Consider the following 47,525-nt stretch of genomic DNA (forward strand, 5'->3'; position numbering starts at 1 on the left):
GGCGGGGGCCGTGACGCGGGTGGTGGATCCGGCGAGCGGGGAGGTCGTGGCGGTCGTGGCGGAGACGTCGGTGGCGGAGACCGACGCCGCGATCGGGCGGGCGGCGGTGGCGTACGAGCGGTGGCGCGGGATGGCGCCGGGTGAGCGGGCGCGGGTGCTGCGGCGGTTCGCCGCCGTGGTGGACGCGCACCTGGAGGAACTGGCCCAGCTGGAGGTACGCAACAGCGGGCACACCGTCGGCGACGCCCGCGGTGAGGCCGGCAACGTGCGCGACGTGCTCGACTACTACGCGGGCGCACCGGAGCGGCTGACCGGCCGGCAGATCCCGGTGCCCGGCGGGCTGGACGTCACCTTCCACGAGCCGCTCGGCGTGGTCGGGGTGATCGTGCCGTGGAACTTCCCGATGCCGATCGCCGCCTGGGGCTTCGCGCCGGCCCTCGCCGCCGGCAACACCGTGGTGCTCAAGCCGGCCGAGCTGACCCCGCTGACCGCGCTGCGCCTGGCCGAGCTGGGCCGCGAGGCGGGGCTGCCGGAGGACGTGTTCACGGTGCTGCCCGGGCGGGGCGACGTGGTGGGCGAGCGCTTCGTCAGCCACCCGGCGGTGCGCAAGGTCTGCTTCACCGGCTCCACCGAGGTCGGCACCCGGATCATGGCCGGCTGCGCCGCCCAGGTGAAGCGGGTGACCTTGGAGCTGGGCGGCAAGAGCGCGAACCTGGTCTTCGCCGACGCCGACCTGGCGAAGGCGGCGGCGACCGCGCCGTACGCGGTCTTCGACAACGCCGGGCAGGACTGCTGCGCCCGGTCGCGGATCCTGGTCCAGCGGCCGGTGTACGACCGGTTCCTGGAGCTGCTCGAACCGGCGGTCCGGGCCTTCCGGGTGGAGGACCCGGCCGCCGAGACCGCCGAGATGGGCCCGCTGATCTCCGCCGCCCACCGGGACCGGGTGGCCGGCTACGTCGACGGATCCACGGTCGCCTTCGCCGGCTCCCGCCCCGCCGGTCCCGGCTTCTGGTACGCCCCCACGGTGCTGCTCGCCGACTCGCCCGCCGACCGACACTGGCGGGAGGAGATCTTCGGCCCGGTGGTCTCGGTGCTCCCGTTCGACGACGAGGCCGACGCGGTCCGGCTCGCCAACGACACCGAGTACGGCCTCTCCGGTTCCATCTGGACCCGAGACGTCGGCCGGGCGGTCCGGGTGGCCCGCGCCGTCGAATCCGGCAACCTCAGCGTCAACTCGCACTCCTCGGTGCGTTACTGGACGCCGTTCGGCGGGATGAAGCGCTCCGGGCTGGGCCGGGAACTGGGCCCGGACGCGTTGCACGCCTTCACCGACGTCAAGAACGTCTTCATCGCTACGGAGGAGTGACCGTGCAGGGTCGGTTGCGGGACCGGGTGGCCGTGGTCACCGGAGCGGGCAGCGGGATCGGGCTGGCCACCGTGCGGCGGTTCGCCGCCGAGGGGGCCCGGGTGGTCTGCGTGGACGTCGACGCGGAGACCGGCCAACGGGCCGCCGACGAGGTCGGGGGCGAGTTCGCCGCCTGTGACGTCGCCGACGAGGCGGCGGTGCGCGACCTCTTCGACGGGGTGGCCGCGCGGCACGGGCGGGTGGACGTCGCGTTCAACAACGCCGGCATCTCGCCGCCCGAGGACGACTCCATCCTGGAGACCGGGCTGGACGCCTGGGAGCGGGTGCTGCGAGTCAACACCACCAGCGTCTACCTCTGCTGCAAGTACGTCATCCCGCACATGCGCCGGCAGGGCAAGGGATCGATCATCAACACCGCCTCGTTCGTGGCGTTGATGGGGGCGGCCACCTCGCAGATCGCGTACACGGCGAGCAAGGGCGGGGTGCTGGCGATGACCCGGGAACTGGGCGTGCAGTTCGCCCGGGACGGCATCCGGGTCAACGCGCTCTGCCCCGGCCCGGTGGCCACCCCGCTGCTGCTGGAGCTCTTCGCCGCGGACCCGGAGCGGGCCGCCCGCAGGCTGGTGCACGTGCCGATGGGGCGGTTCGGCAGGCCGGACGAGATCGCCGCCGCGGTGGCCTTCCTGGCCAGCGACGACGCCTCGTTCATGACCGCCGCGCAGTTCGTCGTCGACGGCGGCATCACCGGCGCGTACGTCACGCCGCTGTGACCGGCCGCTGACGGGTCAGCCGGTACGTCGAGCCAGCGGGGCCGACCCGCCGGGCGTGCCGGGTGTCGCTCAGGCGCGGCCCAGCCAGTCCTGTTCGGCCAGGCCGGAGATCTCCAGCACCCGGTTGACCTGCCGGGAGGGCAGCACGGTGAGGGTGCCGGAGAACTGCCGGGCCAGGCGTACCACGGCGTGGATCGCCGCCGAGTCGAAAAAGGTGACCGCGCGCAGGTCGAGAGTCAGCCGCCCGGCCGGCTCGCGCAGCGCGGTCTGGAGCATGGTGTCGGCGGTGGCCGTGTCGACCTCGCCGGTCACCACGACGCGGAGGTGATCACCGTCGGACTCCGCGCTGGCGGAGAAGACGGGAGGTTCGCCCCCTTGATCCACGCAGACACCATGGCACAGTGGGCCTGGCAGGGCAACAACGGCTCCCGGACGGGCGGTGGCGGGGATCACGCCGGGATCCGGCGATAGGCTTGCCCCATGACCGTCCGTGCGCCGCTGACCCCAGGCACGCTCTCCCCGTGGCGGCCCGTGCCCGCTCACATCCCCCGCCCGGAGTACGTGGGAAAGAAGCGCCCGCAGGAGTGGCGCGGCTCGCACGTGCAGACCCCGGAGACCATCGAGAAGATGCGGATCGCCGGCCGGCTCGCGGCGCAGGCCATCCAGCTCGCCGGCGAGCACTGCAAGCCCGGCGTGACCACCGACGAGATCGACCGGGTGGTGCACGAGTTCCTCTGCGACCACGGGGCCTACCCCTCGACCCTGGGCTACAAGGGCTTTCCCAAGTCCTGCTGCACCAGCATCAACGAGGTGATCTGCCACGGCATCCCGGACTCAACCGTGCTGCAGGACGGCGACATCATCAACGTCGACGTCACCGCGTACCTCAACGGGGTGCACGGTGACACCGACGCCACCTTCTGCGTGGGCGAGGTCAGCGAGGAGGCCCGGCTGCTGGTCGAGCGGACCCACGAGGCGATGATGCGCGGGATCCGCGCGGTGGCCCCCGGCCGCCAGATCAACGTCATCGGCCGGGTCATCGAGTCGTACGCGAAGCGCTTCGGCTACGGCGTGGTCCGCGACTTCACCGGCCACGGCATCGGCGAGTCCTTCCACAGCGGGCTATACGTGCCGCACTACGACAGCCCGCGCCCCGCCGACGTGATGGAGCCGGGGATGACCTTCACCATCGAGCCGATGATCACCCTCGGCACCTACCAGTACGACATGTGGGACGACGGCTGGACGGTGGTGACCAAGGACCGCCGGTGGACCGCCCAGTTCGAGCACACCATCGTGGTGACCGACGACGGGCACGAGATCCTGACGCTGCCGTGACGGACACCCCGGCCGCGCTGCGCGAGGCGCACCACGCGGACGTTTCCGGCGGCTGGCTGCGCCCGGCCGTGTTCGGCGCGATGGATGGCCTGGTCACCAACATCGCCCTGATCGCCGGGGTCGGCGGTGGCGGCCTATCGCCGCGCACCATCGTGCTCACCGGCACCGCCGGCCTGGTGGCCGGCGCGATCTCGATGGGGCTGGGCGAGTACACCAGCGTCCGCTCCGCCAACGAGCAGGTCGCGGCCGAGGTGGCCAAGGAGCGGCGGGAGCTGGAACGCCACCCCGAGGCCGAGGCGCGTGAGCTGGCCGACGCGTGGGTCGCCCGGGGCCTGCCGCGCGACCTCGCCATGCAGGTCGCCGAGGCGGTCCGGCGCAATCCCGAGGAGGCGCTGCGCGTGCACGTACGGGAGGAGCTGGGTGTCAACCCCGACGACCAGCCCAGCCCCTGGGCCGCGGCGATCTCGTCGTTCCTGTTCTTCTCGGTCGGGGCCCTGGTGCCGCTGCTGACCTACCTGTTCGGCGCGACCAGCCTCTGGCTGGCGCTCGGGGTCGGCGGGCTCGGGCTCTTCGCGGCCGGGGCGATCGTCGCCCGGTTCACCGCCCGGCCCTGGTGGTCCAGCGGCCTGCGCCAGTTCCTGCTCGGCGCCGCCGCCGCCACCGCGACCTACCTCATCGGCGCCCTGATCGGCGTCCAGGGCGGCATCGGCTGACCCTCACCCCGTGGGTCAGCCGTCGAGCAGGTCGTCGACGGTGCCGTCCACCGGGCGGCCCCGGGCGGCCAGTTCGTCGGCCTGGCGGGCCAGCACCGCGCCCACCTCGGTCATGTCCGCGCCCGCCAGGCCGGTACGGCGGACCGCGTCTCCCGGATCGCGGAAGTAGGTGCGGCTGAGCAGGCCGTTCACCGTCGCCGCCGCCAGCCGCGCCTCGCCGAGCATGAGCAGTGCCTGGTCGGTCTCGTACCACTCGGCCAGCCGGGCGGCCCGGGCGTGCGCGGCGCTGCCCCGGTACCAGGCCTGCCGGGCGGCGGCGCTGAACTCTGCCGGCCGGGCCCGGGCCAGCCGGCCCAGATGCTCGTCGCGCAGTGTGCGCAGCCAACCGGTCGGGTCGTGCAACGGCCGGGTGGTGACGTACCGGTCGGCGGTCAGCGGCCAGCGTGGGCTGAGTTCGCGGGCCTGGCGCAGGTAGTCGTCGGCGGCGGCCACGGTCAGGTCGACCAGCACCCCGTCCACCCGCCGGGTGGACGACGGCGGCCCACCGCTCGGGCGGTAGGTCACCACCAGCAGCCCGACCTCGCCGTTCCCGCCGCCGTCGTCGTCGCCGTGTGCCAGCGGGCCGTGCACCGCCACGGCGAGCACATCGGCGGGGAAGCGCCGCCGGACCGCGTCGGCCACCCGCTCAGCCACCATCCACCGTGGATAATCGAGGTACGTCTCCTGGCCGTCCACGTCCACCGGATCACCTCACGCCTGGCGGACCGACCGCCGGTCGCCCCGCTCCCCGGTCGTCGCCGCCGGCACCGGCCACCGCACCCACCCTAGCCGCGCCCGGCCGGTCCGCCCGGCGCGGCGCGCCCGTCGGGCACCAGCCGGAAGATGCGGATCTCCCGGCCGCCGGCCCGCCGCACGTACGTCCGGTACGCCGGCCACTCGGTGACCAGCAGCTGCCACAGCCGCTCCCGTTCGGCGCCGGTGGCGACCTCGGCGCGTACCGCAACCCGGCGGCCCCTGACCGCGACCTCGGCGGTCGGATCGGCGAGCAGGTTCAGCGCCCACCCCGGCTGGTGGGCCCGCCCCCAGTTCGAGCCGATCACCACGTACGCGCCACCGTCGGGTACGTAGAGCAGGGGATTGCTGCGCGGCTTGCCGGAGCGGCGGCCGGTGGTGGTGATGATCAGCGACGGGATCAGCCCGAGTGCGACCACTCGACCCCGAGTGAGCCGCCCGACCAGGCGGTCGGCGGGGACGAACAGGCGGGCGACGGCGCCGAACCAGTGATGGTGACCGACGCGGCGGGTGAGGGCTCCGAGGACGGACACGGGCACCAGTGTGCCGGCTGCCGGGCTGGATGGCAGACCCGTCCGCGTCGCACCGCCGCCGTTCCCCGTGCCGGTCAGTCGAGGCGGCGCTCCACCGGCAACCGGGACCGGGTGAACAGCCCTGCCCCGAGCATCGCGACCACCGGCACCGCGGCCAGGACGCCGAGCGCGGCCCAGGGGACGACCACCGGGAACGGCTCCTGCACCGGCCAGGTCACGGCGTAGCGGCGGTTCACGGCGGTCAGGATGATCAGCGCCGTGCCGAGGCCGGCGACGATGCCGAGTGCCGAGCCGAGCACGGCGATCACCCCGGCCTGGCAGAGCGAGAGGACCCGGCGTACGCCCGGGCCGGCCCCGACCGCCGCGAGGGTGGACAGGTCGGCGCGGCCCTCGGCCGCCGCGAGCCCGGTGGCGATGCCGGCCGCGCCCACGGTGATCACCCCGGACGCGGCCGTCAGCAGGAGCAGGAAGGGCCGGGCGTCGTTGGGCGGGGGACCCCGTTCCAGGTCCACGTGCACGGCGGCGAGTGGCCGCAGCGCGGCGACGAACCGGTCCTGCCGGGCCTGGCCGGGCGTCCCGTCGGCGGCGATCGCCCAGCCGACCGGACGGGCGTCCAGCCCGAGCCGGTCGGCCAGCGACGCGGAGAGCAGCAGCCGGCTCACGGGCAGGCCGGTGCGTAGCGCGTACCCCTCGACGGTGTAACTGCGCAGCGTGACCCGGGTGTCCGCGCCGGGCCCGTTCACGGCGAGTTCCAGCCGCCCGTCCACGAGGTAGCGGGGATCGGTCACCACCGCCCCGCCGGCGCGCAGTACCGCGGTGGCGGCGGCGGTGTCCGCCGGGTCCGCGCCGGTGAGGATCGGCAGCGCGGTCCCGTCGTCCACCAGCGCCTGGAAGTACGCGCCGTAGAGTTCCGCCACGTCCCGCCGGCACCGGGCGTCGGCGCGGGCCTGCCGGCGCTCGGCGTCGCTGAGCCCGTCGCCGGGCAGCCAGGGACAGGTCTGGTCCGCCGGCAGCACCGGATCGACGGAGCAGGGCTCGGCGGCGATCCGGCAGGCCGCCTCCACCAGCGGCGCCACCGTGCCCGCGCCGAGGTACGCGCGGGCCGCCTCGGCGACCCGCTCCAGCGGCGGCGGATCCGGTGGATCCCCGGGGTCCGTCCGGGTGACCAGCACGCTTCCGGCCGGCAGGCTGGGCTGGTACATCCGGGTGCTGAGGGCCTCGTCGCTGGCCAGGTACACCCCGAGGGCGACACTGCCGGCCACCGCCGCCATCACCGCGGAGATCGCCGGCGCGGCGGAGGACCGGTTGCGGCTGGCGTCGCGCAGCGCGATCCGGGGGGCCAGGGGCAGCGCCCGCCCGATCCGGGCGAGCAGCCCGACCAGCGTCGGCGTGGCGAACACCAGCCCCAGCTCGCCGAGGATCAGGCCGGCGAGGATGACGATGGGGGTGGTGCGGGCCGCGCCGACGGCGGCCACCCCGGCGCCGCCGGCGGCCAGGGCCAGCCCCACCGCGAGCCAACGGCGGCGGTGCGTCGGCGGGGTGCGCCGCCCAGCCAGCCCGGCCACCACGTCCTGCCGGGCCGCCGTCCAGGCCGGTGTCAGCGCGGCCAGCACCCCGGCCAGCACCGCCACCGCCGCGATCACCACCAGCGCCTCCGGCCAGCAGCGGTATCCGCCGAAGCGCGCCTGGAAGAGGTACTGCTCGGTCAGCGGCCGGCCGGCGAAGGCCGCCGCGACGCCCAGCGCCACCCCGGCGGCGGCCCCGAGGCCGCCGAGCACCACCCCGTCGGCCAGCACGATCCGGCGCAGGTGGACGGCGTCCCCGCCGGCCACGGCGACCAGGGCGAGGTCCCGGCGCCGCCGCCGTACGCCGACCGCGAAGGCCGGCCCGACCAGCAGCACCACCTCCAGCAGCCCCAGCCCGCCGACCAGCACCGAGATGCTCATGCCCTCGACGTCGACGGTGGCGTACTCCTCCGGCCCGGCGGCCGCGCCGCCCGGTGGCGGGTCCGGCGCCGGGCGGCGGGTCTGCACCACGACGCCCCGGTCGTTGAGCCGGCGGATCAGTTCGGCGTCGACGGCGCCCGGCACGTCGACCAGCCAGCTGGCCTCCGCCTCCGGCTGCTCCACCGCCGCCGGGTGCAGCGTGACCATCGGCGACAGCTTGTCCGGGAACTCCACCACGCCGACCACCCGCCACGTGCGGGCCCCGTCCCCCGAGGTGACCGTGCCACCCGGCCGGACGTCGAGCTGCCGCGTGGCCGCCGGGTTCACCGCGATCTCGCCCGGCCCGGCGGGCGCCCGACCGGACCGGATCCGGGCCAGTCCCCGCCCGAGCGGGTCGGTGAGGTCCACCGCCCGGGCGGGGATGCTGTCGTCGATCCGGTCGCCGACCCGGGCCTCGAACGGCGCCCAGCGGCGCAGCGGCAGGGCCCGGCTGCCCGGCGGCAGCAGGGCGGTGACCCGCTCGGTGGTCACCGGCCCGGGCGGAACCAGTTCCCCCTCGCGGGGACCCCAGCTCTCCGCCCAGGCGCTCTGGGTGACCGGAGTGCTGGCCACCCAGAGCAGCTCGGCGTCGGCGGTACCGAGCTGGCGGTCGATCCGTTCGGCGCGGCTCAGGTCGGCCATGTCCCAGCTCACGGCGGTGAAGGTGAGCGCGAGCACCGGCAGGGTGATCATCGCCAGCACCAGCGCGGTACGCCCCCGCGCCCGGCGTGCCTCCCGCCGGGCGATGCGCAACGCGATCCACCAGGAGCCGAGCATCCCGGCCAGCCGGCCGCCCCGGCTCACCGGCCGCTGCCGGTCAGCAGTTGTTCGGCGCTGGCCAGCGGCGCCGTCGAGTCGACCAGTGTCCCGTCGCGCAGGAAGACCACCCGGTCGGCCCACGCCGCGTGCCGCGCCTCGTGGGTGACCAGCACCCCGGCCGCGCCCGCGTTCACCCGCCGGCGCAGCAGGTGCAGCACGGCCTCCCCGGTCTGCGAGTCCAGCGCCCCGGTCGGCTCGTCGGCGAGCACCAGGCGGCGCTCGCCGACCAGCGCCCGGGCGATCGCCACCCGCTGCTGCTGGCCGCCGGAGAGCTGGTCCGGGAAGCGGTCGCCGAGCTCGGACAGCCCCACCTCGGCCAGGGCGTCGGCGGCCAGCCGGCGGGCCCGCCGGACCCCCAGCCCGTCCAGTTCGAGGGGGAGCGCGACGTTCTCCGCGGCGGTGAGGCTGCCGAGCAGGTTGAGGTTCTGGAAGATATAGCCGATCCGGCGCCGGCGCAGCCGGGCGAGGCGGCGGCGGTCCAGCGCGCCGAGCGGCTGGTCCTCGACGCGTACCTCCCCGGCGGTCGGGCTGTCCAGGCCGCCGGCGAGCGCCAGCAGGGTCGACTTGCCGGAGCCGGAGGGCCCCATCACGGCGACGAGTTCGCCGGGGTGGACGGTGAGGCTCACCCCGCGCAGCGCGTGCACGGCCGCCGGCCCCACGCCGTGCGTACGGTGCGCGTCGCGGACCTCGAGCACGGCCCCGTCCGGGCCGGACGGGGGCGCCGTTCCGTTGCCGATGGTCACCGCCGGGCCTCCTCGTCGGCGTGGTCCACCGCCTCCACCGGCGCCGGCCCGATGGCCGGGCCCGGCCCGGCCGGCCGGTGCCGCACCAGGCTGCTCTCGCAGTGGTCGAGCCAGCGGACCTCCGCCTCGGCCTGGAAGACCATCGCGTCCAGCACCAGCCGCCAGGGCAGGTCCTCCGGCCGGTCGCTGGCGTACTTCAACCGGGTCAACTCCTGCAGCGTCCGCATGGTGGCGCTGCGCTGGGTCTGCACCACCGACCGTACGTCGACGCCGGGGGTGGTCAGCGCGAGCGCCAGCTTGATCGCCAGCTCGTCGCGGGGCCGGTCGTTCCGGCTGATCGGGGTGGCGAACCACAGGGCCAGGTCCGCCCGCCCGGCGTCGGTGATCTCGTACGGCCGTTGCCCGGCCTCGCTCTCCGGTAGCGACCGCACCAGCCCGTCCCGCTCCAGCCGCGACAGCGTGGTGTAAACCTGCCCGATGTTCAGCGGCCAGGTCGAGCCGGTCGACTCCTCGAACGCGGTCCGCAGCTGGTAGCCGTACATCTGGCCGCGTTCGAGCAGGGCGAGCAGCCCGTGACGGATGGACATGGCAACGGAGTATGCATACCTGGTATGTCACCCGCAACCGGAGCGGGCCGCCACCGGGGCCGGCGCGTTCAGGCAGGTCGTCCCGGGAACGGCACGGTCAGCGGGCTGATCCCGGCGGTGCGCCGCCACCGGGTGGCCCGGACGGCGTAGTCGACCAGGGCGGCCAGTGCCCGGTCCCGGTCGGCGCCGGTGGTGGCCGCCACCGCCGCCCGCCAGAACGCCGCCGTACGCTCCTCGACCTCGACGGCCAGCCGCAGCGCGCTCGCCCGGTCGGTCACCGGGAACGGCAGGGTGTACCCCGCCCGGTCGGGCGGGACGCTCGCGCCGCCGGTGCTCAACTGCACGACGAGGGAGTCGCGGCGGCGCCGGTGTGCGGCCTCCGCGTCCCGCGCGGCCTTCCGGGCGGCTCCGGTCAGTCGTACGCCGATCGGCCCGTACGCCCAGATGGCGGCGAATTCGGCGGTGAGCGCCGCGCCGAGTGCCTCGGCCGGACCGGCGGGGGTCGGTGCGGTCACTTCAGGGCCTCCAGGTGCGTGGCCCGGGCGGCGGCGATGGAGGCGAGCAGCGCGGCCCGCTCCGCCGGCGCTGCCGCACAGGCCGTGGTCGCGGCGTCCCGGCCGCCCCGCTCGCGCTCTCGCAGCGCGGCGAGGGTCGCGTCCGGGTTCGTGGCCGGGGCGGCCGCGCTGGCCGGGGTGGAGGCGGACGGCAGCGGCATCCCGGTGACCCGGGCCAGTTCGGCCGCGTGCGCCCGGTGCGCCTCGGCGATCGGGGTGAGCCGGTCCGCCAGTGCGGGGTGCGCGGCGGCGGCCGCCGCGTGCGCGGCGGCCAGCCGGAGCGCCTCGTCGAGCAGTGGCGCGAGCGGGTCGGGCTCGGGCGCCGGGCCGTCGTCCCGGTCGAACGGGTCACAGCCGGACAGCGGCGCCGCCGCGCCGCCGAGCGCCAGGATCACCCCGGCCCGCAGCACCTTTCGCCGGGAATGCCCGGATCTGCCGTCGCGCTGTGTCGTTCTGCCCGTCGCCACCGGACAAGTCAACACCATCGTGGCCACCAGGTGGGCCACCGGCGTCGGTGCGCCGCCCGGTCCGCCGCCCGCCAGGCGCGTTACGCTCTGCGCAGCCACCGGCGCGATCGCCCCGGTGGCGTGCCGGCATGGCGTACCGACCGGGCGCCGTCGATCAGGAGAAGGGTGCGCCAGATGACGCAGCGTGGCCGTGCCACCAGGTCGACGGGACCGTCGGGCAGACCCCGGCGCACCGACGGCCCGCGGGGCGGGGACCGCGCCGGCGGCCCGCGCGGCGGTGACCTCGCCGCCCGACGGGCCCGGCTGCGCGAGGTCATCGAGCCGGTGGTCACCGACGCGGGCTACGACCTGGAGGATCTCGCGGTCTCCCGGGCCGGCCGCCGGCACGTGGTGCGCGTGATCGTGGACGCCGAGGGCGGGATCAACCTGGACGCCGTCGCGGACGTCTCCCGGGCGGTCTCCGCCGCCCTCGACACGGCCGAGGAGTCCGGCGGCGACATCGTCGCGGGGGAGTACCAGCTGGAAGTCAGCTCCCCGGGCGTGGACCGGCCGCTGACCCTGCCGCGGCACTGGCGGCGTAACGTCGGCCGGCTGGTCAGGGTGACCGTCCGGGGCGCGGGCGGGCTGCCCGGGCAGCGCGGCGAGCCGCCCGCGGGCGACCGTCAGGTCACCGGCCGGGTGGTGTCGGCCGACGGCGAGCGCGTGGTGCTGGAGACCGACGCCGGCCGCGCGGAATGGACCTACGCCGAGCTCGGCCCCGGCCGGGTGCAGGTCGAGTTCCACCGCCTCGACGAGGTCGGGGAGACGGACGAGTTCGGCGACACTGACGACGACTTCGACGACGAAGATGATGTGGAGGACGAGGAGAGGTGAACATCGACCTCGCGGCGCTGCGCGCACTCGAGCGCGAGCGGGAGATCCCGTTCGACACGATCCTCGCGGCGATCGAGACCGCCCTGCTGACCGCGTACCGGCACACCGAGGGCGCGGAGCCGCACGCCCGGGTGGAGATCGACCGCAAGACCGGCGCGGCCCTGGTGTACGCGCAGGAGGTGGACGCCGACGGCCGCGTGGTGCGGGAGTGGGACGACACCCCGCACGACTTCGGCCGGATCGCCGCCATGACCGCCAAGCAGGTGATCCTCCAGCGGTTGCGGGAGGCCACCGACGAGGTGCACTTCGGCGAGTACGTCGGCCGCGACGGCGACCTGGTCACCGGCGTGGTGCAGGCGCACGAGGCGCGGGCCGAGAAGGGCATCGTCAGCGTCGACCTGGGCAAGCTGGAGGGCGTGCTGCCGCAGTCCGAGCAGGTGCCGGGCGAGCGGTACGCGCACGGCGAGCGGATCCGCTGCGTGGTGGTGCACGTGGCCAAGGGAATGCGCGGTCCCCAGATCACGTTGTCCAGGACGCATCCGAACCTGGTGAAGAAGCTCTTCGCCCTGGAGGTGCCGGAGATCGCCGACGGCACGGTCGAGATCAGCGCGATCGCGCGTGAGGCAGGTCACCGGACGAAGATCGCCGTCCGCTCCACCGCCCCGGGCGTCAACGCCAAGGGGGCCTGCATCGGCCCGATGGGGCAGCGGGTCCGCGCGGTGATGAGCGAGCTGCACGGCGAGAAGATCGACATCATCGACTGGTCGGACGACCCGGCGACCTTCGTGGGCAACGCGCTGTCGCCGGCGAAGGCCCTCCGGGTCGAGGTGGTCGACCTGGCCAGCCGGACGGCCCGGGTGACCGTGCCGGACTTCCAACTCTCGTTGGCCATCGGCCGCGAGGGGCAGAATGCCCGGCTTGCTGCCCGGCTGACCGGTTGGCGGATCGACATCCGCTCCGACGCCGAGCAGGCCGGTGCGGCCGGCCGGAGCGGGGCTGATCACGTCCCGGAGCCGGGCGGCGCGATCTCGGGCAGCTAGGGGTAGACTTCCACCGGTGGTACGACGCGCGCTGCCGGAGCGCACCTGTGTGGGTTGCCGGCGACGTGCGCCGGCCAGCGAACTGCTGCGGATCGTCGCGGTCGGCGACGGGGCTGGATACAGTCTCCGTCCCGATCCGGCCCGCAGGCTGCCGGGTCGGGGAGCGAACGTGCACCCGGATCCGGCCTGCTTCGCGCAGGCGGTGCGGCGTCGGGCCTTCGGGCGGGCGCTGCGTGTCACCGGGTTCCTCGATCACGGTGAGCTCGCGGAGCACATCGACGCGCCAACCACTACGTCCGGTCAACCCGACCGGACGAGGGTCGCTAGCAAGGTAGGACGACCGACATGAGCACACGATGAAGTCGCAGAAATGACCAGGCTTCAAGTGCACGAGTGAGGTTGCTGCGGGTGCTGCCCGCACGACCTCGGAGTGAGGAGTGCAGTGGCAGGTAAGGCCCGCGTACACGAGCTTGCAAAGGAGCTCGGGGTCGAAAGCAAGACCGTTCTCGCCAAGCTGAAGGAAATGGGCGAGTTCGTGAAGTCCGCGTCCAGCACCGTCGAGGCGCCCGTCGCCCGGCGGCTGCGTAGCGCATTCGTCGCGTCCGCCGGAACCGCGGCGCCGGCCGCCCCGCCGGCGGCCGCCTCGGCGCCGACCCCGACCCCGACTCCGTCGCCGACCCCGGGTTCGCCGCGGGTCTCGGCCAGGCCGATGCCGCCACGGCGGCCGGCCGCGCCGACCCCCGGCCCGAAGCCCAAGGGTCCGGTGCCCGGTCCGCCGCAGCCGGCGGCTCCGGTCGCCAAGCCGGCGAGTGCTCACGACATCGAGGTGGCGGCCGCGGAGGCGCGTGCCGCCGCGCTGAAGGCCGAGCAGGAGGCCGCGGTCAAGGCCGCGCAGGCCGCCCGCCAGCAGCAGCGCGAGAACGTCCGCCGGGAGCCCCCGACCGAGGGTGGTCCCCGCCCCGGCCCGCGACCGGGTCCGGGCGCGGTGCCGCCCCGTCCGGGTGCTCCGGCCGCCGGTCGTCCCGGCGCGCCGGCTCCGGGTCCCGGCGGTCGGCCGGGCGGCCGTCCGCCGGCGCGCGGCGCCGGTAACAACCCGTTCGGCATCTCCGGCGGGCAGCAGCAGCGGCCGCCGGCCGCTGGTGCGGGTGGCCCGCGGCCGAGCCCGGCCTCGATGCCGCCTCGGCCCAGCCCGGCCTCGATGCCGCCTCGGCCCAGCCCGGCCTCCATGCCGAGCCAGCGTCCCGGCCGCCCCGGCGGCCCCGGGGCGGGTCGCCCCGGCGGCGGCGCCGGCCGCCCCGGTGGGGGCGGCGGCGGTTTCCGCGGCGGCCCCGGCGGTGGTGCCGGTGGCGGCGGTGGTTACCGCGGCGGCCCCGGCGGTGGTGCCGGCGGGGGCGGCGGTGGTTACCGCGGTGGCCCCGGTGGCGGTGCCGGTGGTGGCTTCCGTCCGGGTGCCCCGGCCGGTGGCGCCGGTCGTCCGGGTGGCGGCGGTCGTGGCCGTGGCGGCGGCGCCGCGGGCGCCTTCGGGCGTCCGGGTGGCAAGCCGACCCGCGGTCGCAAGTCCAAGAAGCAGCGCAGACAGGAGTTCGACAACCTGTCGGCCCCGACCATGAGCTCGGGTGCTCCCCGGGGTCAGGGTCAGGTCGTCCGGCTCTCCCGTGGCGCCTCGCTGTCGGACTTCGCCGACAAGATCAACGCCAACCCGGGTTCGCTGGTCCAGGAGATGTTCAACCTGGGCGAGATGGTCACCGCGACCCAGTCCTGCTCCGACGACACCCTGCTGCTGCTGGGTGAGCACCTCGGCTTCGATGTGCAGATCGTCAGCCCGGAGGACGAGGACCGTGAGCTGCTCGCGCAGTTCAACATCGACCTCGACGCGGAGGTGGCGGAGGACCGCCTGGTCAGCCGGCCGCCGGTGGTGACCGTCATGGGTCACGTCGACCACGGTAAGACCAAGCTGCTCGACGCGATCCGCAAGGCGAACGTCGTGGCCGGTGAGGCGGGTGGCATCACCCAGCACATCGGTGCGTACCAGGTCCACGTCCCGCATGAGGGCGAGGACCGGGCGATCACCTTCATCGACACCCCGGGTCACGAGGCGTTCACCGCCATGCGTGCCCGTGGTGCCCAGGTGACCGACATCGTCATCCTGGTGGTCGCGGCGGACGACGGCGTGATGCCCCAGACGATCGAGGCGTTGAACCACGCCAAGGCGGCCGACGTGCCGATCGTGGTGGCGGTCAACAAGGTCGACAAGCCGGAGGCCAACCCGGACAAGGTCCGCCAGCAGCTGACCGAGTACGGTCTGGTCGCCGAGGAGTACGGCGGCGAGACCATGTTCGTCAACGTGGCAGCCAAGCCGGGCATCGGCATCGAGGACCTGCTCGAGGCGGTCCTGCTGACCGCCGACGCGTCGCTGGAGCTGACCGCTCCGATCGACGGTCCGGCGCAGGGCGTGGCCATCGAGGCGCACCTGGACAAGGGTCGCGGTGCGGTGGCGACGGTGCTGGTGCAGAAGGGCACCCTGCGGGCGGGCGACTCGATCGTCGCCGGCGGGGCGCACGGCCGGGTCCGGGCGATGCTCGACGAGAACGGCAACCAGGTCGCCGAGGCCGGTCCGGCGCGTCCGGTCCTGGTGCTCGGTCTGACCGCGGTGCCCGGCGCCGGCGACACCTTCCTCGCGGCCGAGGACGACCGTACGGTGCGCCAGATCGCCGAGCAGCGGCAGGCGCGGCGGCGGGCGGCGGCGTTCGCCAACTCCCGTGGCCGGGCCACTCTCGAGACGCTCATGGAGCAGCTCAAGGAGGGCGAGAAGACCTCGCTCAACCTGGTGCTCAAGGGCGACGTCTCCGGTTCCGTGGAGGCCCTCGAGGACGCGCTGTTCAACCTCGACATCCCGGAGGAGGTCCAGCTCAGGATCATCCACCGGGGCGTGGGTGCGATCACCGAGAGCGACGTCATGCTGGCCAGCGCCTCGTCGGAGCCGGTCACGATCATCGGCTTCAACGTGCGGGCCGCCAACAAGGTCCGCGAGATGGCCGACCGCGAGGGCGTGGAGATCCGGTACTACACCGTGATCTACCAGGCCATCGAGGAGATCGAGGCGGCGCTCAAGGGTCTGCTCAAGCCGGAGTACGAGGAGGTCGAGCTGGGCACCGCGGAGATCCGCGACGTGTTCCGCTCGTCCAAGATCGGCAACATCGCCGGTTGCATCGTCCGGTCGGGGCTCATCCGGCGCAACGCCAAGGCGCGCCTGCTGCGCGACGGGGCGGTCGTGGCGGACAACCTCACGATCAACTCGCTCAAGCGGTTCAAGGACGACGCGACGGAGGTGCGCGAGGGCTTCGAGTGCGGTCTGACCCTGGGTGGTTACAACAACGTCCAGGTCGGCGACGTGATCGAGACCTTCGAGATGCGGGAGAAGGTTCGCGCCTGATCCGCTCGACACACTGATCAAGGGGTTTACGCCGCCCGGCGTAAACCCCTTGATCATGTGGGGCGGGGTGCGGGTAATGTCGTCAGACGATGTTCACCGGAACCGCGGTCTTCGACCTGCTGCTGCCGGGCGACTCCCGGTCGCTCAAGGCCAAGAGATCATATGTACGACCAATCGTGGCGGCCCTGCGCCGGTTCGAGGTTTCGGCCGCCGAGGTGGGGGCGCTCGACCTGCACGGCCGGGCCCACATCGGGGTGGCCGTGGTGGCCGCCGAGGCGGCCCACGTCCGTGAGGTGCTGGATTCCTGCGAGCGGCTGGTGGCCGGCCGGCCAGAGACGGAGCTGCTCTCCGTGCGCCGGCGCCTCTACGGCGAGGACGACTGACGCCGGGGCGACCGCCGCCGGTCGAGGGGCGTGGCGGCGGTCGCGCCGCCACCGGCGGCGCCGCGGCAGGGGCCGCGCAGGTAGTGTTCGAGATGTTGGCTGGTCGGCTCCGGCGGCGCTCCGCGTCGCTGGCGGCGGCCGGGAGCGGGACGCCGTGGAGGTGGCGAGATGTCGGATCCGGCCAAGGTACGCCGGCACGCGGAGCGGGTGCGTGAATTGGTCGCGTCGGTGGTGCGGAGCCAGATCAAGGACCCGCGGCTCGGCATGATCACCATCACCGATGCCCGGATCACCGCCGACCTGCGCGACGCGACGGTCTTCTACACGGTGCTCGGCGACGCGGCCGCCCAGTCGGGCACGGCCGCGGCGCTGGAGAGCGCCAAGGGCATGCTGCGCAGCACGGTCGGCAAGGCCCTCGGGCTGCGCCACTCACCGACCCTGACCTTCGTCCTCGACGACGTGCAGGACCAGGTCAAGCACATCGACGACCTGCTCGCGCAGGCCCGTAGCGCCGACGCCGAGGTGCAGCGGCTCGCCGCCCGGGCCGAGTACGCGGGCGAGCCCCAGCCGTACCGGATCGCCGACGAGTCCGAGGGCGAGGACGCGGTGGGCGAGGACGCGGTGGACGAGGTGCGCGACGACACTCCGCCCGGGGGCGGGGAGCGGCGGTGACCGACCCCTCCGGAGGCCCGGCCGGTGGTGCGGGCGTCACGGCGACGCCCGTCGACTCCGGCCCGGCCGAGGCCGACTGGGCGGCCGCCGTAGCGGCGGTGGGCCAGTTGCCGCCGGACGGCCGGGTGCTGCTGATCTGCCACGTCAACCCGGACGGGGACGCGCTGGGCAGCATGCTCGGGTTCGGCCTCGGGCTGCGCCGGCTGGGCGTACGGCGGCTTCAGGCGACCTTCCCGGGGCCGCCGGAGGTACCCGAGTCCTTCCGCGAGCTGCCGGGCACCGACCTGCTGGTGCCGGCGACCCGGGCGTACCCCGACCCGGACCTGGTCATCTGTTTCGACGCGGCGAGCGGGTCGCGCCTCGGCGAGCTGGTTGACCGGCTGGAGACCGCCGGTGCCGCGCTGGTGCTCGACCACCATGCCTCGAACACCCGGTTCGGCGGGATCAACCTGGTGGATCCGCACGCGGCGGCCACCTCGGTGGTGGCGGAGGAGTTGCTGACCCGGCTCGGCGTCCCGCTCGACGCCGCCATTGCGGAGTGTCTCTACGTCGCGCTGACCACCGACACCGGCTCGTTCCGGTTCGAGGCGACCACCCCGGCGGTGCACCGGCTGGCGGCCCGGCTGCTGGCCACCGGCATCCGCCCCGGCGACATCTCCCGCCGGATCTTCGACACCCGGCCGTTCGGCGCGGTCCGGCTCTTCGGCGAGGTGCTCTGCCGGGCCCGGCTGGAGCCCGCGGCGGCCGCGGGGCGGGGGCTGGTCTGGACGTACGCGACCCTCGACGACCTGGCCCGGCACGACCAGCGGCCGTACGTGCTGGAAGCCCTGATCGACTCGGTCCGGTGCACCGCCGAGGCGGACGTGAGCTGCGTGGTCAAGCAGACCCGGCCCGACGAGTGGGCGGTCTCGATGCGCAGCAAGGGCGCGGTGGACGTCAGCGCGGTGGCGGTGGCGCTGGGCGGCGGCGGGCACCGGTTCGCCGCCGGGTTCACCGGGCGGGGCACCGTCGACGAGGTGGTGGGCCGGATCCGCGCGGAGCTCGACGGCGCGGTGATCGGCGGCGACCAGGGCTGACCCGACCCGGATCGGCGGCTCCCGGGCGACCGGCGAACCGCCCCGCCCGGGCTGGGACGGCGGCCCGGGTGTGAAGATCAGGGTCAGCTCCGGGGAGTGTCCACCTTCCCGCGTTCCATGACGGCGGGGAGAATTGCGGGATGGAGCAGCCCCACGACCTCACCGTCGAGGCGCCTCGCGCCTGGGACCGTCCCGTCGTCTCCGTGCCGGTACTCGTCTGCCTCTCCCTGGTCGGCGGCCGGTTCCCGTCCTTCTCGACGGAGGCCAACCTCTGGACGCTCGGCACCGGCGGGGTGTTGATCTGGATCGGTTTGAGCAACCGGGTGCCCCGCCGGCCCGCCCCCCGCGGGCTCGGCGCCGGCGCGGCCTGGTGGGCGTTGCCGGTGGTGGTGTTCGGGGTCTTCGAGGGGGCCACCTTCGTCCTGGCGGCGGGGGACGAGTTCCCCACCTTCTCCCGGCTGGCCGATCCGCTGCTGGAGGACCGGCTGGTCCGCTCCGCGGCCTGGCTGGCCTGGCTGTCCGCGTTCTGGGGGTTGGTGCGGCGATGATGCGGACGGTGGCCATCGCGGGCTTCCTCGTGGCACTGGCGCTCTTCGCCGCCGTGGAGTGGGCGGCCCGCCGCGAGGGGTCCCGCATCCCGACCCTCGGCGAGGTGTGCGCGTACGTGATGCGCTACGAGGTGGGCCCGGTGCCGGTCGGCCGGATCGGCCTGTTCGGCTTCTGGTGGTGGCTCGGCTGGCACTTCCTGGCCCGCTGACCCGCACCGGCCGGCCACCCCCGCTCCGGCCGGCCGAGCGGTCGGGTCCTGGTTGGCTGAGCACCGCTCCGGCCGGCTGACCTGGGTTCCGGCCGGGCGGGCCGGCTCGGTCCAGATGTCGGGAACAGCGGGCAGCATGTGGACCTGAACGATAACTTGGGAACGGCCGGCGTCGCCGTGGTGGCGCTGGTCGTGGGCGGTGGGGCCGCACCCGGCGCCGCCTCCCTCCAGGGTCGGACCGACCCGGGTTCACGCTGCCCCACCAGTCGCTCCGGTGACCCCGGACCGCTGCCGGGCGCTCCGCAGGACCGCCCGTGAGGGCCGCCGTCCGGCGGCGGCTCGCACCCCTGGAAGGGGATCACCACCATGCCGACCAAGCCCAAGCCCGAGACCACCGACGAGGCTCGCGAGCAGATGCGCCGCGCCCTGCAGACCTCGATGGACACCCGTCAGTGACCCACGTCCAGCGGCGGTGACGCCGCCGACGTACCGCGCCGACAGCGTCACCGCCCATCCGGCGTCCGGGCCGGCCCAACACCGATGACCCGGCCCTGACCGATCCGCCCCGCGCCTTCCGCCCGTCCCGTCGGCGTCCTATCGTCGCCGGGTGCCTGGTCGTCGGCAGCGCGGGCGCCGGCAAGAGACCCTCGCCCGCGAGGTCGCCCACCGGCTCGACCTCCCCCTGATCCACCTCGACCGGCACTTCTGGCAGCCCGGCTGGGTTCCCACCGACGAGGCCCGCTGGCGCGCCACGGTGGCCGGACTCGCCGCCCGCCCGGCCTGGGTGATGGACGGCAACTACGGTGGCAGCCTCGATCTCCGCCTGCCCCGGGCCGACCTGCTCGTCTTCTGCGACTTGCCACTGGCTCGACGCCCTGCCCGTGCCGGTCCGATGATCCCGGTCCGATTCGGGTAAGTCATGCCCCTCGTTGCGGCCCTTACCTGCCCTATGCCAGGATCGGCGGCGATGACCCAGCCCGCCGCCACCGCCGTCCGCGCCGCCACGTCCCGGCGGATCGCCGCGCTCGCCCTGCCCGCTCTGGTGGTGCTCGCCGCCGAACCGCTCTACGTGCTGGTCGACACCGCGGTGGTGGGGCATCTCGGCCGGATACCGCTGGCCGCGCTCGCGATCGGCGGCACGGTCATGACCCTGATCGCCTGGCTCGGCACCGTCGTCGCGTACGGCACCACGGGGCGGTCGGCCCGCCGCTTCGGGGCCGGCGACCGGGCCTCGGCGGTGGCCGAGGGCGTCCAGGCGTCCTGGCTGGCGCTCGGGGTGGGGGTGCTGGTCGCGCTCGGCATGCAGGTCGGCGGGGGCGCGTTGGCGCGTACCCTCGCCGGTGGCGGCGGCGAGGTGGCCGACGCCGCCGGGCAGTGGCTGCGCATCGCGGCGCTTGGCGCGCCCGGCCTGCTGCTCGCCGCCGCCGGCAACGGCTGGCTGCGCGGCGTGCAGGACACCCGCCGGCCGGTGGTGTTCGTGCTCGGTCCCAACCTGCTCTCCGCGCTGCTCTGTCCGCTGCTGGTCTATCCGGCCGGGCTGGGACTGGTCGGCTCGGCGGTGGCCAACGCCGTCGCGCAGACCCTCTCCGGCGTGCTGTTCGCCGCGGCGCTGGTCGCCGAACGGGTCTCCCTGCGAGCCCGGCCGCGGCTGATCGGGCAGCAGCTGGTACTCAGCCGCGACCTGCTGATCCGGGGTCTCGCGTTCCAGGCGAGCTTCCTCTCCGCCACCGCCGTCGCCGCGCGGTTCGGCGCCGCCACGGTGGGCGCGCACCAGATCGCCCTGCAACTGTGGTTCTTCACCGCCCTGCTGCTCGACGCGCTCGCCATCGCCGCCCAGTCGCTGATCGGCGCCGCGCTCGGCGCCGGGGACGACGCCGGCGCCCGGGCCCTCGCCCGCCGGATCGGGCTGTTCGGCGCGGCCTGCGGGGCGGTGTTCGCCGTACTCATCGCCGCCGGCGCCGGCGTGGTCCCCGGCTGGTTCAGCTCCGATCCGCAGGTACACGAACAGGCGATGGTCGCCTGGCCCTGGTTCGTGGCGATGCAGCCGCTGGCGGGCGTCGTGTTCGCCCTCGACGGCGTGCTGATCGGCGCCGGGGACGTCCGCTACCTGCGCAACCTCACCATCGTCGCGGCACTGGGCGGATTCCTGCCGGCGATCTGGCTGGCGTACGGGCTCGACCTCGGGCTGGGCGGCATCTGGGCAGGGCTCACGCTCTTCGTGGTGATCCGGCTGGCCGCGCTGCTGCTGCGGCTACGGTCGGGCGGCTGGGCGGTGGTCGGCGCGGTGCGCTGACCACCGCCCGACGCGCCCGCGCCGTCCCGGTGGCACCGATCCCCGACCGGACGACGACGCGCGAGGGTGCCGCCCCGCCGGGCCCGGTCCGAACCCCCGGCGTACGGCGGCGGCGCCGGGCCGGGCGCCGTCTGGCAGGCTTGGGTGTCGTGAGCGCAGACGGTCTGATCGTGGTCGACAAGCCGGGCGGCATGACGTCGCACGACGTGGTGGGGCGGATCCGCCGGTTGGCGCGGACCCGCCGGGTGGGTCACGGCGGCACGCTCGATCCGATGGCCACCGGGGTGCTGGTGATCGGGGTGGGCCGGGCGACCCGGCTGCTCACCTACGTGATCGGGGCGGGTAAGAGCTACACCGCCACGATCCGGCTCGGCCAGGCCACCATCACGGACGACGCGGAGGGCGAGGTGATCACCACCATCCCGGCCGGCCTGGTCACCGACGACGCGATCCGGGCCGCGCTCGCCGCGCTGACAGGGGAGATCGACCAGGTGCCGAGCGCGGTCAGCGCCGTCAAGATCGAGGGGCGGCGGGCGTACCAGCGGGTGCGTGCGGGGGAGAGCGTCGAACTGCCCGCCCGCCGGATCACCATCTCCCGGCTGGCGGTGCTGGCGATCCGCCGGGACGAGCCCGACGTGGTGGACGTGGAGGTCGAGGTGACCTGCTCCTCCGGGACGTACGTGCGGGCGATCGCCCGGGACGCGGGACTGGCGCTCGGGGTCGGCGGCCACCTGACCGCGCTGCGGCGTACCGCGGTGGGCGGCTTCACCCTGGCCGAGGCGGCCACCCTCGACGAGCTGGAGCGGCGCGCACCCGAGGTGGTCAACCTGCCGCTCGACGCCGCCGCCGACCGGTTCTTCCCGCGCCGTGACGCCACGGCGGACGAGGCCAAGGTGCTGTCCCACGGTGGCCCGCTGGACCCGGCCGGCATCGCCGGCCCGTACGCCGTCTTCGGCCCGGGCGGCGGACTGATCGCTATCGTCAGCGAGCGGAACGGCCGCGCCCGCGCGGAGATCGTGCTCGCCCCGGCCTGACGGCCGGAGCGCAGCTCCGCCGGCCGGCCGGCGGACGTCGGCCCGCCGGACGGGCACAGCAGGGGAGGAGCAGCATGCAGCGGTGGCGGGGGTACGACGCGGCGCCCGGTGGCTGGGGGCGGTCCGTCGTCACCATCGGTGTCTTCGACGGCGTGCACAAGGGGCACCAGGCGACCATCGGGCACGCCGTGGCGCGGGCCCGGGAGCTCGGGGTGCAGTCGGTGGTGGTGACCTTCGACCCGCACCCGGCCGAGGTGGTCCGCCCCGGCTCGCACCCGGCGGTGCTCACCGAGCCGGCCCGCAAGGCCGAGCTGATCGAGGCGCTCGGGGTCGACGTGCTCTGCGTGGTGCCGTTCACCCCGGAGTTCTCCCGGCTGCCCGCCGAGGCGTTCGTGCACGACGTCCTGGTCGAGCACCTGCACGCCGCGCTGGTGGTGGTGGGGTCGAACTTCCGCTTCGGGCACCGGGCCGCCGGGGACGTGGCACTGCTGGAGCGGCTCGGCCGGACCTTCGGCTTCGGCGTCGAGGGCGCCCCGTTGGTCGCCGAGGCCGGCACGGTCTTCTCCTCGACGTACATCCGATCCTGCGTCGACGCCGGGGACGTGACCGCGGCGGCCGCGGCGCTGGGCCGGCCGCACCGGCTGGAGGGCGTGGTGGTCCGCGGTGACCAGCGCGGCCGGGAGCTGGGCTTCCCCACCGCGAACCTGCTGTGCCACCGGTACGCGGCGGTGCCCGCGGACGGCGTCTACGCCGCCCGGCTGGTGCGCCGGGGGCAGCGGGAGCCGTTGATGGCGGCGGTGTCGGTCGGCAGCAACCCCACCTTCTCCGGCCGGGAGCGGCGGGTCGAGGCGTACGTGCTGGACTTCACCGGCGACCTCTACGGCGAGCGGCTGGCCCTGGACTTCGTGGCGCACCTGCGCGGACAGGTCCGCTACGACTCGATCGAGCCGCTGGTCGCCCAGATCGCGCAGGACGTCGAGCGGACCCGCCGGGCGCTCGGCTGAGGCGCCCCGGTTCGCGGCCCCCGGACCGGCGCCGCCGGCCCGGTTCGCGGCCCTTGACCGGCCCGTCCGGGTGGGTGCTGGTAGTCTGGCGGGCACGTCGGCTGACCGACGCGGGGCCTCGCGTGCCTGCACGACGCCGCGGGTGTGAGGTGCCGTCCGTCTCCCGGTCCTTGAACCGACATGACGGACACCCAACGATCAACCCACGAAACAGGGAGAAAATGGCGCTCGACCAGGAAGCCAAGGCCAAGATCCGCGCGGAGTACGCGACCGCCGAGGGTGACACCGGTTCGCCGGAGGTCCAGGTCGCGGTCCTCACCAAGCGGATCGCCGAGCTCACCGAGCACCTGAAGGTGCACAAGCACGACCACCACAGCCGCCGCGGGCTGCTGCTGCTGGTCGGCCGGCGCCGTCGGCTGCTCAACTACGTCCAGAAGAAGGACATCAACCGCTACCGGTCGCTCATCGAGCGGCTCGGTCTGCGCCGGTGACGTGACGGGGGAGTGGCCCATCGGGCCGCTCCCCCGTTCCGGTACCACCACAGGAAGAACAGGGCCGTGCGACCACCCGAGCAGGGGCCGGTCAGCGTACCGGTCTCCGGTAGTGGCCCCCGGGCATCCCGGCATCTCGCCGGTCACCCCGGGCGCTTCGATCGAAGACCGGCCGTCTGAGCAGCTCCCGCGTCGTGGGCCCGCCGATGCGAAGGAGCACGACAGCACCATGACCGAGACCAACCTCGGCACCGAATCCCGCACCGCCGTAATCGACAACGGGGCCTTCGGCACCCGTGAGGTCACCTTCTCCACCGGCCGGCTGGCCCGCCAGGCCGCCGGCTCCGTCGTCGCCCAGCTCGGCGAGACGGTCGTCCTCTCCGCCACCACCGCCGGCAAGCAGCCGAAGGAGCAGTTCGACTTCTTCCCGCTGACCGTCGACGTCGAGGAGCGGATGTACGCCGCGGGCCGCATCCCCGGCTCGTTCTTCCGCCGGGAGGGCCGCCCCAGCGAGGACGCGATCCTCACCTGCCGGCTGATCGACCGGCCGCTGCGCCCGTCGTTCGTCAAGGGCCTACGCAACGAGGTCCAGGTCGTCGAGACCGTCCTGTCGCTCGACCCGAAGCACCCGTACGACGTGGTGGCCATCAACGCCGCGTCGATGTCGACCAAGCTCTCCGGCCTGCCGTTCTCCGGCCCGATCGGGGCGACCCGGATGGCGCACATCGACGGCCAGTGGGTCGCCTTCCCGACCTACGAGGAGCTGGAGCGGGCCACCTTCGACATGGTGGTCGCCGGGCGCGCTCTGCCCGACGGCGACGTCGCCATCATGATGGTCGAGGCCGAGGCCACCGAGAACACCGTGAAGCTGGTCGCCGGCGGGGCCACCGCCCCGACTGAGGAGGTCGTCGCCAGCGGCCTGGAGGCCGCCAAGCCGGCCATCCGCGAGCTGTGCCGGGCGCAGAGCGAGCTGGCCGAGGTGGCCGCCAAGCCGGTCGTCGACTTCCCGGTCTTCCTGGACTACGCCGACGACGCGTACGAGGCGGTCGCCGAGCTGGCCCGCGCCGATGTCGCCGAGGCCCTCCAGATCGCCGGCAAGGCGGCCCGCGAGGAGGCGCTGGACGCGATCCGGGCCCGCATGCACGAGGAGCTCGGCCCGCGCTTCGAGGGCCGGGAGAAGGAGCTGTCCGCCGCGTTCCGCTCGCTGACCAAGTCCGAGGTCCGCAGCCGGGTGCTGCGCGAGCAGGTCCGCATCGACGGCCGGGGTCCGCGCGACATCCGCCCGCTGACCGCCGAGGTCGGCGTGCTGCCCCGGGTGCACGGCTCGGCGCTGTTCGAGCGGGGCGAGACCCAGATCCTGGGCGTCACCACGCTGAACATGCTGCGCATGGAGCAGGCGCTGGACACCCTCTCCCCGGAGAAGTCCAAGCGCTACATGCACAACTACAACTTCCCGCCCTACTCGACGGGTGAGACCGGCCGGGTCGGTTCGCCGAAGCGGCGCGAGATCGGCCACGGCGCGCTCGCCGAGCGGGCGCTGATCCCGGTGCTGCCCTCGCGGGAGGAGTTCCCGTACGCCATCCGGCAGGTCTCCGAGGCACTCGGCTCCAACGGCTCCACCTCGATGGGTTCGGTCTGCGCTTCGTCGCTGGGCCTGCTCTCCGCGGGCGTGCCGCTGAAGGCGCCGGTCGCCGGCATCGCGATGGGCCTCATCTCCGACGAGGTCGAGGGCAAGACCCGGTACGTGACGCTGACCGATATCCTCGGCGCCGAGGACGCGTTCGGCGACATGGACTTCAAGGTCGCCGGCACCCGGGACTTCGTCACCGCGTTGCAGCTCGACACCAAGCTCGACGGTATCCCGTCCGACGTGCTGGCCGCCGCGCTGCAGCAGGCCCACGAGGCCCGGCAGACCATCCTGGACGTGATGCAGCGGGCGATCGAGGCCCCGGCCCCGATGTCGGACTACGCGCCGCGGGTCACCACCGTCAAGATCCCGGTCGACAAGATCGGTATGGTGATCGGCCCGAAGGGGCAGACCATCAACGCCATCCAGGACGAGACCGGCGCCGAGATCTCCATCGAGGACGACGGCACCATCTACGTCGGCGCCACTAACGGCCCGTCGGCGCAGGCGGCGGTCGAGCGGATCAACGCGATCGCCAACCCGACGCTGCCCAAGGTGGGCGACCGGTTCCTCGGCACCGTGGTCAAGACCGCGGCGTTCGGGGCGTTCGTCTCGCTGCTGCCGGGCCGCGACGGCCTGCTGCACATCTCCAAGGTGGGCGACGGCAAGCGGGTCGAAAAGGTCGAGGACTTCCTCAACGTCGGCGACAAGGTCGAGGTGGAGATCGCCGACATCGACCAGCGCGGCAAGATCTACCTGGACAAGGTCCGCCCGGAGGGCGCCGAGGCGCCGACCGCCGGTGAGGCGGCCGGTGCCGAGCGCCCGGCCGGCCGGGACCGGGGCGACCGGGGCCCACGCGACCGGGGCGACCGGGAGCGTGGCGGCGAGCGGGGCGGCCGTGGCCCGGACCGCGGCGAGGGTGGCGAGGGTGGCGAGGGCGGCGAGCGTCCGCGCCGCCGTACCCGGCACAGCTGACGCCGAGCAAGCGCACCCCACCCACCCCTCGTCGATCTGGGAGCAACACGTGAGTCGGGCCAGTCGTGCGCCGTTTCCGCCGGATCGACGGGGGGTGGCGTCATCCCCGGGCAGTGGGATGGCCCGCTCCGGTGCCTCCCGGGCGGTGACCCGCACCCTGCGTGACGACCCGCTGGGCGGCACGGTACGCCGTACCGTGCTGCCCAGCGGCCTGCGCGTGCTCACCGAGGCGATCCCGGCCATGCGCAGCGTGTCGTTCGGCATCTGGGTCGCGGTCGGCTCCCGGGACGAGACCGGCCCGCAGGCGGGCGCCGCGCACTTCCTGGAGCACCTGCTCTTCAAGGGCACCCACAAGCGCGGCGCGCTGGAGATCTCCTCGGCCATCGAGGCGGTGGGCGGCGAGACCAACGCCTTCACCACCAAGGAGTACACCTGCTACTACGCGCGGGTGCTGGACGAGGACCTGCCGCTGGCGATCGACGTGATGTGCGACCTGGTCGCCGACTCGGTGCTCGACCCGGCCGACGTGGAGACCGAGCGGGGCGTGATCCTGGAGGAGATCGCCATGCACGACGACGAGCCCGGTGACGAGGTGCACGACCTGTTCGCCCGGGCCGTCTACGGCGACCACCCGCTGGGCCGGCTGATCTCCGGCACCGAGGAGACGGTCACCCCGATGACCCGCCGGCAGATCCAGGGCTTCTACCGGCGCCGCTACGTCGCACCGCAGATCGTCGTCGCCGCCGCCGGCAACCTGGACCACGCCACGGTGGTCAGGATGGTCCGCCAGGCGCTGCGCGGCGGCCCGCTGGACACCGAGCCCGCCACACCGGCGCCGCACCGGCCGACCACCCCGGCGGTACGCGTGCGGCCCGCCGGCACCCTGGTCGAGCCGAAGGAGACCGAGCAGGCGCACATCATCCTCGGCGGCCCGGGCATCGACCGGCTGGACGAGCGGCGCTTCGCCCTCGGCGTGCTCAACAACGTGCTCGGCGGTGGCATGTCCAGCCGGCTGTTCCAGGAGATCCGCGAGCGGCGCGGCCTGGCCTACTCGGTCTACTCCTACGCCAGCCAGTACGCCGACAGCGGCCTGTTCGCCGTCTACGCCGGCTGCGCCCCTGGCAAGGTCGACGAGGTGCTCGAGCTGACCCGGGCCGAGCTGGCCCGGGTGGCCGCCGACGGGTTGACCGAGGCCGAGGTGGCCCGGGGCAAGGGCATGTCCAAGGGCTCGTTCGTGCTGGGCCTGGAGGACACCGGCTCGCGGATGAGCCGGCTGGCCAAGGGTGAGCTGCTCTACAACGACCTGATGCCGGTCGACGAGCTGCTTCGCCGGGTCGACGCGGTCACCGTGGCCGACGTGAACACCCTCGCCGCGGAGCTGCTCAGCCGGCCGATGTCCCTGGCCGTGGTCGGCCCGTTCGGCGCGAACGACTTCGCCGCCGGTTGACCGTCCCGCCGGGTTGACGGCGTCCCGATTGGGATAGGTTGTGCCCCGTGACTGACGAGCAGGAGAAGAGCGCGGACGAGCCGATCCGAGTCGGCGTGCTGGGCGCCCGGGGCCGGATGGGCGTCGAGGTCTGCAAGGCCGTCGACGCGGCCCCGGACATGGACCTGGTGGCCATGGTCGACCAGGGTGACTGGCTGTTCAACGCCTCCGACGCCGGCGCCGAGGTGGTTGTGGACTTCACCACCCCGGACGTGGTCATGGACAACCTGCACTGGTGCATCGACCAGGGCATCAACGCGGTGGTCGGCACCACCGGCTTCACCGAGCAGCGGCTGGAGCGGGTGCGCGGCTGGCTGGCCCGCAAGCCTGGCGTGGGCGTGGTGATCGCCCCGAACTTCGGCATCGGCGCGGTGCTGATGATGCAGTTCGCCGCGCGGGCGGCCCGCCACTTCGAGTCCGTCGAGATCATCGAGCAGCATCACCCCCGTAAGCTCGACGCGCCCAGCGGCACGGCCACGCACACCGCGCGGCTGATCGCGGCGGCCCGCGCCGAGGCCGGGCTCGGGGCCCCGCCGGACGCCACCAAGGACGAGGTCGCCGGTGCCCGGGGCGCCGACATCGACGGGGTACGCGTGCACGCGGTGCGCGCCACCGGCCTGGTGGCCCACCAGGAGGTGCTCTTCGGCACCACCGGTGAGACGCTCACCATCCGGCACGACTCGTACGACCGGGCCTCGTTCATGCCCGGGGTGCTGCTGGCCGTGCGGGCGGTGCGTAACCGGCCCGGCCTGACCGTCGGCTTGGACGCGCTGCTGGACTGAAACCGCTGGGCGGATCGCGGGGGTGGCCCTAGGCTGCTCCGGTGCCGCCGTTGGCGATGCACAACGACGCGAACCTCATGGTCGGGGCGGGCCGGGTGGCGGCCCCCGGCCCGGGGCCGGGAACCGCCAGCGGCGTCACTGTTCCAGCACGGACAGGACGTTGCCGGCCGGGTCGGTGAACCAGGCGATCGACGGCCCCGGGCCGTCCCGCACGATCCCCTTGTCGTCCTGCTTCATCCCCGCGTAGCGCGCGATCCGCACCCCCCGCGCGGTCAGCTCGTCGACGGCCCGGTCGATGTCGTCGACCGGGAAGTTGAGCACGGTGTAGGTCGCCGGCGTGTGACTGTCCTTCGGGTAGACCAGGATGTCCCGGTCCCCGGCGACGTGCAGCGTCAGCACGCCGCCCATGGCGTCGTCCCGCGACACCCGCAGGCCGAGCGTCTCGGCGTAGAACCGCTCGGCTCGGCCGCTGTCGTCCACCGAGAAGCTGCTGAGCGCCTTCGTGTCCGTGAACATCGTCCTCTCCTCCTTCGCCTCGTCTCCGTCCAACGATCGGTACCGCCGGTGCGTGGTCGGTGCCGCCGGTGTGGCGGTCGGCGCCGGCCACGCACCGGCCGTACAAAGAGTTGACGGATCGGGCGGCCGGAACTCATCGCCGCGCCGGGACGTCAGCCGGCCAGCCGGGTCGGCAGCCCGGACACGACCGCGGGTCGGGCCGTCGGTCAGCCCTCGGCGGCCGCCTCGGCCGGGACCGCCACGTGCAGGCGCACCTGGGGGACGAGCATGTCGTCCACGTCCAGCGCGCGGGCCGCGCCGTCGGGCTCCCACCCCGTGCTGGTGAGGAACCTCCGGGTCGCCTCGTCGCCGTCGAACGCCCACGCCACGGCCCGCGCGAACCCGTCTTCCCGCCACCGGTCGACGCTGGCGGCGAGCAGCCGGCTGCCGTGCCCGCGCCGGCCCCAGCGCGGCTCGACCAGCAGGTCGGTCACCGCGGCCACGTCCGGCGCGAGCGCCTCGGCCGGCTCGCCGGGCGCGAGGGCCTCCGCGTCGGCCGGACCGGAGGCGGCGAACCCCACCAGATACGATTGCTCGGCCTGTTCGACGGCGACCAGCACCCGGTGGGTGCCGGAGGGCGGCTCCTGCACCGCCGCGCTCCACCGCCGGGCGAGCCACGCCTCGTCCAGGTTGTCCAGCACGTGCCGGGGCAGGATCCGGCGGTACGCGATCCGCCAGGTCGCGAGCTGGATGCGTGCGATCTCGCCGGCGTCCTCCGGACGCGCCGGGCGGACGTACCCGAGAGCCATGGACGGAAGCCTACGCAGGGTGGAGGAGGCGCCGGTGGCGCAGGGTCCCGGACGGACGTTCCGGCAGGTCGTCGGCGTCGTCGCGCTCGCCGCCGCGGTGTCCGCCTTCCTCTCCGTCGCCGCCGTCCGGCACGGCTTCTTCGACCTGAAGGTCTACTACGGCGCGCTGACCTGGTGGGTGCACGACGGCGGGGAGATCTACGACTTCCTCAAGCCGGGCACCCAGTACGGCTTCACCTACCCGCCGTTCGCCGCCCTGGTCATGCTGCCGATGGCGTACCTGCCGTGGACGGCGGCGATCGTGGTCAGCGTGACCGCCAGCGTGGTCGTCAGCGCGGTGCTGTTCTGGTGGCTGGTCGACCCGATCTCCCGCCGGGCCGGGTGGACCCGCTGGTTCGCCCTCGCCGTGGCGCTCTGCCTGGCCGCCGCGTACGAGCCGATGCGCGAGACGGTCAACTTCGGCCAGGTCAACATGCTGCTGCTGTTCCTGGTCGCGGTCGACCTGCTGCGGCTGCTGCCGGCCGGCAACCGGTGGGCCGGAGTGGGCATCGGCCTGGCCACAGCGATCAAGCTGACCCCGGGCATCTTCATCGTCTACCTGCTGGTCACCCGGCGCTGGCGGGCCGCGGTCACCTCGACGGCCACCGCGGCCGGCGCGACGCTGGCCGCCGCCGCGCTCTTCCCGGACGCCTCCCGCGAGTTCTGGACCGAGGCGCTGTGGAACACCGCCCGGGTGGGCGAGCTGGCGTTCGTCTCCAACCAGTCGCTGCGCGGGGTGGTGGCCCGCCTCAACCCGGAGCAGCCGAGCACCCTGGCCTGGCTGCTGCTGGTGCTCGCCACGCTGGCGCTGTGGGTGTGGCGGTCCCGGGCCGCGGTGGCTGTCGGCGACGAGGCGACCGGCCTGGCCCTCACCGGTGCGGTGATGTGCCTGGTCAGCCCGGTCACCTGGGTGCACCACCTGGTGTGGCTGCTGCCGGCGCTGATCCTGCTGGTGGACAACGCCGTGGCCATGCCCGCCGCCAGCCGCCGGCGCCGCGCCCTGCTGGCCGCCGCGATCGTCGGGTACGCGTTCCTGATCAGCCGGATCGTCTGGGCCTGGGAGAAGGACTTCACCGGGGTGGACGGCTTCGTCGGCGGCAACGCCTACGTCTGGATCAGCCTCGCGCTGCTGGCGTTCCTGCCGATCCGGCGCTGGGCGGTGCCGGCCGGGTCAGCCGTCGAGGCGGCCGGCGTACCGCAGCTCGACGAGCCCGACCGGCGGGCGGCCACCGGAGAGCGGCACGGGGTACGTCGACCGTTCACCGTCGGGTGACAGCCCGGCCCGCTGGTAGAAGCGGCGGGCCCGCCCGTTGTCGGCGAGCACCCAGAGCCGGTACTCCGACCAGCCGCGCGCGGCCAGCCCGGCGCGGGCCGCGGCGAGCAGCGCCGGCGCGGTGCCGTCGCCCCAGTGCGCCGGCTCGACGTACAGGGCGAGCAGTTCCCCGTACGCCGGGTCGAGGTCGGCCCGGTCCTGGTCGACCCGGTACGGCCCGAACGAGGTGAACCCGACGAGCGCACCGTCCCGCTCGGCGAGCAGGGTGGTGAACGGGTGCTCCGGGTCGGCGGTGCCGAGGTCGCGGCGGCGCTGCGCCCAGACCGTGACGTTGAGCCGCCGCAGCACCTCGTCCGGCACGATCCCGGCGTAGCCGGCCTGCCAGCTGTGCACGTGCACCCGGGCGACCGCCTCGGCGTCGTCGGGCTCCTCGTGGCGGATGGTGAGCATGTGTCCGTTCTATGCGGCGGTGGGCGATCGGTAAAGCGTCCGCTCCGGCGTCGTACCCGTCGAATAGGGTGCCCGACGATGGCCGCACCGGAATCGCTCTCGCTCGCCCAGGCCCGCCGGGTGGCGCTCGCCGCCCAGGGCTTCGCCGACCCGCCTCCCACCGGGGTGCCCTCCCGCCGGCACCTGCGCCGGGTGCTCGACCGGGTCGGGCTGATCCAGATGGATTCGGTCAACGTGCTGCAACGCGCGCACTACCTGCCGCTCTACAGCCGCCTCGGCCCCTACCCGACCGGCCTGCTCGACGCCGCCGCCTACCGCCGGCCCCGCGAGGTCTTCGAGTACTGGGGGCACGAGGCATCCCTGGTCCCGGTCGGGCTGCACCCGGCGCTGCGCTGGCGGATGGCCAACGCCCGCTCCGCCGCCTGGGGCGGGATGCGCCGGATCGCCCAGGAGCAGCCGGAGCTGGTCGCCTGGGTGCGCGACGAGGTGGCCGCCCGGGGTCCGCTCACCGCCGCCGAGATCGAGCACGACGCGCCCCGGGAGACCGGCAACTGGGGGTGGAACTGGTCGGCGGTGAAGCGGGCGCTGGAGTTCCTCTTCTGGGCCGGCGAGGTCACCGCCGCAGAGCGCACCACGTCCTTCGCCCGCCGCTACGACCTGCCGGAGCGGGTGCTGCCCGCCGCCGTGCTGGCGACCCCGACACCCGCCGACGCCGAGGCGTACCGCACGCTGGTGGCGATCGCCGCCCGGTCGCTCGGGGTGGCCGCGGAGCCGGAACTGCGCGACTACTTCCGGCTGCCGCTGGCCGGGGCCCGCCAGGCCATCGCCGAGCTGGTCGAGGCGGGTGAGCTGCTGCCGGTCGTCGTGCAGGGCTGGCGGCAGCCGGCCTGGCTGCACGCCGCCGCCCGGCTGCCCCGGTGGGTACGCGGCAACACCCTGGTCAGCCCGTTCGACCCGCTGGTGTGGGAGCGGGGGCGCACCGAACGGCTCTTCGACTTCAGCTACCGGATCGAGATCTACGTCCCCGCGCCGCAGCGGGTGCACGGCTACTACGTGCTGCCCTTCCTGCAGGGGGAGCGGTTCACCGCCCGGGTCGACCTGAAGGCCGACCGTAAGGCCAGGGTGCTGCTGGTGCCGGCGGCCTGGATCGAGCCGGGTGCCGACGCGGGCGAGACCGCGCTGGCGCTCGCCGCCGAACTCTACCGCCTCGCCGGCTGGCTCGGCCTGGACGCGGTGGCGCCGCCCGCCGCCGGTGACCTGGCCGCCCCGCTTGCCGCCGCCCTGACGGGCGTGGCCGGTGTACGGTGAGCGGCGTGACGAGCGTTGACGGACCGGCCCCTCAGCCGCACCCGCCGACCGGCGCGGACGCCCCGCCGCCCGCGTTCGCGGCCGCCCCCGCGGCAGGGTGGCCGGCCGTGCAGGTGCCACCCTCCTACCCGGCGCCCGAGCCCGACCGGCTGACCCGCTTCGTGGTGCGGCTCTACGACCGATCGCCGCGCTGGGCCGTGCCGCTGGCCGCGCTCGGCTGCGTTGCCGCCGGGATCGGTTACGCGCTGATCAGCGATCCCACCCGGTCCGCGCCCGACGCCGCGCCGACCTGCCTGCTCAAGCTGACCACCGGGCTGGACTGTCCCGGCTGCGGCGGCACCCGCGCCCTCTGGTACGTGCTGCACGGCGACCTGCCGGCCGCCGCCCGCCACCACTTCCTCTTCGTCTTCGCGCTGCCCTTCCTGGCGTACCTCTTCGTCGCGTGGGCGGGCAACCAGGCGTTCGGCTGGCGGCTGCCGGAGCTGCGGATCAGCCCGAAGCTGATTGGTGGCTTCCTGGCCGCCTGGCTGGCCTTCTCGGTGGCGCGCAACCTGCCGTGGGCGCCCTTCACCTCGCTCTACGTCTGACCGGCGGGCGGACCATCCGGGCGCCCGAACCACCTGGGGCGCGCGGGACGGCCGGGGCCCGCGGGACGGCTGTGCGACCGCACGGCGCTGGCGCTGTTGCCTGCGAGCGCGGTGTGCCGGCGGCCGGTGTGCTACTGGGCCACGGCGATCGCCGGTGCGTGCGCCTGTGCTCCGCCCGCCTGGCTGCCCCCGCTGCGTGATCCCACCGTCGTCGGCTGCCCCGTCCATGGGGGCAGCTCGACAGGGCGCCCGCCACCGGTCTGGGCCTCGCCGAGATATTGGACACCTGTCGTTCGGATGGCACGGTACGTGTCCACGATTCGCAGCGTGCGGCCCCTCCGCCCCGCGAGCCCAACTTTTCCCCGCGACCGCCGGCCAACTACAGTCCCAGGAATGCCGGACATGGTTCAGCCACAGGTCAAGCTCATCGCGTGGACCCACTTCGAGGCCCCGGACGACGTGCCGTGGTCGACCGACGCCGACGGCGGCCAGGCGCTCGCCGAGTTCGCCGGCCGGGCCTGCTACCAGTCGTGGCGTAAGCCGAACCCGGCGACCGCCACGAACGCCGGCTACCTGGCGCACATCCTGGAGGTCGGGCACCTGTCGGTGCTGGAGCACGGGTCGGTCAGCTTCTACTTCACCGGGGTGTCCCGGTCGTTCACCCACGAGCTGATCCGGCACCGGCACTTCTCGTACTCCCAGCTCTCCCAGCGGTACGTGCCGGAGCGGGACGCCGCCATGGTCGAGCCGGCGGTGATCGCCGAGGATCCGGAGCTGCACAAGCGGTTCGTGGAGGCGGCCGAGGCGAGCGTACGGGCGTACAACGAGCTGTTGGAGGGGCTGGAGCGGCGTTTCGCCGACGTGGAGAACGCCACCCTGCGGCGCAAGCAGGCCCGCCAGGCGGCCCGCGCGGTGCTGCCCAACGCCACCGAGACCCGGATCGTCGTCACCGGCAACTACCGGGCCTGGCGGCACTTCGTCGCGATGCGCGCCACCGAGCACGCCGACGTGGAGATCCGCGAGCTGGCTGTGGAGTGCCTGCGGCAGCTGCAGCGGGTCGCACCGAACGTCTTCGCCGATTTCGTCATCTCCACCCTGCCCGACGGCAGCGAGGTAGCGGCGAGCCCGCACGCCGAGCTGTCCTGAGCCCTTCCCCGGCGGGGTGCCGGTGGTCGTCCGCTAGGTTGGTGGCATGAACCACGACCACCCTGACACCGCCGCCCGGGCGGTGTCCCGCCCCTTCGGGCGAGTGCTCACGGCGATGGTGACCCCGTTCACCGCCGACGGTTCGCTCGACGTCGACGGCGCCGCCCGACTGGCGGCGTACCTGGTCGACGAGCAGGGCAACGACGCGCTGGTGGTCAACGGCACCACCGGCGAGTCGCCGACCACCACGGACGCGGAGAAGGAACGCCTGATCCGGGCTGTGGTGGAGGCCGTCGGCGACCGTGCCAAGGTGGTCGCCGGGGTCGGCACCAACGACACCCGGCACACCATCGAGCTGGCCGCCGCGGCCGAGAAGGCCGGCGCGAACGGCCTGCTGGTGGTGGCGCCGTACTACAACAAGCCGCCGCAGAGCGGGCTGCTGCGCCACTTCACCACCGTGGCGGACGCCACCGGCCTGCCGGTGATGCTCTACGACATCCCGCACCGGACGGGCGTGCCGATCGCCACCGAGACGATGGTGCGCCTCGCCGAGCACGGCCGGATCGTCGCGGTGAAGGACGCCAAGGGCGACCTGACCGCCACCAGCTGGGTGACCGCCCGCACCAACCTCGCCTTCTACAGCGGGGAGGATTCGCTGACCCTGCCCGCCCTGACCGTCGGCACCGTCGGCGTGGTCGGCACCTCCACCCACTTCACCGGCGCGCTCACCCGGCAGATGATCGAGGCACACGACGCCGGCGACGCCGCCACCGCCCTGGGCCTGCACCGGCGGTTGCTGCCGCTGTTCACCGGCATCTTCCGGACCCAGGGCGTGATCCTGGTGAAGGCGGGCCTGACGGCTGCCGGGCTGCCGGCCGGCCCGGTGCGCCCGCCGCTGGTCGACGCCACCGACGACGAACTCGCCCAGCTGCGCGCCGACTGCGCGGCAGCGGGCCTGGAGCTGCCCGAATGATCGAACGACACGACGGACGCCGGGTAACGGCGTCGCAGAATGAGGTGGACGCGTGACCGAGGCGCACATCGATGCGGAACTGCCCCCGCCGCTGCCGGAGGGCGGACTGCGGATCATCCCGCTCGGCGGGCTCGGCGCCATCGGTCGGAACATGACCGTCTTCGAGTACGACGGCAAGCTGCTGGTCGTCGACTGCGGGGTGCTCTTCCCGGACGTGGAGCAGCCCGGCGTCGACCTGATCCTGCCCGACTTCGGCCCGATCCTGGATCGGCTCGGCGACGTCCAGGCGATCGTGCTCACCCACGGCCACGAGGACCACATCGGCGCGGTGCCGTACCTGCTTGCCCACAAGCCGGACATCCCGCTGGTCGGGTCGCAGTTCACCCTCGCCCTGGTCGAGGCGAAGCTCGCCGAGCGGCGGATCCAGCCGTACACGCTGACCGTGCGGGAGGGCGGCCGGGAGCGGCTCGGCCCCTTCGAGTGCGAGTTCTTCGCGGTGAACCACTCGATCCCGGACGCCCTCGCGGTGGCCATCCGCACCCCGGCCGGCCTGGTGCTGCACACCGGCGACTTCAAGATGGACCAGCTCCCGCTGGACGGCCGGGTCACCGACCTGGCCGGCTTCGCCCGGCTCGGCGCCGAGGGCGTGGACCTGCTGCTGTCGGACTCCACCAACGCGGAGATCCCCGGCTTCGTCACTCCTGAGCGGGAGATCGGGCCGGTGCTCGACTCGATCTTCGCCAAGGCGCGCGGGCGGATCATCGTCGCCTCGTTCGCCTCGCACGTGCACCGGGTGCAGCAGGTTTTCGACTCCGCCGCCGAGCACGGCCGCAAGGTCGCCCTGATCGGCCGGTCCATGGTCCGCAACATGGGCATCGCCCGCGATCTGGGGCTGCTGAACATCCCGCCCGGCCTGGTCGTCGGCCTCGACGAGGCGACCACCATGCCGCCCGAGCAGATCGTGCTGATGTCCACCGGGTCGCAGGGCGAGCCGATGAGCGCGTTGGGCCGGATGGCCAGCGGCGACCACCGGCACATCACCATCGCCCCCGGTGACACCGTCGTGCTGGCCTCGTCGCTGGTGCCGGGCAACGAGACGTCGGTCTACCGGGTGATCAACCGGCTGGCCCGGGCCGGCGCGGTGGTGGTGCACAAGGACGTCGCCAAGGTGCACGTCTCCGGGCACGCCCCCGCCGGAGAGCTGCTCTACCTGCTCAACGTGGTGCGTCCCAGCAACCTCATGCCGGTGCACGGCGAGTGGCGCCACCTGCGCGCGCACGCCCGGCTCGGCATCGAGTCCGGGGTCGCCCCCGACCGGGTGGTGCTCTGCGAGGACGGCGACGTGGTCGACCTGGTCGAGGGGCGGGCCAGCCTGGTCGGGCACGTGAAGAGCCGCTACGTCTACGTCGACGGCCTCGCCGTCGGCGACGTCAGCGAGTCGCTGCTGACCGAGCGGCGGATCCTCGGCGACGGTGGCTTCATCGCCACCACCGTGGTGGTCGACTCGGTCACCGGCAAGGTGGTCGGCGGCCCGACCGTCTCCGCGAAGGGGTTCTCGGAGGACCCGGAGGCGTTCAACCCGGTGATCCCACTGGTCACCGAGGCGCTGAACCGGGCCGCCGCGGACGGGATCACCGACCCGCACCAGCTCCAGCAGATCGTCCGGCGCACGGTCGGGCGGTGGGTCAACGACGCGTACCGCCGCCGGCCGATGATCGTGCCCACGGTGGTCGAGGTCTGACCGCCTCCGGATAGTTTTTCGTCGATCGTTCAACCGTCCGACCGTCGCTTTCGTACTCCGTCCCGACGGGCCTGATCAGGCTCGCCGGGAGGAGCGTGGCGGATGGACCGCAGACGGATGACAGCCATCGGCGTACTGGTGGCGGCGGCGGGAACGGCGGCGGCGGTGACCCTGCCCGCGGTGGCGGGGGAGGGCACTGCCCCGGCCGACCGGGCCGGTGGTACGGCCGCGCCGGCCGGCGTCGCCCCGGAGGTGCTCGACGCGATGCGGCGCGACCTGTCGCTCTCCCGCGATCAGGCGGTCGACCGGCTGGCCACCGAGCGCCGGGCCGCCGGCACCGTCGCCCGGCTGCGGGCCGAGCTCGGCGCGGACTACGGCGGTAGCTGGCTCAGCGCGGACGGGCGCCAGCTCACCGTGGCGGTCGCCGATCCGGCCGACGCCGCGGCGGTACGGGCTGCCGGCGCGGTGCCGAAGCAGGTGGACCGGGGCGTCGGCGAGCTGGACGCGGTCAAGAGCCGGCTCGACCGGGCCGGCGGGCGGGCCAGCCCGGACGTGGCCGGCTGGTACGTCGACGTGACCACCAACTCGGTGGCGGTGCTCGCCCAGCCCGGCGCCGAGGCGGCCGCCCGCCGCTTCGCCGCCACCAGCGGGGCCCCGGCCGGCGTGGTCCGGGTCGACACCTCGGCGGAGGCTCCCCGGCTGCTGTTCGACGTGCGCGGCGGGGACGCGTACTTCATCAACACCGCCGGCCGTTGCTCGGTCGGCTTCTCCGTGGTCGGCGGCTTCGTCACCGCCGGGCACTGCGGCCGGCCGGGGGACCGCACCGCCGGCGCGAACCGGGTCGCCCAGGGCACCTTCCGCGCCTCGTCCTTCCCCGGTGACGACTGGGCGTTCGTCGAGGTGAACAACGCGTGGACGCCGCAGGGCGTGGTGAACGACTTCGCCGGCGGCACGCTGCCGGTGGCCGGCTCGCAGGAAGCCCCGGTCGGCGCCTCGGTCTGCCGCTCCGGCTCGACCACTGGCACCCGCTGCGGGGTGATCCGGGCGCGCAACGCGACGGTCAACTACCCGGAGGGCACGGTCACCGGGCTGACCCGGACGAACGTCTGCGCCGAGCCGGGCGACTCTGGCGGGGCATGGCTCTCCGGTGACCAGGCGCAGGGGGTCACCTCGGGCGGATCCGGCGACTGCACCCGGGGCGGGGTGACCTTCTTCCAGCCGCTCAACGAGATCCTCGCGGCCAACGACCTGACCCTCGTCACCGCCGGCTGATCCACACATCCGGCCGGGCCGGTCGCCGCCGTCCAGCCACGGACGCGGGCGACCGGCCCGGTGCGGGTGCGACCGGCACCGGTCAGGGCAGGGCCTCGACCGCCTCGGCGTACGCGACGCCGGTGCTGACCGCCGCGGCCAGCAGCACCGTGAGCTGGGCCGGCGCCACCCCGTGCGCCAGGTCGGTGCTGACCTCGCCGGCCAGCACCAGCTCGCCGGCCTGTTCGTGCGCGGACGCCGTCGGCAGCAGGCGGTCGTGGTTCCAGGCGTTGCAGAAGGCGTACGCCTCGGAGCGCCGGTCGGCGGGCAGCCGGCGGCCGGCCACCGCCCGCACCCGGAGGATCTCCCCGCGCTCCCCGGCCTGCCGGATCTGGATCAGTGCCGGCCCCCACTGCCCGACCACGATGCCGCCGGCGCCCACGGCGTAGCGATCCCCGCGCCGGTCCAGCGCGGCGGTGATCATCGTCAGGCTCAGCGGCGCCAGCTCCTGCTCGGCCGACCCGCCGTCGTCCAGGTCGACCGTGCTGTCATCCACCTCCTCGTCCGGCTCGTCGGGTGGCAGCGGGACCGGTTCGGCGAGTGGCCGTTCGGCCAGCCAGGACGCGATCCGGGCGGACTGGTGCCCGGTGCCGTTGCGCGCGTCGAAGCTCCCGGCCAGCCCGGTGGCCAGCCCCAGCAGCTCCGCGCCGAGCGTGGCGACGGGCCGGTCGGCCGGGGGCCGCCCGCCGTACGCGGGCCGGTGCACCCGGCGCCCGCCGAGCCCCGCCTCGACGGCGACCGCGCAGACCAGCGCCCCGGCCGCGGCGAACTCCATCGCGGACAGGTCGTCGTCGGCGTGGTCCAGCCGGGGCAACTGCTCGGCGAGGATGTCCAGCCCGCGCGCCGGGTGCCCGCCCAACGCGCAGAAGCGCAGGTGCGCGGCGAGGTACCCGAAGGCGGCCCGTTCCCGCCGGTGCCGCCGGTACGCCCGCACGTGCGCCCGCGCGGCCCGCTCCGGCGCGCCGGCCCGCAGCCACGGCAGCAGCGCCGCGGCGAGGGCCCGCTCCGGCTGCTCGCTGCACTCGACGGCACCGTCGAGCGGGCCCCGCAGCAGGTCGAGCGCGGCATCCCAGTCACCCCACCCGGTGAGCAGTTCGGCCCGGCGCGCCGGCGCGCAGCCGGGGCACCCGCCCGCCGGGTGCGGCTCGGCCGCCGTCCACCGGTCGTACCAGCGCCGGGCGTCCGGCTCGTCGCCGAGGTGGTCGGCGATCCGGCAGCGCAGCTCGGCGACCGGTTCGACGTCCGGGCCGGCGGCGGTGCGGGCGGCCAGGTCGTCCAGCAGCGCGCGGGCCTGGTCCAGGCCGACCCGGGGGGTGCCCAGCAGCGCCTCGACCGCGTACCGCTGGAACCGGAGCAGGAGCGCGGCGTCGGTGCCCGGCAGCAGGTCGGGCCGGCGGTCGACGGCGGCGAGGCAGCGGCGCAGCGGCTCGACCAGCCGCCAGCGCTCCCCGTGCCGCAGGTACGCCTCGATCAGCGCGAACCGGGCGTCCACGGCGGCGCGGTCGTCCCCAGCCGCGTCGGCGTGCGCCGCGATCCGTTCCAGCTCGGCGATCCGCGCCGCGCCGTCGGGCAGGTCCCGGGCGTCGGCGAGCGCCTCGGTCAGGGCCGGGTCGCGGCGGGCCGGCCCGCGCCGGCGTCCCGGCCAGCCGGGCCACCCGGCGGTCCAGCCGGCCGGCCCGAAACCCGGGGCGGTCACGCCACCACCCCGCCGGGCAGCCGGCCCACCTCGACGGCGAGCTGACAGCCGGTCGAGATGCCGCAGCCGAGCAGCCGGTCGAGCTGGTGCGGGGTCACGCCGCGCTCCAGATCGGTGATCACCTCGCCGCAGACCCGGGCCCGCCCGTCGTCGTCGACGTGCACGAACGCCTTGGGCCAGAGCCGGTCGTGGTTCCAGGCGTTGCAGAACTCGTGTAACGCCGGCACGTACTCGATCGGGAACGTCGGCGCGGTGACGGTGCGCACCTGGAGCAGTTCGGCCGCGGCGCCGACCCGCAGGAACCAGATCAGGCTGTCGTCCCAGCGACCGACGAGGTCGCCGTCCGGGTCGACGTGGACCACGTGGCCCCGGCTGGCCAGCACGGCGGCGACGAGTTCGCCGGTCAACGGCCGGAGCTGGCCGGGATGTCCGGCCAGGGGGCCTTCCGGACCGTCCTCGAATTCCGGCGACGCCATCGGGCATCCCTTCTGAGGCAGATATCACGGCGGGCGGCGGTTCCGTGCCGCGACGCGCGGACACGACCCGGAAAAGCGGCGATCTGCCGGGTCCCGCCGCTAAGTTGACTGTATGGCGGGCCGTACCTCTCAGGCGAGCCGGCGGCGCGGCGCGTCGCCGCGAGGCAGCACGAACAGCCGTGCCCGCCAGCCGGCGAAGAAGACCACCCGGGCGGCGTCCCGGCGGCGCACGGCCGCGCGTCCCGGCCCGGCCGTCTACGTCGGACGCGCGGTCGGCGCACTGTGGATGGGGCTGGCGCACGGCGTCGGGTGGGCGGTACGCGCCGCCGGCCGGCAGGCCGCCTCCGCCCGGGATCTCGACCCCGAGCATCGCCGGGACGGCGCCGGCCTGTTGGTCTTCGGCCTGGCCCTGCTCAGCGGGGTGGCGATCTGGTTCTCCGGGGCGGGGCCGGTGGGCGCCCGGTTGGCCGACAGTGTCCGGCTCTTCCTCGGTGCCATCGCCATCGTGGTGCCGGTGCTGCTGATGATCGGCGCCTGGCGACTGATGCGCCAGCCCGCCGACCCGCAGCACCGCGGTCGGGGGCTGGTCGGCTGGGGCTCGATGCTGATCGCCACCGCCGCGCTGCTGCACGTCGGGCAGGATCCGGCCGGCCCGGCGCAGCGGGACTTCGCCGGCGGCCTGGTCGGTGCCGGCGTCGGCAGCCTGCTGGAGCGGGCGGTCACCGCCTGGGTGGCCGTGCCGCTGCTGATCCTGCTGCTGGTCTTCGGTCTGCTGGTGGTCACCGCGACCCCGATCAACAAGATTCCCGAGCGGCTCGGTCTGCTGGCCGGCACGCTGGTCGCGCCGCCCGCCGGCGAGGAGACGGACGAGGCGACCGCCAAGCCGGTCCGCAAGCGGCCGGCGAAGCGGATGCCGCCACCGCTGGACCCGGAGGATTTCGCCGACGACCTCGACGGCGCGGACCTCCAGGAAACCCTGGTGCTGCCCCGCAAGCCGGCCAAGGTGCCGGCGACCCGCCGGCCGGTCGACCCGCCGGAGCACTCGCCCGCGCCGACGCGGGCCGAGCAGCTCGCGCTGACCGGGCTGGCCGGTGACTACACCCTGCCCCCGGCGAACCTGCTCAGCGGCGGCGCCGCGCCGAAGACCCGGAGCAAGGCCAACGACGAGGTGATCGCCGCGCTCACCGGTGTGTTCGAGCAGTTCGACGTGGACGCCGCGGTCACCGGCTTCACCCGGGGCCCGACGGTCACCCGCTACGAGGTCGAGCTCGGCCCCGGCGTCAAGGTCGAACGGATCACCCAGCTCTCCCGCAACATCGCGTACGCGGTGAAGTCGCCGGACGTGCGGATCCTCAGCCCGATCCCGGGCAAGAGCGCGGTCGGGGTGGAGATCCCGAACACCGACCCGGAGAACGTCGCCCTCGGTGACGTGCTGCGCTCGCGGGCCGCCACCAGCGACCACCACCCCATGGTGGTGGCGCTGGGCAAGGACATCGAGGGCGGCTACGTGGTGGCCAACCTCGCGAAGATGCCCCACATCCTCATCGCGGGAGCCACCGGGGCCGGCAAGAGCTCATGTCTAAATTCGCTGCTCATGTCCATCTTGACCCGGGCCACGCCGGACGAGGTGCGGCTGTTGCTGATCGACCCGAAGCGGGTCGAGATGACCGGCTACGAGGGCATCCCGCACCTGGTCACGCCGATCGTGACCAACGCGAAGAAGGCGGCCGACTCGCTGGAGTGGGTCGTCCGCGAGATGGACATGCGCTACGACGACCTCGCCGCCAACGGGGTCCGGCACATCGACGACTTCAACCGCAAGGTGCGTACCGGCGAGATCAAGGCCCCGCCGGGCAGCGAGCGGGAGATTCGCCCGTACCCGTACCTGCTGGTGATCGTGGACGAGTTGGCCGACCTGATGATGGTGGCGCCGCGCGACGTGGAGGACTCGATCGTCCGGATCACCCAGCTGGCCCGGGCCGCCGGCATCCACCTGGTGCTGGCCACCCAGCGCCCGTCGGTCGACGTGGTCACCGGCCTGATCAAGGCCAACGTGCCGTCCCGGCTGGCCTTCGCCACGTCGTCGCTGGCCGACTCACGGGTCATCCTCGACCAGCCGGGCGCCGAGAAGCTGCTCGGCCGGGGTGACGGCCTCTTTCTGCCGATGGGCGCCTCGAAGCCGATCCGGATCCAGGGCGCCTGGGTGACCGAGCGCGAGATCGCCGACGTGGTGAAGTTCTGCAAGGACCAGCGCGAGCCGGAGTTCCGGCCCGACGTGCTCTCGGTGGCGCAGGAGGGCAAGAAGAAGATCGACGAGGACATCGGCGACGACCTCGACCTGCTGGTGCAGGCGGTCGAGCTGGTGGTCACCTCGCAGTTCGGCTCGACCTCGATGCTCCAGCGCAAGCTGCGGGTCGGCTTCGCCAAGGCGGGCCGGTTGATGGACCTGATGGAGACCCGGGGCGTGGTCGGGCCGTCGGAGGGGTCGAAGGCCCGCGACGTCCTGGTCAAGCCGGACGAGCTGGAGGAGGTCCTGGCGGGTCTACGCGGCGACGACGAGTGACGGCTGGCGGCCGGGCGGCCGTGCTGGCCGGGCCGGAAACGCAGCCGTGGGGCGAGCGTGCCGAGTCAGTGGTAGACCTTGAGGCCGATCACGCCGGCGACCACCAGCAGCAGGCAGACGACCCGGGGCAGGCTGGCCGACTCGTGCAACGCGACCATCCCGACCAGGGCCGTGCCGACCGCGCCGATGCCGACCCAGACCGCGTAGCCGGTGCCGACCGGGATGTCCCGCAGCGCGTACGCCAGCCCGACCATGCTGAGCACCAGGGTCACCAGGAACACCACCGTCGGGACGGGCCGGGTGAAGCCGGCGCTGCGGTCCAGGGCGACCGCCCACGCCGTCTCCAGCAGTCCGGAGATCACCAGCACGGTCCAGGCCATCGACGTCACCTCCGCGGGGCCGCCCGGGCCGCCGGGGCCGGGACGAGCCGAGTCTGCACTCATCCGGGGCGTCTTCGCCTGACCGGGTACGCCCACCACTCGTCCGGGGCGGCCCGGCCTGGCGGGCCACCGGGTCGAACCGTAGCACCGGGGGATGGGTCCGGGCGTGGCGTGACCCGGGCCACCGTCCTTGACCTGAATCTCACTTCAACTTGCAGTATTGGGATCATGGTCATGATCTTCGCCGACCCCGAGGTCGCCGCCGCGCTGGACGCCGCCACGACGGTGGCAGCCATGCGGGACGCCCTGCTGGCCGCCCACGCCGGCCGCCTGGTCGCCCCACCCCGAGCCGCCGCGCCGCTGGGCGGGGGCCGGATGGTGCTCACCGCCGGGCACCTCACCGGCCAGTGGTACGGCTTCCGGTCGTACGACACCTTCGGGCACCCGGAGGGCGAGCAGGTGGTGGTGCTGCACGACGGGCGGACCGGGGCGGTGCGGGCGGTGGCTGTCGGCGCGGAGCTGGGTTCGCGGCGTACCGGCGGTCTGGGCGGGGTCGCGGTGGACACCCTGGCTCGCCCGGACGCCGCCACCGTCGGCGTGATCGGTTCCGGGGCGCAGGCGTGGACCCAGGTCTGGGCTGCCGCCGCGGCACGCCCGCTGCGCGAGGTCACCGTGCACAGCCGCTCGGCCGCCCGGCGCGAGGCGTTCGCCGCCCGGGTCCGCGCCGAGCTGGGCGTCCCGGCCCGGGCCGTCGCCACCCCGGCCGACGCGGTCGCCCGGCGGGACGTCGTGGTACTCGCCACCACCAGCCCGACCCCGGTGGTCCGCGCCGCCGACCTCGCCCCCGGCACCCACGTCAACGCGGTCGGCTTCAAGCAGCGGGACCGCGCCGAGTTCGGCACCGACCTGCTGGACGCCGCCGACGTCCTGGTCACCGACTCCCCGGCCCAGGCCGCCGCGTACGACCCGCCGATGCTCGCGGCCCTGCCCCCGTACGCCGGACGGCTGCGCGACCTGGGCGCGGTGCTGGCCGGCGCGGTCCCCGGCCGGACCGCCGCGGACCAGATCACGGTCTTCTGCTCGACCGGCCTGGCCGGCACCGAGGTCTTCCTGCTCGACCGCCTGGCCCAGGTCGGCGCCGCGGCGGTCTGAGCCCCGCGTCGGGGGGCCGGCCGCGCCGGGCGGGTGTGAGCCGGTCGATGCCGACGACCCGCCGACGGCGGTCTCCGGCGTCCGGACCGGTACCCTCGGATGGTGTCTGCCACCTTCCCTTCCACCGCCGACGGCCGCCGGGTCGCCCTGCTGACCCTGGGCTGTGCCCGTAACGAGGTTGATTCGGAGGAGCTGGCCGCCCGGCTGCACGCCGACGGCTGGCAGGTGACCACCGACGGCGAGGGCGCCGACGTGGTGGTCGTGAACACCTGCGGCTTCGTGGAGAAGGCCAAGCAGGACTCCATCCAGACCCTGCTGGCCGCTGCGGGCACCGGGGCCAAGGTGGTCGCCGCCGGCTGCATGGCCGAGCGGTACGGCCGGGAACTGGCCGACAGCCTGCCGGAGGCGCAGGCGGTACTCAGCTTCGACGACTACCCGGACATCTCCGCCCGGCTGAACGCGGTCGCCGCCGGCGAGGCGTTCGACGCGCACACCCCGCGGGACCGGCGCGAGCTGCTCCCGCTCACCCCGGTCGCCCGTCGGGGCAGCGGGGTGTCGCTGCCCGGCCACGCCACCCCGACCCGGCCGGTCGAGCCCGAGACCGATGCACACACCCCGGCGCACCTGCGCCAGGTGTTGCGCCGCCGGCTCGACACCGGCCCGGTCGCGTCGCTCAAGCTGGCCAGTGGCTGCGACCGCCGCTGCGCGTTCTGCGCCATCCCCGCCTTCCGCGGCGCCTTCGTCTCCCGTACGCCCGACGAGTTGCTCGCCGAGGCGGAGTGGCTGGCCAAGACCGGCGTCCGGGAGCTGGTGCTGGTCAGCGAGAACTCGACGTCGTACGGCAAGGACCTCGGCGACCCCCGGGCGCTGGAGAAGCTGCTGCCGCAGCTGGCGGCGGTCGAGGGCGTCGTCCGGGTGCGGGTGAGCTACCTCCAGCCGGCCGAGACCCGGCCCGGCCTGGTCGAGGCGATCGCCACCACGCCGGGGGTGGCGCCGTACTTCGACCTGTCGTTCCAGCACGCCAGCGAGCCGGTGCTGCGCCGGATGCGCCGGTTCGGCTCCACCGACCGGTTCCTGGAGCTGCTGGCGTCGGCCCGCGCGTTGGCCCCGGCGGCGGGCGCCCGCAGCAACTTCATCGTCGGTTTCCCCGGCGAGACCCGCGCCGACGTCACCGAGCTGGTCCGGTTCCTCTCCGCGGCCCGGCTCGACGCGATCGGCGTGTTCGACTACAGCGACGAGGACGGCACCGAGGCCGCCGGGCTGCCCGGCAAGGTGTCCGCCGCCACGATCAAGCGCCGGTACGACAAGCTCAGCGCGCTTGCCGACGAGCTCTGCTCGCAGCGCGCCGAGGAGCGGCTCGGCTCGACGGTCGAGGTGCTGGTCGACTCCGTCGACGACGGGGTGGTCGAGGGCCGGGCCGCGCACCAGGCCCCCGAGGTCGACGGCTCGACCACCCTGGTCGCCCCGGTGGGCGGCGGGGTGGATCTGGCCGCGCTGCGCCCGGGCGACCTGGTCCGGGCCACGGTCACCGGCACTGAAGGGGTGGACCTCGTCGCGGTGCCGGATGAGATGATCTCGGCGGCGCCCGGCGCGGCACGGTGACGGCGGGCCCGGACGGAGCGAGGGAGCCACGTGGTGGAGTGCCAGGTACGCCACGGCGGTCGGAGCGGGGTGCGGCGATGACCGGCGCGGCGGACCCGGCGGCGGCCCCGGTGGTCGCCCGGGTGCCGGTGCTCAACGCGGCCAACGCGCTCACCGCGCTGCGGCTGGTGCTGGTGCCGGTCTTCGCCGCCTCGGTGGTCGTCTCGGCGATGAGCCATGCGGGTTGGCGGATCACCGCCTGCCTGATCTTCGCGGTGGCCTCGGTCACCGACCTGGTGGACGGCTGGATCGCCCGCCGGTTCGGCCTGGTCACCTCGGTCGGGAAGGTCGCCGACCCGATCGCCGACAAGGCGCTCACCGGTGCCGCCCTGCTGCTGCTCTCCTGGTACGACCGGCTGCCCTGGTGGGTCACCGCGGTGATCCTCGCGCGGGAGCTGGGCATCACGGCGCTGCGCTTCTGGGTGATCCGGCACGGGGTCATCGCGGCCAGCCGGGGCGGCAAGATCAAGACGGTGCTGCAGATCCTGGCCATCGCCTGGTACCTCTGGCCGATGCCGGCCGCCCTCGCCGCCGTGGGCCCGTGGATCATGGGGGCGGCGGTCCTGGTCACCGTGGTCACCGGCTTCGACTACGTCGCCCAGGCCCTGCGCCTGCGCCGTCCCACCGGCTGAGTGGCCCCGCCGGCCGGCGCGGGGCGGATGGTACGAGCGGTGCCGGATTCGGGCCGGATGACTGGACCGGCCGGCCCCGGGGAAGGGTGGGGGACATGGATCGTGACGCGCACGGGGAGCGGCCGGTGGGCAGCCCGGCCGCCGGGGTGGTGCATCGCCTGACCGAGCGGCAGGAGACCCTGGCCACCGTCGAGTCGTTGACCGGTGGGCTGCTCGCCGCCTCGATCGTCGAGATCGCCGGTGCGAGCGGGGTCTTCCGG

47 protein-coding genes and 1 riboswitch are annotated in these 47,525 nt (G+C 74.4%); of the genes, 33 read left to right on the plus strand and 14 right to left on the minus strand.

Annotated elements, in window-relative coordinates; all coding sequences use genetic code 11:
- Positions 1 to 19: 19 nt before the first annotated feature.
- Both C1I99_RS05865 and C1I99_RS05870 read left to right on the plus strand, forming a co-directional pair.
- Complete coding sequence (locus C1I99_RS05865) at positions 20 to 1,366, plus strand: aldehyde dehydrogenase family protein (protein ID WP_438941383.1); 1,347 nt, start codon at positions 20 to 22, stop codon at positions 1,364 to 1,366.
- A gap of 2 nt (positions 1,367 to 1,368) precedes the next feature.
- Complete coding sequence (locus C1I99_RS05870) at positions 1,369 to 2,136, plus strand: 3-oxoacyl-ACP reductase (protein WP_111133215.1); 768 nt, start codon at positions 1,369 to 1,371, stop codon at positions 2,134 to 2,136.
- A gap of 69 nt (positions 2,137 to 2,205) precedes the next feature.
- Here the strand turns inward: C1I99_RS05870 and C1I99_RS05875 are convergent, their stop codons facing one another.
- Positions 2,206 to 2,520 (minus strand): STAS domain-containing protein, encoded by a 315-nt coding sequence (locus C1I99_RS05875; protein WP_199561998.1) that lies wholly within the window; start codon positions 2,518 to 2,520, stop codon positions 2,206 to 2,208.
- Positions 2,521 to 2,616: 96 nt separating this feature from the next.
- Here C1I99_RS05875 and map point away from each other — a divergent pair, with 96 nt between their 5' ends.
- Positions 2,617 to 3,474 carry a type I methionyl aminopeptidase gene (gene map / locus C1I99_RS05880; RefSeq protein ID WP_111133182.1) on the plus strand — a complete coding sequence of 286 codons (858 nt, stop codon included), beginning with the start codon at positions 2,617 to 2,619 and terminating at the stop codon, positions 3,472 to 3,474.
- Positions 3,471 to 4,187: a VIT1/CCC1 transporter family protein gene (locus C1I99_RS05885; protein ID WP_111133183.1), complete on the plus strand. Its 717-nt coding sequence runs from the start codon at positions 3,471 to 3,473 to the stop codon at positions 4,185 to 4,187. The genes map and C1I99_RS05885 overlap by 4 nt, the downstream gene beginning before the upstream one ends.
- 15 nt (positions 4,188 to 4,202) lie before the next feature.
- On the opposite strand, the gene C1I99_RS05890 is transcribed toward C1I99_RS05885, so the two are convergent.
- From C1I99_RS05890 to C1I99_RS05920, 7 genes are all read right to left on the minus strand, one after another.
- Positions 4,203 to 4,883, minus strand: coding sequence for a nucleotidyltransferase domain-containing protein (locus C1I99_RS05890; protein ID WP_111133218.1), 681 nt, complete (start codon positions 4,881 to 4,883; stop codon positions 4,203 to 4,205).
- Positions 4,884 to 5,011: 128 nt separating this feature from the next.
- Positions 5,012 to 5,512, minus strand: coding sequence for a nitroreductase family deazaflavin-dependent oxidoreductase (locus C1I99_RS05895; RefSeq protein ID WP_111133184.1), 501 nt, complete (start codon positions 5,510 to 5,512; stop codon positions 5,012 to 5,014).
- Positions 5,513 to 5,586: 74 nt separating this feature from the next.
- The gene (locus tag C1I99_RS05900; protein WP_233512357.1) at positions 5,587 to 8,301 is read right to left on the minus strand and encodes a permease-like cell division protein FtsX; all 2,715 of its coding nucleotides are present in this window, start codon (positions 8,299 to 8,301) and stop codon (positions 5,587 to 5,589) included.
- A complete protein-coding gene (locus tag C1I99_RS05905) occupies positions 8,298 to 9,059 on the minus strand; it encodes an ABC transporter ATP-binding protein (protein ID WP_438941382.1) in 762 nt (253 codons plus the stop codon). The genes C1I99_RS05900 and C1I99_RS05905 overlap by 4 nt, the downstream gene beginning before the upstream one ends.
- A complete protein-coding gene (locus tag C1I99_RS05910; RefSeq protein WP_111133185.1) occupies positions 9,056 to 9,646 on the minus strand; it encodes a PadR family transcriptional regulator in 591 nt (196 codons plus the stop codon). Before C1I99_RS05910 ends, C1I99_RS05905 begins: the two co-directional genes overlap by 4 nt.
- A 68-nt stretch (positions 9,647 to 9,714) precedes the next feature.
- Positions 9,715 to 10,161, minus strand: coding sequence for a ferritin-like domain-containing protein (locus tag C1I99_RS05915; RefSeq protein WP_111133186.1), 447 nt, complete (start codon positions 10,159 to 10,161; stop codon positions 9,715 to 9,717).
- Positions 10,158 to 10,610: a hypothetical protein gene (locus tag C1I99_RS05920; RefSeq protein WP_199562001.1), complete on the minus strand. Its 453-nt coding sequence runs from the start codon at positions 10,608 to 10,610 to the stop codon at positions 10,158 to 10,160. Before C1I99_RS05920 ends, C1I99_RS05915 begins: the two co-directional genes overlap by 4 nt.
- Positions 10,611 to 10,841: 231 nt before the next feature.
- Here C1I99_RS05920 and rimP point away from each other — a divergent pair, with 231 nt between their 5' ends.
- From rimP to dapB, 17 genes are all read left to right on the plus strand, one after another.
- Positions 10,842 to 11,540, plus strand: a complete 699-nt coding sequence (gene rimP / locus C1I99_RS05925; protein WP_111133187.1) for a ribosome maturation factor RimP — start codon at positions 10,842 to 10,844, stop codon at positions 11,538 to 11,540.
- Positions 11,537 to 12,580: a transcription termination factor NusA gene (gene nusA, locus C1I99_RS05930; protein WP_111133188.1), complete on the plus strand. Its 1,044-nt coding sequence runs from the start codon at positions 11,537 to 11,539 to the stop codon at positions 12,578 to 12,580. Before rimP ends, nusA begins: the two co-directional genes overlap by 4 nt.
- A gap of 16 nt (positions 12,581 to 12,596) precedes the next feature.
- A complete protein-coding gene (locus tag C1I99_RS05935; RefSeq protein ID WP_111133189.1) occupies positions 12,597 to 12,929 on the plus strand; it encodes a YlxR family protein in 333 nt (110 codons plus the stop codon).
- 93 nt (positions 12,930 to 13,022) lie between these two features.
- Positions 13,023 to 16,013, plus strand: coding sequence for a translation initiation factor IF-2 (gene infB, locus C1I99_RS05940; protein WP_111133190.1), 2,991 nt, complete (start codon positions 13,023 to 13,025; stop codon positions 16,011 to 16,013).
- Positions 16,014 to 16,102: 89 nt separating this feature from the next.
- Positions 16,103 to 16,396 (plus strand): DUF503 domain-containing protein, encoded by a 294-nt coding sequence (locus C1I99_RS05945; protein ID WP_111133191.1) that lies wholly within the window; start codon positions 16,103 to 16,105, stop codon positions 16,394 to 16,396.
- A gap of 168 nt (positions 16,397 to 16,564) precedes the next feature.
- On the plus strand, positions 16,565 to 17,068 hold the full coding sequence (gene rbfA / locus C1I99_RS05950) for a 30S ribosome-binding factor RbfA (protein WP_111133192.1): 504 nt from the start codon (positions 16,565 to 16,567) through the stop codon (positions 17,066 to 17,068).
- Complete coding sequence (locus tag C1I99_RS05955; RefSeq protein ID WP_111133193.1) at positions 17,065 to 18,144, plus strand: DHH family phosphoesterase; 1,080 nt, start codon at positions 17,065 to 17,067, stop codon at positions 18,142 to 18,144. Before rbfA ends, C1I99_RS05955 begins: the two co-directional genes overlap by 4 nt.
- Positions 18,145 to 18,284: 140 nt before the next feature.
- On the plus strand, positions 18,285 to 18,692 hold the full coding sequence (locus C1I99_RS05960; protein ID WP_111133194.1) for a hypothetical protein: 408 nt from the start codon (positions 18,285 to 18,287) through the stop codon (positions 18,690 to 18,692).
- Complete coding sequence (locus C1I99_RS05965; RefSeq protein WP_199562002.1) at positions 18,692 to 18,901, plus strand: DUF6186 family protein; 210 nt, start codon at positions 18,692 to 18,694, stop codon at positions 18,899 to 18,901. The genes C1I99_RS05960 and C1I99_RS05965 overlap by 1 nt, the downstream gene beginning before the upstream one ends.
- 607 nt (positions 18,902 to 19,508) lie before the next feature.
- A complete protein-coding gene (locus tag C1I99_RS05970; RefSeq protein ID WP_199561999.1) occupies positions 19,509 to 19,817 on the plus strand; it encodes a P-loop NTPase family protein in 309 nt (102 codons plus the stop codon).
- Between the two features lie 51 nt (positions 19,818 to 19,868).
- Entirely contained in the window at positions 19,869 to 21,194 is a 1,326-nt protein-coding gene (locus tag C1I99_RS05975) for an MATE family efflux transporter (protein ID WP_111133196.1), read from the plus strand.
- A gap of 149 nt (positions 21,195 to 21,343) precedes the next feature.
- A complete protein-coding gene (gene truB, locus C1I99_RS05980) occupies positions 21,344 to 22,228 on the plus strand; it encodes a tRNA pseudouridine(55) synthase TruB (protein WP_111133197.1) in 885 nt (294 codons plus the stop codon).
- 74 nt (positions 22,229 to 22,302) lie between these two features.
- A complete protein-coding gene (locus C1I99_RS05985) occupies positions 22,303 to 23,232 on the plus strand; it encodes a bifunctional riboflavin kinase/FAD synthetase (protein ID WP_111133198.1) in 930 nt (309 codons plus the stop codon).
- Between the two features lie 221 nt (positions 23,233 to 23,453).
- Positions 23,454 to 23,723: a 30S ribosomal protein S15 gene (gene rpsO, locus C1I99_RS05990; RefSeq protein ID WP_043962418.1), complete on the plus strand. Its 270-nt coding sequence runs from the start codon at positions 23,454 to 23,456 to the stop codon at positions 23,721 to 23,723.
- Between the two features lie 229 nt (positions 23,724 to 23,952).
- Positions 23,953 to 26,325, plus strand: a complete 2,373-nt coding sequence (locus tag C1I99_RS05995) for a polyribonucleotide nucleotidyltransferase (RefSeq protein ID WP_111133222.1) — start codon at positions 23,953 to 23,955, stop codon at positions 26,323 to 26,325.
- A gap of 49 nt (positions 26,326 to 26,374) precedes the next feature.
- Positions 26,375 to 27,772 carry a M16 family metallopeptidase gene (locus C1I99_RS06000; protein WP_111133223.1) on the plus strand — a complete coding sequence of 466 codons (1,398 nt, stop codon included), beginning with the start codon at positions 26,375 to 26,377 and terminating at the stop codon, positions 27,770 to 27,772.
- Between the two features lie 47 nt (positions 27,773 to 27,819).
- Complete coding sequence (gene dapB, locus C1I99_RS06005; RefSeq protein WP_111133199.1) at positions 27,820 to 28,593, plus strand: 4-hydroxy-tetrahydrodipicolinate reductase; 774 nt, start codon at positions 27,820 to 27,822, stop codon at positions 28,591 to 28,593.
- Between the two features lie 135 nt (positions 28,594 to 28,728).
- Here dapB and C1I99_RS06010 read toward each other — a convergent pair whose 3' ends face one another.
- On the minus strand, positions 28,729 to 29,109 hold the full coding sequence (locus C1I99_RS06010) for a VOC family protein (protein ID WP_111133200.1): 381 nt from the start codon (positions 29,107 to 29,109) through the stop codon (positions 28,729 to 28,731).
- A gap of 206 nt (positions 29,110 to 29,315) precedes the next feature.
- Entirely contained in the window at positions 29,316 to 29,897 is a 582-nt protein-coding gene (locus C1I99_RS06015; protein ID WP_111133201.1) for a GNAT family N-acetyltransferase, read from the minus strand.
- Between the two features lie 34 nt (positions 29,898 to 29,931).
- Here C1I99_RS06015 and C1I99_RS06020 point away from each other — a divergent pair, with 34 nt between their 5' ends.
- The gene (locus C1I99_RS06020; protein WP_111133224.1) at positions 29,932 to 31,209 is read left to right on the plus strand and encodes a glycosyltransferase 87 family protein; all 1,278 of its coding nucleotides are present in this window, start codon (positions 29,932 to 29,934) and stop codon (positions 31,207 to 31,209) included.
- Here C1I99_RS06020 and C1I99_RS06025 read toward each other — a convergent pair.
- On the minus strand, positions 31,108 to 31,659 hold the full coding sequence (locus C1I99_RS06025) for a GNAT family N-acetyltransferase (protein ID WP_111133202.1): 552 nt from the start codon (positions 31,657 to 31,659) through the stop codon (positions 31,108 to 31,110). The genes C1I99_RS06020 and C1I99_RS06025 overlap by 102 nt on opposite strands.
- Positions 31,660 to 31,737: 78 nt before the next feature.
- On the opposite strand from C1I99_RS06025, the gene C1I99_RS06030 reads away from it, so the two are divergent.
- The 6 genes from C1I99_RS06030 (at position 31,738) to C1I99_RS06055 (ending at position 38,686) form a co-directional block, all read left to right on the plus strand.
- On the plus strand, positions 31,738 to 32,967 hold the full coding sequence (locus C1I99_RS06030) for a winged helix-turn-helix domain-containing protein (RefSeq protein WP_111133203.1): 1,230 nt from the start codon (positions 31,738 to 31,740) through the stop codon (positions 32,965 to 32,967).
- Positions 32,964 to 33,554, plus strand: coding sequence for a DUF2752 domain-containing protein (locus C1I99_RS06035; RefSeq protein WP_111133204.1), 591 nt, complete (start codon positions 32,964 to 32,966; stop codon positions 33,552 to 33,554). Before C1I99_RS06030 ends, C1I99_RS06035 begins: the two co-directional genes overlap by 4 nt.
- 402 nt (positions 33,555 to 33,956) lie before the next feature.
- A complete protein-coding gene (thyX, locus tag C1I99_RS06040) occupies positions 33,957 to 34,700 on the plus strand; it encodes an FAD-dependent thymidylate synthase (protein WP_111133225.1) in 744 nt (247 codons plus the stop codon).
- 46 nt (positions 34,701 to 34,746) lie between these two features.
- The gene (gene dapA, locus C1I99_RS06045; protein WP_111133205.1) at positions 34,747 to 35,673 is read left to right on the plus strand and encodes a 4-hydroxy-tetrahydrodipicolinate synthase; all 927 of its coding nucleotides are present in this window, start codon (positions 34,747 to 34,749) and stop codon (positions 35,671 to 35,673) included.
- A 52-nt stretch (positions 35,674 to 35,725) separates the two neighbouring features.
- Positions 35,726 to 37,414 carry a ribonuclease J gene (locus tag C1I99_RS06050; protein ID WP_111133206.1) on the plus strand — a complete coding sequence of 563 codons (1,689 nt, stop codon included), beginning with the start codon at positions 35,726 to 35,728 and terminating at the stop codon, positions 37,412 to 37,414.
- 102 nt (positions 37,415 to 37,516) lie between these two features.
- Entirely contained in the window at positions 37,517 to 38,686 is a 1,170-nt protein-coding gene (locus C1I99_RS06055; protein WP_111133207.1) for a S1 family peptidase, read from the plus strand.
- An 82-nt stretch (positions 38,687 to 38,768) separates the two neighbouring features.
- Here the strand turns inward: C1I99_RS06055 and C1I99_RS06060 are convergent, their stop codons facing one another.
- Both C1I99_RS06060 and C1I99_RS06065 read right to left on the minus strand, forming a co-directional pair.
- Positions 38,769 to 40,421 carry a type III secretion system chaperone family protein gene (locus C1I99_RS06060; RefSeq protein ID WP_111133208.1) on the minus strand — a complete coding sequence of 551 codons (1,653 nt, stop codon included), beginning with the start codon at positions 40,419 to 40,421 and terminating at the stop codon, positions 38,769 to 38,771.
- Positions 40,418 to 40,897, minus strand: coding sequence for a type III secretion system chaperone family protein (locus C1I99_RS06065; protein WP_111133209.1), 480 nt, complete (start codon positions 40,895 to 40,897; stop codon positions 40,418 to 40,420). Before C1I99_RS06065 ends, C1I99_RS06060 begins: the two co-directional genes overlap by 4 nt.
- 286 nt (positions 40,898 to 41,183) lie before the next feature.
- Between C1I99_RS06065 and C1I99_RS06070 the strand changes: the two genes are divergently transcribed.
- Positions 41,184 to 43,460, plus strand: a complete 2,277-nt coding sequence (locus tag C1I99_RS06070) for a DNA translocase FtsK (RefSeq protein WP_233512358.1) — start codon at positions 41,184 to 41,186, stop codon at positions 43,458 to 43,460.
- Positions 43,461 to 43,525: 65 nt separating this feature from the next.
- Here C1I99_RS06070 and C1I99_RS06075 read toward each other — a convergent pair whose 3' ends face one another.
- Positions 43,526 to 43,840: a DMT family transporter gene (locus tag C1I99_RS06075; RefSeq protein WP_111133211.1), complete on the minus strand. Its 315-nt coding sequence runs from the start codon at positions 43,838 to 43,840 to the stop codon at positions 43,526 to 43,528.
- Between the two features lie 62 nt (positions 43,841 to 43,902).
- Positions 43,903 to 43,972, minus strand: a riboswitch (guanidine-III (ykkC-III) riboswitch).
- A 96-nt stretch (positions 43,973 to 44,068) separates the two neighbouring features.
- Between C1I99_RS06075 and C1I99_RS06080 the strand changes: the two genes are divergently transcribed.
- The 4 genes from C1I99_RS06080 to C1I99_RS06095 form a co-directional block, all read left to right on the plus strand.
- Entirely contained in the window at positions 44,069 to 44,992 is a 924-nt protein-coding gene (locus C1I99_RS06080) for an ornithine cyclodeaminase family protein (RefSeq protein WP_111133212.1), read from the plus strand.
- Positions 44,993 to 45,091: 99 nt separating this feature from the next.
- On the plus strand, positions 45,092 to 46,594 hold the full coding sequence (gene rimO, locus C1I99_RS06085) for a 30S ribosomal protein S12 methylthiotransferase RimO (protein ID WP_111133213.1): 1,503 nt from the start codon (positions 45,092 to 45,094) through the stop codon (positions 46,592 to 46,594).
- A 77-nt stretch (positions 46,595 to 46,671) separates the two neighbouring features.
- On the plus strand, positions 46,672 to 47,265 hold the full coding sequence (gene pgsA, locus C1I99_RS06090; protein ID WP_111133214.1) for a CDP-diacylglycerol--glycerol-3-phosphate 3-phosphatidyltransferase: 594 nt from the start codon (positions 46,672 to 46,674) through the stop codon (positions 47,263 to 47,265).
- A gap of 95 nt (positions 47,266 to 47,360) precedes the next feature.
- On the plus strand, positions 47,361 to 47,525 hold a 165-nt coding region (locus C1I99_RS06095; RefSeq protein WP_146603901.1), incomplete at its 3' end, for a CinA family protein.

Origin of the sequence: Micromonospora deserti (assembly GCF_003236335.1) — a bacterium.
In the GTDB taxonomy this organism is placed as follows: Bacteria; Actinomycetota; Actinomycetes; order Mycobacteriales; family Micromonosporaceae; genus Micromonospora; species Micromonospora deserti.

Coding starts and splice junctions, on each gene's coding strand:
- map (WP_111133182.1), top strand. CDS start 2,617: ATGACCGTCCGTGCGCCGCTGACCCCAGGCACGCTCTCCCCGTGGCGG.
- C1I99_RS05890 (WP_111133218.1), bottom strand. CDS start 4,883: ATGGTGGCTGAGCGGGTGGCCGACGCGGTCCGGCGGCGCTTCCCCGCC.
- C1I99_RS05910 (WP_111133185.1), bottom strand. CDS start 9,646: ATGTCCATCCGTCACGGGCTGCTCGCCCTGCTCGAACGCGGCCAGATG.
- rimP (WP_111133187.1), top strand. CDS start 10,842: ATGACGCAGCGTGGCCGTGCCACCAGGTCGACGGGACCGTCGGGCAGA.
- C1I99_RS05945 (WP_111133191.1), top strand. CDS start 16,103: ATGTTCACCGGAACCGCGGTCTTCGACCTGCTGCTGCCGGGCGACTCC.
- rbfA (WP_111133192.1), top strand. CDS start 16,565: ATGTCGGATCCGGCCAAGGTACGCCGGCACGCGGAGCGGGTGCGTGAA.
- C1I99_RS05960 (WP_111133194.1), top strand. CDS start 18,285: ATGGAGCAGCCCCACGACCTCACCGTCGAGGCGCCTCGCGCCTGGGAC.
- C1I99_RS05965 (WP_199562002.1), top strand. CDS start 18,692: ATGCGGACGGTGGCCATCGCGGGCTTCCTCGTGGCACTGGCGCTCTTC.
- C1I99_RS05975 (WP_111133196.1), top strand. CDS start 19,869: ATGACCCAGCCCGCCGCCACCGCCGTCCGCGCCGCCACGTCCCGGCGG.
- C1I99_RS05985 (WP_111133198.1), top strand. CDS start 22,303: ATGCAGCGGTGGCGGGGGTACGACGCGGCGCCCGGTGGCTGGGGGCGG.
- rpsO (WP_043962418.1), top strand. CDS start 23,454: ATGGCGCTCGACCAGGAAGCCAAGGCCAAGATCCGCGCGGAGTACGCG.
- C1I99_RS05995 (WP_111133222.1), top strand. CDS start 23,953: ATGACCGAGACCAACCTCGGCACCGAATCCCGCACCGCCGTAATCGAC.
- C1I99_RS06010 (WP_111133200.1), bottom strand. CDS start 29,109: ATGTTCACGGACACGAAGGCGCTCAGCAGCTTCTCGGTGGACGACAGC.
- C1I99_RS06015 (WP_111133201.1), bottom strand. CDS start 29,897: ATGGCTCTCGGGTACGTCCGCCCGGCGCGTCCGGAGGACGCCGGCGAG.
- C1I99_RS06025 (WP_111133202.1), bottom strand. CDS start 31,659: ATGCTCACCATCCGCCACGAGGAGCCCGACGACGCCGAGGCGGTCGCC.
- C1I99_RS06030 (WP_111133203.1), top strand. CDS start 31,738: ATGGCCGCACCGGAATCGCTCTCGCTCGCCCAGGCCCGCCGGGTGGCG.
- thyX (WP_111133225.1), top strand. CDS start 33,957: ATGGTTCAGCCACAGGTCAAGCTCATCGCGTGGACCCACTTCGAGGCC.
- dapA (WP_111133205.1), top strand. CDS start 34,747: ATGAACCACGACCACCCTGACACCGCCGCCCGGGCGGTGTCCCGCCCC.
- C1I99_RS06055 (WP_111133207.1), top strand. CDS start 37,517: ATGGACCGCAGACGGATGACAGCCATCGGCGTACTGGTGGCGGCGGCG.
- C1I99_RS06065 (WP_111133209.1), bottom strand. CDS start 40,897: ATGGCGTCGCCGGAATTCGAGGACGGTCCGGAAGGCCCCCTGGCCGGA.
- C1I99_RS06070 (WP_233512358.1), top strand. CDS start 41,184: ATGGGGCTGGCGCACGGCGTCGGGTGGGCGGTACGCGCCGCCGGCCGG.
- C1I99_RS06075 (WP_111133211.1), bottom strand. CDS start 43,840: ATGGCCTGGACCGTGCTGGTGATCTCCGGACTGCTGGAGACGGCGTGG.
- C1I99_RS06080 (WP_111133212.1), top strand. CDS start 44,069: ATGGTCATGATCTTCGCCGACCCCGAGGTCGCCGCCGCGCTGGACGCC.
- rimO (WP_111133213.1), top strand. CDS start 45,092: ATGGTGTCTGCCACCTTCCCTTCCACCGCCGACGGCCGCCGGGTCGCC.
- pgsA (WP_111133214.1), top strand. CDS start 46,672: ATGACCGGCGCGGCGGACCCGGCGGCGGCCCCGGTGGTCGCCCGGGTG.